At 71.0% G+C, this 57,671-nt stretch carries 49 protein-coding genes (2 of these 49 cut by a window edge); 22 read left to right on the top strand and 27 right to left on the bottom strand.

Features of this window, described 5'->3' with window-relative positions; all coding sequences use genetic code 11:
* A protein-coding gene (locus tag F9C11_RS36695) for an inositol monophosphatase family protein (protein ID WP_409181933.1) crosses the window boundary here: on the top strand, positions 1 to 464 show its 3' portion. It extends 373 nt beyond the left edge of the window; only the last 464 of its 837 coding nucleotides appear in the window; its start codon lies off the left edge, out of view; it ends in the stop codon at positions 462 to 464.
* Positions 465 to 518: 54 nt separating this feature from the next.
* Here F9C11_RS36695 and cei read toward each other — a convergent pair whose 3' ends face one another.
* Complete coding sequence (gene cei, locus F9C11_RS36690; RefSeq protein WP_409181932.1) at positions 519 to 1,202, bottom strand: envelope integrity protein Cei; 684 nt, start codon at positions 1,200 to 1,202, stop codon at positions 519 to 521.
* Between the two features lie 509 nt (positions 1,203 to 1,711).
* On the opposite strand from cei, the gene F9C11_RS36685 reads away from it, so the two are divergent.
* Positions 1,712 to 2,020 (top strand): DUF4193 domain-containing protein, encoded by a 309-nt coding sequence (locus tag F9C11_RS36685; protein ID WP_013224476.1) that lies wholly within the window; start codon positions 1,712 to 1,714, stop codon positions 2,018 to 2,020.
* A 250-nt stretch (positions 2,021 to 2,270) separates the two neighbouring features.
* Here F9C11_RS36685 and F9C11_RS36680 read toward each other — a convergent pair whose 3' ends face one another.
* Complete coding sequence (locus tag F9C11_RS36680) at positions 2,271 to 2,756, bottom strand: DUF3093 domain-containing protein (protein ID WP_409181931.1); 486 nt, start codon at positions 2,754 to 2,756, stop codon at positions 2,271 to 2,273.
* 24 nt (positions 2,757 to 2,780) lie between these two features.
* Between F9C11_RS36680 and dut the strand changes: the two genes are divergently transcribed.
* From dut to F9C11_RS36660, 4 genes are all read left to right on the top strand, one after another.
* Complete coding sequence (gene dut, locus F9C11_RS36675; RefSeq protein WP_409181930.1) at positions 2,781 to 3,284, top strand: dUTP diphosphatase; 504 nt, start codon at positions 2,781 to 2,783, stop codon at positions 3,282 to 3,284.
* Entirely contained in the window at positions 3,284 to 3,940 is a 657-nt protein-coding gene (locus F9C11_RS36670) for a DUF3710 domain-containing protein (RefSeq protein WP_409181929.1), read from the top strand. Before dut ends, F9C11_RS36670 begins: the two co-directional genes overlap by 1 nt.
* Before the next feature lie 1,097 nt (positions 3,941 to 5,037).
* Positions 5,038 to 5,418 (top strand): OB-fold nucleic acid binding domain-containing protein, encoded by a 381-nt coding sequence (locus F9C11_RS36665; protein ID WP_009075573.1) that lies wholly within the window; start codon positions 5,038 to 5,040, stop codon positions 5,416 to 5,418.
* Positions 5,419 to 5,427: 9 nt separating this feature from the next.
* A complete protein-coding gene (locus F9C11_RS36660) occupies positions 5,428 to 6,174 on the top strand; it encodes a DUF3159 domain-containing protein (protein WP_409181928.1) in 747 nt (248 codons plus the stop codon).
* A 52-nt stretch (positions 6,175 to 6,226) separates the two neighbouring features.
* Here the strand turns inward: F9C11_RS36660 and F9C11_RS36655 are convergent, their stop codons facing one another.
* Both F9C11_RS36655 and F9C11_RS36650 read right to left on the bottom strand, forming a co-directional pair.
* Entirely contained in the window at positions 6,227 to 6,883 is a 657-nt protein-coding gene (locus tag F9C11_RS36655) for a TrkA family potassium uptake protein (protein WP_009075577.1), read from the bottom strand.
* Positions 6,883 to 7,548, bottom strand: a complete 666-nt coding sequence (locus tag F9C11_RS36650) for a TrkA family potassium uptake protein (protein ID WP_037368111.1) — start codon at positions 7,546 to 7,548, stop codon at positions 6,883 to 6,885. Before F9C11_RS36650 ends, F9C11_RS36655 begins: the two co-directional genes overlap by 1 nt.
* A gap of 163 nt (positions 7,549 to 7,711) precedes the next feature.
* Between F9C11_RS36650 and F9C11_RS36645 the strand changes: the two genes are divergently transcribed.
* Positions 7,712 to 9,760, top strand: a complete 2,049-nt coding sequence (locus F9C11_RS36645) for an APC family permease (protein WP_409181927.1) — start codon at positions 7,712 to 7,714, stop codon at positions 9,758 to 9,760.
* Positions 9,757 to 10,947 carry a class I SAM-dependent RNA methyltransferase gene (locus F9C11_RS36640; RefSeq protein WP_409181926.1) on the top strand — a complete coding sequence of 397 codons (1,191 nt, stop codon included), beginning with the start codon at positions 9,757 to 9,759 and terminating at the stop codon, positions 10,945 to 10,947. Before F9C11_RS36645 ends, F9C11_RS36640 begins: the two co-directional genes overlap by 4 nt.
* A 368-nt stretch (positions 10,948 to 11,315) precedes the next feature.
* On the opposite strand, the gene F9C11_RS36635 is transcribed toward F9C11_RS36640, so the two are convergent.
* The 4 genes from F9C11_RS36635 to F9C11_RS36620 all read right to left on the bottom strand — a co-directional run bounded on the left by F9C11_RS36635 (position 11,316) and on the right by F9C11_RS36620 (position 17,908).
* A complete protein-coding gene (locus tag F9C11_RS36635; RefSeq protein ID WP_409181925.1) occupies positions 11,316 to 13,217 on the bottom strand; it encodes a prolyl oligopeptidase family serine peptidase in 1,902 nt (633 codons plus the stop codon).
* A gap of 114 nt (positions 13,218 to 13,331) precedes the next feature.
* Positions 13,332 to 14,885, bottom strand: coding sequence for a GMC family oxidoreductase (locus tag F9C11_RS36630; RefSeq protein WP_409181924.1), 1,554 nt, complete (start codon positions 14,883 to 14,885; stop codon positions 13,332 to 13,334).
* The gene (locus F9C11_RS36625) at positions 14,882 to 16,408 is read right to left on the bottom strand and encodes an APC family permease (protein WP_409181923.1); all 1,527 of its coding nucleotides are present in this window, start codon (positions 16,406 to 16,408) and stop codon (positions 14,882 to 14,884) included. The genes F9C11_RS36630 and F9C11_RS36625 overlap by 4 nt, the downstream gene beginning before the upstream one ends.
* Positions 16,409 to 16,438: 30 nt before the next feature.
* The gene (locus tag F9C11_RS36620) at positions 16,439 to 17,908 is read right to left on the bottom strand and encodes an aldehyde dehydrogenase family protein (protein ID WP_409181922.1); all 1,470 of its coding nucleotides are present in this window, start codon (positions 17,906 to 17,908) and stop codon (positions 16,439 to 16,441) included.
* A gap of 208 nt (positions 17,909 to 18,116) precedes the next feature.
* On the opposite strand from F9C11_RS36620, the gene dxs reads away from it, so the two are divergent.
* The 3 genes from dxs (at position 18,117) to F9C11_RS36605 (ending at position 21,755) form a co-directional block, all read left to right on the top strand.
* Positions 18,117 to 20,033, top strand: a complete 1,917-nt coding sequence (dxs, locus tag F9C11_RS36615; protein ID WP_409181921.1) for a 1-deoxy-D-xylulose-5-phosphate synthase — start codon at positions 18,117 to 18,119, stop codon at positions 20,031 to 20,033.
* 185 nt (positions 20,034 to 20,218) lie between these two features.
* On the top strand, positions 20,219 to 20,839 hold the full coding sequence (locus F9C11_RS36610; RefSeq protein ID WP_409181920.1) for a cupin domain-containing protein: 621 nt from the start codon (positions 20,219 to 20,221) through the stop codon (positions 20,837 to 20,839).
* A 55-nt stretch (positions 20,840 to 20,894) separates the two neighbouring features.
* Complete coding sequence (locus F9C11_RS36605; RefSeq protein ID WP_409181919.1) at positions 20,895 to 21,755, top strand: LysR family transcriptional regulator; 861 nt, start codon at positions 20,895 to 20,897, stop codon at positions 21,753 to 21,755.
* Here F9C11_RS36605 and F9C11_RS36600 read toward each other — a convergent pair.
* The 5 genes from F9C11_RS36600 to F9C11_RS36580 are packed head-to-tail and all read right to left on the bottom strand — an operon-like array spanning position 21,721 to position 28,613.
* Positions 21,721 to 23,169, bottom strand: coding sequence for a purine-cytosine permease family protein (locus F9C11_RS36600; protein WP_409181918.1), 1,449 nt, complete (start codon positions 23,167 to 23,169; stop codon positions 21,721 to 21,723). The two genes, F9C11_RS36605 and F9C11_RS36600, sit on opposite strands and share 35 nt — an antisense overlap.
* Positions 23,169 to 24,575 carry an aminobutyraldehyde dehydrogenase gene (locus tag F9C11_RS36595; protein ID WP_409181917.1) on the bottom strand — a complete coding sequence of 469 codons (1,407 nt, stop codon included), beginning with the start codon at positions 24,573 to 24,575 and terminating at the stop codon, positions 23,169 to 23,171. The genes F9C11_RS36600 and F9C11_RS36595 overlap by 1 nt, the downstream gene beginning before the upstream one ends.
* Positions 24,572 to 26,215: a thiamine pyrophosphate-binding protein gene (locus F9C11_RS36590; RefSeq protein WP_409181916.1), complete on the bottom strand. Its 1,644-nt coding sequence runs from the start codon at positions 26,213 to 26,215 to the stop codon at positions 24,572 to 24,574. The genes F9C11_RS36595 and F9C11_RS36590 overlap by 4 nt, the downstream gene beginning before the upstream one ends.
* Positions 26,212 to 27,165, bottom strand: a complete 954-nt coding sequence (gene speB, locus F9C11_RS36585) for an agmatinase (protein ID WP_037357511.1) — start codon at positions 27,163 to 27,165, stop codon at positions 26,212 to 26,214. The genes F9C11_RS36590 and speB overlap by 4 nt, the downstream gene beginning before the upstream one ends.
* A complete protein-coding gene (locus F9C11_RS36580; protein WP_409181915.1) occupies positions 27,162 to 28,613 on the bottom strand; it encodes a sodium:solute symporter in 1,452 nt (483 codons plus the stop codon). The genes speB and F9C11_RS36580 overlap by 4 nt, the downstream gene beginning before the upstream one ends.
* A 106-nt stretch (positions 28,614 to 28,719) precedes the next feature.
* On the opposite strand from F9C11_RS36580, the gene F9C11_RS36575 reads away from it, so the two are divergent.
* From F9C11_RS36575 to F9C11_RS36565, 3 genes are read left to right on the top strand one after another with little or no spacing between them, the layout of a single operon-like run.
* Entirely contained in the window at positions 28,720 to 30,204 is a 1,485-nt protein-coding gene (locus tag F9C11_RS36575; protein WP_409181914.1) for a PucR family transcriptional regulator, read from the top strand.
* Between the two features lie 59 nt (positions 30,205 to 30,263).
* A complete protein-coding gene (locus tag F9C11_RS36570) occupies positions 30,264 to 30,935 on the top strand; it encodes a response regulator transcription factor (protein WP_009075614.1) in 672 nt (223 codons plus the stop codon).
* Positions 30,932 to 32,056 carry a sensor histidine kinase gene (locus F9C11_RS36565; RefSeq protein ID WP_409181913.1) on the top strand — a complete coding sequence of 375 codons (1,125 nt, stop codon included), beginning with the start codon at positions 30,932 to 30,934 and terminating at the stop codon, positions 32,054 to 32,056. Before F9C11_RS36570 ends, F9C11_RS36565 begins: the two co-directional genes overlap by 4 nt.
* Positions 32,057 to 32,210: 154 nt before the next feature.
* Here the strand turns inward: F9C11_RS36565 and F9C11_RS36560 are convergent, their stop codons facing one another.
* Positions 32,211 to 33,128: a LysR substrate-binding domain-containing protein gene (locus tag F9C11_RS36560; protein ID WP_409181912.1), complete on the bottom strand. Its 918-nt coding sequence runs from the start codon at positions 33,126 to 33,128 to the stop codon at positions 32,211 to 32,213.
* A gap of 93 nt (positions 33,129 to 33,221) precedes the next feature.
* Between F9C11_RS36560 and F9C11_RS36555 the strand changes: the two genes are divergently transcribed.
* Positions 33,222 to 34,280: an MBL fold metallo-hydrolase gene (locus tag F9C11_RS36555; RefSeq protein ID WP_409181911.1), complete on the top strand. Its 1,059-nt coding sequence runs from the start codon at positions 33,222 to 33,224 to the stop codon at positions 34,278 to 34,280.
* A gap of 2 nt (positions 34,281 to 34,282) precedes the next feature.
* The gene (locus F9C11_RS36550) at positions 34,283 to 35,602 is read left to right on the top strand and encodes an MFS transporter (protein WP_409181910.1); all 1,320 of its coding nucleotides are present in this window, start codon (positions 34,283 to 34,285) and stop codon (positions 35,600 to 35,602) included.
* Between the two features lie 39 nt (positions 35,603 to 35,641).
* On the opposite strand, the gene F9C11_RS36545 is transcribed toward F9C11_RS36550, so the two are convergent.
* The 3 genes from F9C11_RS36545 to F9C11_RS36535 all read right to left on the bottom strand — a co-directional run bounded on the left by F9C11_RS36545 (position 35,642) and on the right by F9C11_RS36535 (position 40,713).
* Positions 35,642 to 37,255, bottom strand: coding sequence for a PHP domain-containing protein (locus F9C11_RS36545; RefSeq protein ID WP_409181909.1), 1,614 nt, complete (start codon positions 37,253 to 37,255; stop codon positions 35,642 to 35,644).
* 141 nt (positions 37,256 to 37,396) lie between these two features.
* A complete protein-coding gene (locus tag F9C11_RS36540; protein ID WP_409181908.1) occupies positions 37,397 to 39,505 on the bottom strand; it encodes a 3-hydroxyacyl-CoA dehydrogenase NAD-binding domain-containing protein in 2,109 nt (702 codons plus the stop codon).
* Positions 39,505 to 40,713, bottom strand: a complete 1,209-nt coding sequence (locus tag F9C11_RS36535) for a thiolase family protein (RefSeq protein WP_409187051.1) — start codon at positions 40,711 to 40,713, stop codon at positions 39,505 to 39,507. The genes F9C11_RS36540 and F9C11_RS36535 overlap by 1 nt, the downstream gene beginning before the upstream one ends.
* Before the next feature lie 206 nt (positions 40,714 to 40,919).
* On the opposite strand from F9C11_RS36535, the gene F9C11_RS36530 reads away from it, so the two are divergent.
* Positions 40,920 to 41,981 carry a tetratricopeptide repeat protein gene (locus tag F9C11_RS36530; protein ID WP_409181907.1) on the top strand — a complete coding sequence of 354 codons (1,062 nt, stop codon included), beginning with the start codon at positions 40,920 to 40,922 and terminating at the stop codon, positions 41,979 to 41,981.
* A 69-nt stretch (positions 41,982 to 42,050) separates the two neighbouring features.
* On the opposite strand, the gene F9C11_RS36525 is transcribed toward F9C11_RS36530, so the two are convergent.
* On the bottom strand, positions 42,051 to 43,010 hold the full coding sequence (locus F9C11_RS36525; RefSeq protein WP_409181906.1) for a 3-hydroxyacyl-CoA dehydrogenase NAD-binding domain-containing protein: 960 nt from the start codon (positions 43,008 to 43,010) through the stop codon (positions 42,051 to 42,053).
* Positions 43,007 to 44,119, bottom strand: coding sequence for an NAD/NADP octopine/nopaline dehydrogenase family protein (locus F9C11_RS36520; protein ID WP_409181905.1), 1,113 nt, complete (start codon positions 44,117 to 44,119; stop codon positions 43,007 to 43,009). The genes F9C11_RS36525 and F9C11_RS36520 overlap by 4 nt, the downstream gene beginning before the upstream one ends.
* A gap of 194 nt (positions 44,120 to 44,313) precedes the next feature.
* Here F9C11_RS36520 and F9C11_RS36515 point away from each other — a divergent pair, with 194 nt between their 5' ends.
* Entirely contained in the window at positions 44,314 to 45,078 is a 765-nt protein-coding gene (locus F9C11_RS36515) for an IclR family transcriptional regulator (protein WP_409181904.1), read from the top strand.
* A 60-nt stretch (positions 45,079 to 45,138) separates the two neighbouring features.
* Here F9C11_RS36515 and F9C11_RS36510 read toward each other — a convergent pair whose 3' ends face one another.
* The 3 genes from F9C11_RS36510 to F9C11_RS36500 all read right to left on the bottom strand — a co-directional run bounded on the left by F9C11_RS36510 (position 45,139) and on the right by F9C11_RS36500 (position 48,443).
* Positions 45,139 to 46,419 (bottom strand): HRDC domain-containing protein, encoded by a 1,281-nt coding sequence (locus tag F9C11_RS36510; RefSeq protein WP_409181903.1) that lies wholly within the window; start codon positions 46,417 to 46,419, stop codon positions 45,139 to 45,141.
* Positions 46,420 to 46,490: 71 nt separating this feature from the next.
* Entirely contained in the window at positions 46,491 to 47,207 is a 717-nt protein-coding gene (locus F9C11_RS36505) for a response regulator transcription factor (RefSeq protein ID WP_033291604.1), read from the bottom strand.
* A 672-nt stretch (positions 47,208 to 47,879) separates the two neighbouring features.
* Positions 47,880 to 48,443, bottom strand: coding sequence for a DUF3000 domain-containing protein (locus tag F9C11_RS36500; RefSeq protein ID WP_409181902.1), 564 nt, complete (start codon positions 48,441 to 48,443; stop codon positions 47,880 to 47,882).
* Positions 48,444 to 49,122: 679 nt separating this feature from the next.
* Between F9C11_RS36500 and hemE the strand changes: the two genes are divergently transcribed.
* The 4 genes from hemE to F9C11_RS36480 are packed head-to-tail and all read left to right on the top strand — an operon-like array spanning position 49,123 to position 53,724.
* On the top strand, positions 49,123 to 50,205 hold the full coding sequence (gene hemE / locus F9C11_RS36495; protein ID WP_409181901.1) for a uroporphyrinogen decarboxylase: 1,083 nt from the start codon (positions 49,123 to 49,125) through the stop codon (positions 50,203 to 50,205).
* Positions 50,202 to 51,611, top strand: coding sequence for a protoporphyrinogen oxidase (hemG, locus tag F9C11_RS36490; RefSeq protein WP_409181900.1), 1,410 nt, complete (start codon positions 50,202 to 50,204; stop codon positions 51,609 to 51,611). The genes hemE and hemG overlap by 4 nt, the downstream gene beginning before the upstream one ends.
* A gap of 46 nt (positions 51,612 to 51,657) precedes the next feature.
* The gene (hemQ, locus tag F9C11_RS36485) at positions 51,658 to 52,350 is read left to right on the top strand and encodes a hydrogen peroxide-dependent heme synthase (protein ID WP_409181899.1); all 693 of its coding nucleotides are present in this window, start codon (positions 51,658 to 51,660) and stop codon (positions 52,348 to 52,350) included.
* 6 nt (positions 52,351 to 52,356) lie between these two features.
* The gene (locus F9C11_RS36480) at positions 52,357 to 53,724 is read left to right on the top strand and encodes a CoA transferase (protein WP_409181898.1); all 1,368 of its coding nucleotides are present in this window, start codon (positions 52,357 to 52,359) and stop codon (positions 53,722 to 53,724) included.
* Positions 53,725 to 54,245: 521 nt separating this feature from the next.
* On the opposite strand, the gene F9C11_RS36475 is transcribed toward F9C11_RS36480, so the two are convergent.
* The 5 genes from F9C11_RS36475 to F9C11_RS36455 form a co-directional block, all read right to left on the bottom strand.
* Complete coding sequence (locus F9C11_RS36475) at positions 54,246 to 55,025, bottom strand: TIGR04222 domain-containing membrane protein (protein ID WP_409181897.1); 780 nt, start codon at positions 55,023 to 55,025, stop codon at positions 54,246 to 54,248.
* A 101-nt stretch (positions 55,026 to 55,126) separates the two neighbouring features.
* Positions 55,127 to 55,453 carry a hypothetical protein gene (locus F9C11_RS36470; RefSeq protein ID WP_409181896.1) on the bottom strand — a complete coding sequence of 109 codons (327 nt, stop codon included), beginning with the start codon at positions 55,451 to 55,453 and terminating at the stop codon, positions 55,127 to 55,129.
* Complete coding sequence (locus F9C11_RS36465) at positions 55,450 to 56,253, bottom strand: DUF692 domain-containing protein (protein ID WP_409181895.1); 804 nt, start codon at positions 56,251 to 56,253, stop codon at positions 55,450 to 55,452. Before F9C11_RS36465 ends, F9C11_RS36470 begins: the two co-directional genes overlap by 4 nt.
* Complete coding sequence (locus tag F9C11_RS36460; RefSeq protein ID WP_409181894.1) at positions 56,246 to 56,698, bottom strand: hypothetical protein; 453 nt, start codon at positions 56,696 to 56,698, stop codon at positions 56,246 to 56,248. The genes F9C11_RS36465 and F9C11_RS36460 overlap by 8 nt, the downstream gene beginning before the upstream one ends.
* 24 nt (positions 56,699 to 56,722) lie before the next feature.
* Positions 56,723 to 57,671: the 3' portion of a TIGR04222 domain-containing membrane protein gene (locus tag F9C11_RS36455; RefSeq protein ID WP_409181893.1), read on the bottom strand. The gene runs 2 nt beyond the window's last position; 949 of the gene's 951 nt are visible here — the last part of the coding sequence; its start codon straddles the right edge of the window (only 1 of its three bases is visible, at position 57,671); the stop codon is at positions 56,723 to 56,725.

Below are 57,671 nucleotides of genomic sequence, written 5' to 3'. Positions count from 1 at the left end.
TGTCGGTCGCCGGGGCGGTGGTGGAACCGGTGAGCGGGCGGCGCTGGACGGCGGTCCGCGGCGGCGGCGCGTGGCTCGACGGCGCCCGGCTGTCGGTGTCGTCGGCGGACCGGCTGGACCTGGCGCTCGTCGGGATGGGGTTCTCCTACGCGCGGGACCGCCGCGTCCGGCAGGGCAAGCTGACCGCGGACCTGGTCGGCCGGGTGCGCGACATCCGCCGCCGGGGCGCGGCTTCGCTCGACCTGTGCGCGGTCGCCGCAGGATGGATGGACGGGTATTTCGAGCACGGTCTGCACCGCTGGGACTGGGCTGCCGGGGCGCTGGTGGCGCGGGAGGCGGGCGCGACCGTGCTGCTGCCGGGCGAAGCGCCGGAGCTGGGGGAGGACGCGACGTTCACGGCCGCGCCGGGAATCGCGGCGGAATTGCGCGCGGCGCTGGTCGAGGGCGGCGCGGCGGAAGTGTGACCGGCTCGTGAGTGCTGATCCCGGTTAGAACCGGGATCAGCACTCACGAGGGAGTCAGCAGGTGACGGCGCGCGCCGAGGCCAGCAGCGTCTGGTCGAGCACTGGCGCGTTGGGGCCGGCGGACTGCTCGCTGCTGCCGCCGCCCTGGTGCGCCTGCGACCAGGCGGTGAGCTGCTTGAGGATCTTGACCGCCTCGGGCCGCGGCTGGATGTCGGTGAAGAGCTTGCCGGTGGCGAGGTCGACGCTGGCGTCCTTGCGGGTGTCGCGGACCAGCTCGGCGCACGGGACGACCAGGCTGACCGTGCGGGCCGCGGCGGCCCCGTTGTCGCCGTACCGGATCTGGCCGCGGCAGCGCGCGTCGCCTTTCGGGTACGCCGGGTCGTTGCCGGGATCGCCGATCGCGGTGAAGCCGAGGTCGCGCAGCGCGTTGGTGGCGATGCTGCCCTGCCCGCGCGTGCTGCTCGCGTTGAGCACCTTCAGCGCGATCTTGTCCGGCGGCATCGGAGAGCGGTCGTCCAGGCCGTTGTGCGGGACCGAGGTGTAAGTGATCCCCGGCGGGGCCTTGGGTTCCGGGCTGCAGCGGACCGCCTCGTCGACGTCCCCGCGGCCGACCACGGCGTTGACCCAGACGAACACCGCGCCGAGCGCGAGCACGCCGATCACGATCAACGCGGGCAGCGGACGGTGCTTGCGATAAGGCCGCGCACCACGGTTCCCCGCCCCGTTCCCCGACGCCACCTGCCCCGTCCCTTCCCCTCGCAGAACCGGCCGCGGTCGCCCCGCCGCGCCTCGCGGTAACCGCCAGCGTACGCACCGGCGTGGTAGCCGGTGAGCCTAGGCGCTGTTCGCGACGCGCGGTGTCGCGGGTCACCTTCACCCGTTCCGCGTAATGCCCCTCCGGGCCGATCGCACCACGGACGGCTCCGCCCGGGCAAGCGGACCCGGCCGCCAGGTGATGTTCGCGACGGCCGGGCAACCCGAACGGAGGACAGGCGTCTCACCTGCGCGTTCCCCCTCCCGGGTGACGCTGGTCCGGCAATGTCCGACTCGGTGCGAGGCGCGCCCGGCGGTGAGCTACCCTTCCCGGGCTCCGGCCGCAGAACGAGGTCAACCAGGTTGAGACCTGGGTCACTCGCGGGCCGGGCACAAACAGGGGCGCTGGAACGTTGACCAGCGGCACGACCGGTATCGGGCGCCTCCGGAACCGGTGCAGGACGACACGCTGAATCGCAGGGGTGAGGGACACCATGGCTACCGACTACGACGCTCCGCGCCGCAGCGAAGCCGACGAGCTGGCCGAAGACTCGTTGGAGGAGCTGAAGGCCCGGCGGAACGAGAACCAGTCCGGCGTCGTCGACGTCGACGAGGACGCGACCGCGGAGAACTTCGAACTTCCCGGCGCGGACCTTTCCGGGCTCTCCGGGGAAGACATGACCGTGAAGGTCGTGCCGAAGCAGGCGGACGAGTTCACCTGCTCGGTGTGCTTCCTGGTGCACCACCGGAGCAGGCTCGCCGAGGACAACGGCGGGCGGCTGATCTGCCGCGATTGCGCCTGACCTAGGGATTTTCCAGGGGAGATTCACGGGGTCAGCGGTTCGCGGTCTGGGGATGACCGGGTAAGCACGGGGGTCGGCCGGTTGGCCGGCCCCCTTACTCGTTGTTCGGGGGTTCGGCTCGTCGCCTGGCGGCGACGTTGCGGCCGGGTGACGCCCCACCACCCCGAAGCCCAATTGTGCAGGGAGGCTTCGTATCGGGGTGGCGGGCGCGGGCTGGGTGCTTGGAGTTTGGGTGCGCTGGTTCCGGTTTTTACGCGTGGTTGCGGAGCAGCTCTGTGACTCGCTGTGGTTTGCGGGTGCTGAAGAGCCAGTACGGGGTCGGGTCGGCTGGGTCGGTCAGGGTGATGCGGATCGCCGGGCCTACCCAGCCTCGGTGGAGGACGAAGGCGGCGGGGTCTGCGTCACGGCCCAGGGCGTGGCGTTTCGCGTCTTTTTCCACGACCGTGATGTCGCCGACGTAGCGCAGCGGCAGGTGGGCGTCGCCGACCCAGAGTTCGGGGTCGTCGCCTGCGGTGATCTTGATTTTCGCCCGTCCGAGAGAGAGCAGGAGGGCGGCCATGACCGGGACGGCGACGGCCAGCGGGATCCACATCGGGACGGACGGGTAGCCCAGGTGGACTTCGACGCCGAGCAGGATCGCTCCGGCCATCGGCAGGGGCCAGCCCCACCACGGCAGGTAGAGCCGTTCGGAGTGTGCGACGACGCCCGTCGCGGCGGTGTTCACGCGGTCAGCCACACCGCAAGGGTAGTCTCGCCGCCCGTGTCCAGCGTTCAGGTCCTCCTCCAGCGGCTCGACCCCGAAGTCCCGCCGCCCGCCTATGCCCGGCCCGGCGACGCCGGGGCCGATCTCGTCACCACCTCGGATATCGTGCTCGGGCCCGGCGAGCGCGGGGTCGTCGGCACCGGGGTCGCGATCGCGCTGCCTCCCGGGTACGCCGGGTTCGTGCACCCGCGCTCCGGGCTCGCGGCGCGCGTCGGATTGTCGGTGGTCAACACTCCCGGCACGATCGACTCGGGCTACCGCGGCGAGATCAAAGTCTGCCTCGTCAACCACGACCCGCGCGAGAAAATCGTGCTGGCGCGCGGCGACCGGATCGCGCAGCTGGTGGTGCAGAGAGTGGAGCACGCGGAGTTCGTCGAGGTCGCCGAACTCGAACCGACCGAACGCGGCGCGGGAGGTTACGGCTCGACCGGCGGACACGCCACACTGGCACCCGGCGCCGGAGACACCGGCGCGGGCACCGGGGAAGGAACGGAACGATAGTGGGGATTTTCGGACGCAAGCGCCGGTCCGGCGACGACGAGACCGGAGGCGTCGCTTCCGGGCGCGAAAGCGTCGAAGCCGACGACGCGCTCGAACCCGAGGACCAGCTGTCGGAGACAACCGACGGCCCGTTCGACGTCAGCGAGGCCGAAGAAGACGGCATCCCGCGCATCGACCTGGGCTCGGTCCGCGTACCGGTGCCCGACGGTTCGCAGGTGCAGGTCGAAATGGACCCGGAGGAAGGCGGCGTGCGCGCGGTGCACGTCGTGACGGAAGTCGGGCAGATCACCGTCAGCGCCTATGCGGCCCCGAAATCCGGCGGCCTGTGGCGCGAAGTGAGCAACGAATTGGCGGACCAGCTCCGCGCGGACGGCGCGAAGGTCAACGTCGGCCGAGGCGAATGGGGCATGGAACTGTCCGCGATCGTCGGCGACGTAGCCCTGCGCTTCGTAGGCGTAGACGGCCCGCGCTGGATGCTGCGCGGCGTAATCGCGGGCCCGCAATCCACCGCCTCGCAAGCCCCGGAAGTGCTGCGAGCGATCGTCCGCCGCACCGTAGTAGACCGAGGCAACAACCCGATGCCGGTGCGCACCCCGCTCCCCATCACCCTCCCCGACGCAGTCGCCCAGCACATCGCGGAACAACAACAAGGCTGACCGCACTCACCTCACGACAGAGGCCCTCACGGACACAATTTCCGTGAGGGCCTCCTTCACGCAGCCCCTCACGGCCCTAAACAGACACCGCTGCACCCAAACAGCGAGGCACCCACACCTCCCCCCGCCCCCGATACGAAGCCTCCCTGCGGTTCGGGGGTGCTTGTCAAGGCATCTTTCCCGCCTTGACAAGCACCCCCGAACCGTCAGCACAATCAAGCTTCGGGGGCCCCACGCAACCCAACAAGGCGCAATGTCGCCCCCCAGGGCGACGAGCCGTCACCCCAACAACGCCCCCAAAAACGCCAAAACAGTCACCCTCCCCAACGCCTCCCGATCCACCCCGACAGCAGCAAGCGACGTCTCCCCATACCGCCCCCGAGGCAACGCCCCAGCCCACCCCCGCGCCACGTCAGCAGGATGAACCGGATCATCCGCACACCCCCCGACCCCGGCCGGAACCCCCACCCGCCGCAATTCCCCCAACGTCGGTGCCCGCCTCCCAGCAGCCACCCGCAACCCAGCCTCCAGCCCGCCCCCGTGCCGCCGCCAAGCCCGCCCCAGCTCCTCCCCAAGCCACCCCGGACTCCCCGCCGCCGCGGCAGCCAACGCCCCCTCGACCCCGGCATCAGCCACCAGATCCGCCGTGACCGTCGCAGCCATCGCCGCGGGCGCTGACCCGGATTCCCCGTTCCAAGCCGGGAGCGCCGCCAGCAGCCCCCCGCAACGCCCGGGATTCGCCACCGCCCACTCCGCCGCGAGATGCGCCCCGAACGAAATTCCGCCGGCGAGCACGGTCCCGTACCGGTCAGCGAGACGGTCCAGCTCCGCCAGAAACTCCTCCGCGAGACCCTCCCCGGGAACCGGCGCGGGCGTGATCAACGGCACCCCCAGCGCCGCGAGCGGCCCGCCGAACACCGACCGCACGAAGACCTCGTCGGAGCCCGTGCCGGGCAGCAGGACGGCGACCGGGAGACGGATTGCGGACGTCACGTTGCGATCTTGCCGCAAACCCGTTTCCCTGGCTGGGACCGCAGCTACGCTGGAACACGCACGGGCCGAACGAAGTCGGGGGCCCCGGAGCACAGGAGCACACCATGTCCGCCAAGGACGGCGGCTACTTCAGCCGGTTGGTTCGCAAGCTGACCAGCGACGTCGAGGACCTCGACGCCGACGAGATGTCCGAGAGGTCGGGTGCCGAAGGCGCGCAGCGCGCCTGTGACTGCCGGTCCGGCGAAGAGGTGACGGTGCTCGGGAGGCTGCGCAGCGTCGAGCTGTCGCCGACCGACGGGCCCGCCTCGCTGCAGGCGGAGCTGTTCGACGGCACGCAGGGCGTGACGCTAATCTGGCTGGGCAGGCGCCGGATTCCCGGAATCGAACCCGGCCGCACTGTCAAGGTCCGCGGCCGGATGGCCGAAAGGGATGGGCAGAAGGTGCTCTACAACCCGTATTACGAACTCCAGAGCCCGGTAGGGTGATCGACTCTCGTGACTGAACCCGCTGCTCCCCGCGACGAGAAGGCCGCGCCCGGAAACGGCGACGAGCCCGAGCGGCAGCCGACGCTGATGGAGCAGATGGGCGGGGTGTCCGGCCTGTTCTACTCCTCGGTGCCGGTCATCGTGTTCGTCCTGCTGAACGCGTTCTTCGGGCTCACCGTGGCGATCTGGGGCTCGATCGGCAGCGCGGTGGCGATCACCGTCCTGCGCGTCGTGCGCAAGGAACCGCTGCAGCCGGCGATCTCGGGGTTCTTCGGCGTCGCGATCGCGGCGTTCATCGCGTTCCGCACCGGGTCCGCGAAGGGGTTCTTCCTCTTCGGCATCTGGGCCAGCCTCGCCTACTGCGCCGTGTTCGTGATCTCGGTGCTGGTGCGCTGGCCGCTGGCGGGCGTCGTGTGGAACGCGCTCAACGGCAACGGCACCGCCTGGCGCAAGGACAAGCCGTCCCGCTACGGCTACGACGTCGCGACGCTCGCGATGGCCGTCATCTTCGCCGCCCGGTTCGTGGTGCAGCGCTGGCTGTACGACGGCGACCAGACCGGCTGGCTCGCGTTCGCCAAGATCGCGATGGGCTACCCGCTCTACGCGATCGGGCTGCTGGTGGTCGTGTGGGCGGTGCGCCGCTCCGACAAGCGGCTGAAGGCGCTCGCGGAGGAAGAGCCGACGCCGGAAACCGACGAGCAGGTGGAAGCGCGGCTGCGGGAAAAGTACGCGCAGGCGCCGACTCCGGAAACCTGATCCGGTGCACGAAAAAGGGCGGGCCCGTCGCGGGCCCGCCCTTTTTCGCGGTTCAGTAGCCGAGCGCCGTGCGGATCTCGGGTTCGACGTCCGAGGTCGCGACGAACAGCAGCTCGTCGCCCGCCTCCAGCGGGTCCTCCGGCTGCGGCACGATCACCCGGTCGCCGCGCAGGATGGTCACCAGCGCCGCGTCGCGCGGCAGCGCCAGTTCGCTCACCGGCTTGCCCGCCAGCGGCGTCTCCTCCGGCAGGGTGAGTTCCACCAGGTTCGCCTGCCCCTGCCGGAACGTCATGAGCCGCACCAGGTCGCCGACGCTCACCGCCTCCTCGACCATCGCGGCGAGCATCCGCGGGGTCGACACGGCCACGTCGACGCCCCACGCGTCGGTGAACAGCCATTCGTTGGCCGGGTTGTTCACCCGCGCCACCACGCGCCGCACGGCGAACTCCGTCTTCGCCAGCAGCGACACCACGAGGTTCGCCTTGTCGTCGCCGCTCGCCGCGATCACGACGTCGCAGCGCTCGATGCCGGACTCCTCGAGGATCGACACCTCGCACGCGTCGCCGAGGACCCAGTCGGCCTGCGGAACGGATTCCGGCTCGAACTGGTCGGCGTCGCGCTCGATCAGCATCACCTGGTGGTTGCCGTCGATGAGCTCGGCGGCGATGGACTGCCCGACGGCTCCCGCGCCCGCGATCGCGACCCGCATCAGTTCTCCTCCTCGGGGGCGCGAGCGGCCAGGCTCGTCACGTCTCCGACGGTGCCCGAGCGCGCCGCCACCCACACGTCGTCGTCGGCCTGCACGACGGTCTTCGCGTCCGGCAGCACGGCGGTGCCGAACCGCATCATGAACGCCACCCGCGCGCCGGTGGTCTCCTGCAGCTCGCGCACGCTGCGGCCGACCCAGCCCTCGTGCAGCGGCAGCTGCAGCAGCGCGACGTTGCCGGACGGATCGCGCCACGCGGAGGCGACGCCGTCGGGCAGCAGGGTGCGCAGGAACCGGTCGGTCGTCCACGGCACGGTCGCGACGGTCGGGATGCCCAGCCGCTCGTACACCGCGGCGCGCTTGTGGTCGTAGATGCGCGCGACCACGTGCTCGACGCCGAAGTTCTCGCGCGCGACCCGCGCGGAGATGATGTTGGAATTGTCGCCGCTCGACACGGCCGCGAAAGCGCCCGCGCGTTCGATCCCGGCTTCGATGAGCACTCGGCGGTCGAAACCGACCCCGACGACCTGCTGACCCTGGAAATCGCTGCCCAGACGGCGGAACGCCTGCTGGTTCTTGTCGATGACGGCCACGTCGTGGCCCAGCCGCTCCAGCGCCGCGGCCAGGGACGCGCCTACGCGGCCGCATCCCATGATCACCACGTGCACGCTTAGCCTCCTCGCAGGGTGCGGATGACCCGTCGGTGGGTACCCTCGGACACCAGCGCCGAACCTACCTTGTCCTTTGTCGGGGCACCCTCCCGGTCAGCTCCGCCGTCCTCCCCTCCACCGCCCTCAGCGGAGGAGCTTCGCTCCGCTGTACATTCTGCAGGTGTCGAAGTTCCCGACAGTGCTGAAGCGGCTGGTCCTAGGACGTCCGTTCCGCAGCGACCGTCTCTCCCACACCTTGTTGCCCAAGCGCATCGCGCTGCCCATTTTCGCCTCCGACGCGCTGTCCAGCGTGGCCTACGCACCGGAGGAGATCTTCCTGACGCTGAGCGTCGCGGGCCTGTCCGCGTACGCCTTCGCACCGTGGATCGGCATCGCGGTCGCGCTGGTCATGCTCGTGGTCGTCGCGTCGTACCGGCAGAACGTGCACGCGTACCCGAGCGGCGGCGGCGACTACGAGGTCGCGACGACCAACCTCGGCGGGAAATTCGGCCTGACGGTGGCGAGCGCGCTGCTGGTCGACTACGTGCTGACGGTCGCGGTGTCCACTTCGTCCGGCGTCGCGAACATCGGCTCGGCGATTCCGTGGGTGGCCAACCACAAGGTGCTCGCCGCGGTGGTGATCGTGGCCGTGCTGACCGCGCTGAATCTGCGCGGAGTGCGCGAATCCGGCAAAGCGTTCGCGATCCCGACTTACGGATTCATCGCGGGCATCCTGATCATGGTCGTCTGGGGGCTGTTCCGGACCGTCACCGGCACCGAGATGCGCGCCGAAAGCGCCGGTTTCACGCTGCACGAGGAAGGCAACTGGGCGGGCCTCGCGTTCGTCTTCCTGATCCTGCGGTCGTTCTCCTCCGGCGCGGCGGCGCTGACCGGGGTCGAGGCGATCAGCAACGGCGTGCCCGCGTTCCGGAAGCCGAAGTCGAAGAACGCGGCCACCACGCTGCTGCTGATGGGCGTGCTCGCGGTGACGATGCTCGTCGGCATCATCACGCTGGCGATCGTCACGAAGGTGAACTTCGCCGAGGACCCGGCGAGGCAGCTGGCCGGCGCGCCCGCGGGCTACGAGCAGAAGACGATCGTCGCGCAGATCGCGCACGCGGTGTTCGCCGACTTCCCGCCCGCGTTCTACTACATCTCGTTCTCCACCGGCATCATCCTGCTGCTGGCCGCGAACACCGCGTTCAACGGCTTCCCGGTGCTCGGCTCGATCCTCGCCCAGGACCGCTACCTGCCGCGGCAGCTGCACACCCGCGGCGACCGGCTGGCGTTCTCCAACGGCATCCTGTTCCTCGCGATTTTCGCGCTCGTGCTGATCATCGCGTTCGACGCCGAGGTCACCCGGCTGATCCAGCTGTACATCGTGGGCGTGTTCGTGTCGTTCACGGTGAGCCAGGCGGGCATGATCCGGCACTGGAACCGGTTGCTGGCCAAGGAGACCGAACCGGCGGCGCGGCGGCGGATGCGCCGTTCGCAGACGGTGAACGCGATCGGCCTGACCATGACCGGCACCGTGCTGGTGATCGTGCTGATCACGAAGTTCCTGCTCGGCGCGTGGATCGCGATCGCGGCGATGGTGGCGATTTTCGCGCTGATGACCGCGATCCGGAAGCACTACGACCGGGTGTCCGAGGAACTCAAGGACATGGGCGACGCGCCGACCGTGCTGCCCTCGCGCAACCACGCGATCGTGCTGGTGTCCAAATTGCACCGGCCGACGCTGCGCGCGCTGGCCTACGCGAAGGCGATGCGCCCGGACGTGCTCGAGGCGGTCACGGTCAACGTGGACGACGCCGACACCCGGGCGCTGACCCAGGAATGGGAAGCGCACAAATTCAAGGTGCCGCTGAAGGTCGTCGAATCGCCGTACCGGGAAATCACGAAGCCGGTGCTGGATTACGTGAAGCGGGTCCGCGGGGCCAACCCGCGCGACGTGGTCACGGTGTTCATCCCGGAGTACGTCGTGGGGCACTGGTGGGAACAGGTGCTGCACAACCAGAGTGCGTTGCGGCTCAAGGGAAGGCTGCTGTTCCAGCCGGGTGTGGTCGTGGCGAGCGTACCGTGGCAGCTGGAGTCGTCGCAGAAGGCGGTCGCGCGGCTGCGCAAGGCCCGCCCGTCCGCCGGCGACGTGCGGCGCGGTTTCACGCCAACGACCCCTCGTCCCGCGGACGCTCCGAAGCCAGCCCCTGCTACTAAGGAATCATCAGAATGACCGAGAGCTGGCTAGGCCGGATCCTGGAATTGGAAGTCGGCCCAGTCGCGCACGGCGGACACTGTGTGTCGCGGGTGGACGGACGAGTGCTGTTCGTGCGGCACGCGCTGCCCGGCGAACGCGTTCGCGCCGAAGTGACCGAAGACAAGGGCGGCTCGTTCTGCCGGGCCGACGCGATCGAGGTGCTCAGCGGCTCCGAACACCGGGTGACTCCGCCGTGCCCGCTCGCCGCCCCTGGCGGTTGCGGAGGGTGCGACTGGCAGCACGCCGAACCGGCCTACCAGCGGGAACTGAAGGCCGCGGTGGTGGCCGAACAGCTGCAGCGGCTCGCCGGGATCACCCGGGACGTGGTCGTGGAACCGCTCGAAGGCGGCCCGCTCGGCTGGCGCAGCCGGGTGCGGCTCGTTGCCGGACGCGACGGGCAAGCCGGTTTGCGGGCGCACCACAGCCACCGCGTCATCCCGATCGACGACTGCCCGATCGCGATCCCGGGCTCGCTCGGCACCGCGCTGGGCAAGCGCTGGCGGCCGGGCACCGAACTGGAAGTCACCAGCGACGGCGACAACCACCTCCACCTGCGCGAACTCGCCACGGTGCGCGGGCGGACGCAAGGCAAGCAGCTGTCCGGCGGGATGGCGATCCAGCACGCGGCCGGCCGCGACTGGCGGCTCGACGCGCACGGCTTCTGGCAGGTCCACCCGCGAGCGGCGGACACGCTGGCGGGCTTGGTCGGAGAATGGGCGGACGCGCCGCGCGGCGGGGTCGCCTGGGACTTGTACGCCGGGGTCGGCCTGTTCGCCTCGGTGCTGGCCGACCAGGTCGGCCCGGACGGCGAGGTGCTGGCCATCGAATCCGGCCGGCGCGCGGTGGCCGACGGCGAGCGCAACCTTGCCGACCTGCCGCAGGTGAGCTGGCGTTCCGGCCGCGTCGAACACCTCATCGACGACGCCCCGACCCCGGTCGACGTGGTGGTCCTCGACCCGCCGCGCAAGGGAGCCGGCCGAGCGGTCGTCAACGCGATCGCCGCGGGCGAACCGGACCGGATCGTCTACGTAGCCTGCGACCCGGCGGCGTTGGCGAGGGACGTGCAGTTCTTCTCGGAACACGGGTATTCGCTGACGGATCTGCGGGCGTTCGACGCGTTCCCGATGACGCATCACGTGGAGTGTGTCGCGCTGCTGCAGTGATTTTAGTGCGCCCGTTGGGCTTTGCCGCCCCTCGGCCCGGACGGGCGCACGGTTTTCCGCCGCGCTTCAGATCGCTTGTCCCGCAACGAAATCCGTGCCCTCAGCGTGACTTCGCCGGGGAGTGTTGCCGCACGGATGGTCACGATTCGGTCACGCGAGAACCTCAGCGCGCTCGCTGGCGACTGACCTGGTGTGCACCGGAGAAGGTGCGCTCCGGCAGTCGCCGGGGGACGAGGCGAGGGGTGGACGTGATTCTGCGCAAGATGTGGTCGCTGGCGGTTGTTCTGCTGAGGAGCCGCCGCCGGACCGGCACCCGGTGGAGAACCTGCGGGCCGACCGGAGGTCCGCACCGTCTCTCGCGTACTCGGTTAGGGGCGGAGCCAGCGGTCGAACCAGGCACGCGTCCGGAGCAGGATGTCGAGCTGGTGCTGGCGTTCCCGGATCGAGTGCCCCTCTCGCGGATAGATCACGAACTCGTGCTCGACGCCGAAATGGCGCAGTGCTCGGTGGAAGTACTCGGACTGCCCGAGGGGCACGTTGGTGTCCTCGGCTCCGTGCAAGAGGAGCACCGGAGTGCGCACGCGGCTGGCGTAGGAGATCGGGCTGACCGCGTCGTGCGGATGCGGACCGGCGCCGTCCCATCCGGTGCTGCCGCCGAGCGCGGCTTCGAACTGGCCGTACTCGCCGGTCGCGGCGAGCATGCCCCAGTCGATGACCCCGGCGAGGACCAGCGCGGCGCGAAACCGATCGGTCTGGCCGACGGCCCAGGCGGACAGGAATCCGCCGTGGCTGCCGCCGGCGATGCCCAGCCGATCGGGGTCGGCGATGCCCTCGGCGACGAGCAGGTCGATACCGCTCAGGAGGTCGGTCCATTCCTCCCGTCCGACCCGGCCGGCCACGCTGAGGGCGAACTGGTGGCCGTGGCCCTGTCCGCCGCGCGGGTTGGGCAGGAATACCGCGTAGCCGGAGGTGGCGAGCCATTGCGCGCTGGGGAACCAGAACAGCTGGAGGCGATCGGCGTAGCGGTCGTAGGGACCGCCGTGCGGGATCGTGACGAGCGGGAACGGGCCGTCCGAAACGGATTTCCCGGCCGGCAGCACGAGCAGACCGTCCAGGTCGAGGCCGTCGGCGGCGCGGTAGGCCAGCGGTCGCTGGGAGCCGAACGCGACGCCGTCCAGTTCGGGGCGGGTGTCGGTGATCTTTCGCAGCGGTCCGTTCGGCGGCCCCACATGGACGTTCGGGGGCTGGTAGCGCATGCCGGCGAGGGCCGCGATCGTCGTGCCCGCGGGGGTGGTGGTGAGGGCATCGAGGAGGCCGGGCTGCTGCTGCAAGGTCGTGGGGCCGGTGGGGTCGAGCCGGGCCAGGGTGGTGTTCAGGCCGTCGGCGAACACCACCAGCGGGGCAGCGTCGGTCTGGTGCAGTCCGGTGGGGCACTTCGGGAAGCCGGAGGTCCGGTTGCGCAGGACGAGGCTGTCCACGGCCAGGTCGAACACGGCGGTGCCGCCTTGCAGAACCGGTGGGGTGAGAGCGAGAAAGCCGAGGTGCCAGCCGTCCTCGCCGGGCCACCAGGCCAGAGAACATGCGTCTGCCCCGACCGCTCCGAGGTCCGCCGTGGCGCCGGTCGTGGGATCGAACAGGTGCAGCTGGCCGGTGCGGGGGCCGTAGTCGTTGTCGCTGCTGGCCTGGGTGAGCACGGCGAGCGGGCCGCCGTCGGGTCGTTGCCGCAGTTCCACGACGTGCCGGTCGCCGAAAACCTCCGGGGTGGTGACCAGGCCAGTGCGCAGGTCGAGCAGCCGCAACCGGGCACGCGGTTCGCGCTCTCCGACGACAATGGCGTCGTTCCGGTCCCGGGCGCGGCGGGCGTCCTGGTCGGTGGGTTCGTCGCAAGCGAGCAGGGCGATCAGGGTGGGGTCGGCGAGCGGCAGGCAGTCGACGATGCCGGAGCGCCAGGCGGTCAGCGCGGCTGCCGCGCCGTCGGCGAGGACGAGCCGGTGCACCTGCGCGGTGCCGCGATCGGCTCGGTCGGACAGGAAAAACAGCGTGCTCGAGTCCGCGGACCAGCGCGGGCGGGATTCCGTTGCAGTGTCTGCGGTCGCCCGGCGCGCCGTGGCGGGGTCGTCGGTGTCAACGAGCCAGAGTTCGGTGTCGAAGCGGGCACCGGTCCGGCTGAGCGGCGAGAGGACGTAGCAGAGCAGATGCCCGTTCGGGGCAAGGGCGGGGGTCTGCGGTGCACGACCATCAACCACGAGTTCGGCGGTCAGACCAGACATGGGACCAGTCTGCCCATCTCGCCGGCGCAGCACGCGCTCGAGGCAGCGCAGGTGGATACGAGGTCGATCGGCGGGTGGTTGTGCCGCATCAGGACACAACCACCCGCCGGAAGATCAGCCCCGGTCTTCCTTCAGCAAGTCCGCGCACTTCTCGCCGATCGCCATCGTCGTGATGCACGGGTTCACCGTGACCAGGAACGGCATCACCGAAGCGTCGGCTACCCGCAGGCCCTCGACGCCGCGGACGCGCAGCCGCTCGTCCAGCACCGCCTCCGGGTCGCCGTCCGCGCCCATCCGGGCCGTGCACGCCGGGTGGTACACGGTGTTGTGCGTTTTGCGCAGGTAGTCGGCGATCTCGTCGTCGGTCGTGCAGTCACGGCCCGGCGCGAGTTCTACGCCCGCCCATTCGTCGAGGGCGGGCTGGGCGGCGATTTCGCGGGCGAGCTTCACGCCGTAGGTCATCACGCGCAGGTCGTACTCGTCGGTGAAATACCGCGGGTCGACCCGGGGCTTGTCGCGGAAGTCGCGCGTGCGCAGCCGCACGGTGCCTCGCGATCGGCTGCGCGTCACGTTCGGCGTGAGGCAGAAGCCGTTCTCCGTCGTCGGGTAGCCGTGCCGGACGGTGTTCAGGTCGAAGGGCACCGAACCGTAGTGGAACATCAGGTCCGGGCGGTCCAGGCCCTCCTCGGTCATGGTGAAAATGCCGATTTCCCACCACTGCGTGGATTCGGTGACCATCGGCTGCAGGGCGTCCCACATCACCAGGCCCTCGGGGTGGTCCTCGAGGTTCGAGCCGACGCCCGGCGAGTCCACGAGCACCTCGACGCCGACCTCGCGCAGGTGCTCGGCGGGCCCGATCCCGGACAGCATCAGCAGTTTCGGCGTGTCGATCGCGCCGGAGCTGACCACGACCTCGCGGCGCGCGGTGATCGTGCTGTGGTGGATGAGATCCCCGTCCAGCACCTCGACGCCGGTGCAGCGGCGGCCGTCGAACAGCAGCCGCTTCGCCCGCGCACCGGTGCGGATCTCCAGGTTCGGCCGCTTGCCCATGATCGGGTGCAGATAGGACACCGACGCCGAAGACCGGGTGCCGTCCTCGCGGGCGTTGATCTGGAACCAGTTCGCGCCGTGGGTGACGGTCTTGCCGGAGTTGAACTCGGTCGTCGGGATGCCCGCCTGGGCGCACGCGGACAGCAGCGCAGCGCCCGCCGGGTCCTTCGGCGGGACCGAGCGGATGGTGACCGGGCCGGAGCGGCCGTGGTGGTCGCCGGGGCCGTCGTTGGTCTCGAGCCTCTTGTACAGCGGGAAAATGTCCGCGGCCGACCAGCCGGGCAGGCCCAGCGAAGCCCATTCGTCGAGGTCCTCGGCCGGGGCCCAGAACGCGATGCACGAGTTGTGCGACGAGCAGCCGCCGAGCACCTTCGCGCGGGCCTGGCGCAGGTAGGAGTTGCCCGCCTCCTGCGGCTCCACCAGGTAGTCCCAGTCGTATCCGGACTCCAGCAGGCCCATCCAGCGGGTCAGCTCCAGCACCTCCGGCACGTCCGTGTCGGACGGTCCGGCCTCGAGGAGGCAGACGGTCACGTCCGGATCCTCGGACAGCCGGGCGGCCACCACCGATCCGGCCGTTCCGCCGCCGACCACCACGTAGTCGAACTCGCTTGCGCTCACCGGGAAACCTCCTCGTCGGGCACGGGGGCGGCGGCGTGGTCCGCCAGCACCCCGACCTTGTGCCGTTGCACGAACCAGTAGTAGGCGAAGCCGCCGGCCGCGAAGACGCCGACGAACAACACCGAAATCCACTTCAGATACCAGTGGAAGGGCGGGGAAGCGTTGTAGATCTCGTTGCGGGGCCAGGCCAGGTTGACCGTCATCGCGCCGCCCCACAGCACCGCGAGCACGTTCACCGGCAGCCCCCAGCGGCCGAGGGAGAACCGGCCGGCCGGCGTGCCCTCGCGCGGCCAGCGCCCGCGCAGGCGGCGGATCAGCATCGGCACCGTCACGAGGAGGTAGGACAGGTAGATCAGGATGATCGCGAGGCTGGTGACGGCCGAGAAGATCTGCGTGGAGTTGATGTTCAGCACCAGCAGCGCGATCGCGAGCACGCCGATCACGATCGCGGGGAGCACCGGGGTGCCGGTGGTCTTGTTGACCCGCGCCAGCTTCCGGCCGCCGGGCAGCGCGTTGTCCCGGGCCATCGCGAACGCGATCCGGATCGCCGCGGTGTGCACCGCCAGCACGCACACGGTGATCGCGATGAACACCACGAACAGGAACACCCGTCCGATGGCCGGGCCGAGCGCGTCGGTGAGCACGTACTGCAGGCCGACCGTGCCGAGTTCCGGCGCGTGGATGTTGCCGACCGCCATGAGCGCGAACAGGATGATCAGCCCGCCCAGCACGAAGGAGGCCACCAGGGCACGCAGAATCGCCTTCGGCGCGTTGCGGTGCGGGTTCAGCGATTCCTCGCCGAGCGACGCGGCGGTGTCGAAGCCGTACATCACGTACGACGAGGCGATGCCGGCGATCAGGAACGCGCCCAGGTAGCCGGACGAATGCCCGGCCTCGGTGCCGTTCGTCTCGGTCACCACCGACGGGCCGCGCACGAAATGGAAAGCGAGGAACACCACCAGCAGCACCGCGAACAGCAGTTCCACGAACACGCCCGCGCTGTTGATCCGCGCCATCAGCTTCACGCCGAACGCGTTCACCAGCGTGGTGAACACGATCAGCACGGTGGCCAGCAGCACGCCGTTGGCCGCGTCGCTGGTGCCCGTGCCGTCGCCGATGAACTGGAAGAACGACGTGATCTGCGGCAGCGTCCGCTGGTAGGCGAGCGCGGTCGCGGAGATCGAGACGATCGAGGCCAGCAGCATCATCCAGCCGGCCAGCCACGCGATGTGCGGATTGCTGAGCTTCTTCGCCCAGTTGTAGACCGACCCGGCGACCGGATACTGCGCGGCCAGTTCGGCGAAGCAGAGCGCCACCATCAGCTGCCCGACGAACACCGCGGGCCAGGACCACCAGTAGGCGGGCCCGCCCTCGGACAAGCCGAGGTAGGACAGCTGGAACACCCCGGTCAGCACCGAGATGTAGCTGATGCCGGCGGCGAAGGTGTGGAAGCTGCCGAGCGTTCTCTTGAGCTGGTTGGTGTAGCCGAATTCGCCGAGTTCGCGGTCGCCGGTGTCGCTCAAGGGCAGGTTCCTTTCGGTGGGGGAGGGGGATCAGCCGGAGAACCAGTGCTGGGGGCCGGGCTTGAGGTTCTGGTGGATGTGCTTGACCTCGGTGTATTCGGCCAGCCCGGTCGGGCCGAGTTCGCGGCCGAACCCGGACTGCTTGTAGCCGCCCCATTCGGCCTGCGGCAGGTACGGGTGGTAGTCGTTGATCCACACCGTGCCGTGCCGGAGCCGGTTCGCGACGCGCTGGGCGCGGGCGGCGTCCTGGGTGAACACGCCGCCGGCCAGGCCGTAGTGGGTGTCGTTGGCGATGCGGACCGCGTCGTCCTCGTCGGTGAACGTCTCGACGGTCAGCACCGGCCCGAACGACTCCTCGACGACGGCGGTGCTGCCCTGCTTCACGTTGTCGAGGATGGTCGGCAGGTAGTAGAAGCCGTCCTGCAGAGCCGGGTCGTCCGGACGCTTCCCGCCGGTGCGCAGGACCGCGCCCTCCTCGATCGCGGTGGCGACGTAGCGCTCGACCTTCTCGCGGTGCGCGGCGGAGATGAGCGGCCCGGTCTCGGCGTTCTCGTCGAACGGACCGCCGAGGCGGATCCGCTCGGCGCGCCGCACGAGTTCGTCGACGAACTCGTCGTGCCATTCCCGCTGGACGATCAGCCGCGCGCCGGCCGAGCAGACCTGGCCGGAGTGCAGGAACACCGCGGTCAGCGCGTAGTCGACGGCGGTCTCGAAATCCGCGTCGGCGAACACGACGTTCGGGTTCTTGCCGCCGAGTTCGAGCGCGACCTTCTTCACCGTCGCCGCGGCGTTCGCCGCAATCACCCGACCGGTGGCCAAACCGCCGGTGAACGACACGAGATCGACGTCCGGATGCTCCGACAGCGGCGCGCCGGCCGTCGGGCCCGCGCCGAGCACCAGGTTCGCGACGCCGCCGGGCAGCCCGGCCTCGGCCAGCAGGCGCATGAACAGGATCGAGGTGTGCGGGGTCAGCTCGCTCGGTTTCAGCACGAACGTGTTGCCCGCGGCCAGGGCCGGGGCGATCTTCCACACCGTCTGCAGCAGCGGGTAGTTCCACGGGGTGATCAGGCCGCAGACGCCGACCGGTTCGTGCACGATCCGGCTGAACGAATCGGGACTGCCGGTGTCCACGACGCGGCCCGCCTCGTTGCCCGCGAGCTTGCCGAAATACCGCAGGCACGCCGCGATGTCGCTCATGTCGTAGCGGCTCTCCACCAGGCGTTTGCCGGTGTCGAGCGATTCGGCGCGGGCGAATTGCTCCGCGTCGCGGTCGAGCAGGTCGGCCGTGCGCAGCAGCAGGTTTCCGCGCTCGGCCGCGGGGGTAGCCGGCCAGGGTCCGGTGTCGAACGCCCGGCGGGCCGCGGCGATGGCGGCCTCGGTGTCCTCCGCGGTCGCTTCGGCGACCTCGGCGACGAGGCTGCCGTCCGCGGGGCACCGGATCTCGCGTCGCCCTCCTGCGCGCGCGTCCACCCATTCGCCGCCGATGTACAAGTCCGCCATGGGGTCCTCTCGAGCTCGGGGTCCGTCCGGGATTATCACGGCCACGCGGGGTGACCGCGACTTGACCGACCGGCCTCGTGATCTTCCCCGCTCGTGGAGTTGCGTTCCGCCCGCGGTTGTGATCCGGGACGCGGGCGGCCGGTCCCCGGTGGCGGCCGTCCGTAGACTGGCCGGAACCGGCGGAGGAAGAAACGGACGGGGTGGAGCGGTGACCATGCTGGACTCGGTGCACGGACCGGCGGACCTGAAGCGCATGAGCGTCGAGGACCTCGGGGAGCTGGCGGCCGAGATCAGGGACTTCCTCGTGGACAAGGTCCGCCGCAGCGGCGGGCACCTCGGCCCCAACCTGGGCGTCGTCGAGCTGACCCTGGCGCTGCACCGGGTATTCGATTCCCCGCGCGACGCGATCGTGTGGGACGTCGGGCACCAGGCGTACGTGCACAAGATCGTCACCGGGCGGCACGGCGATTTCGACAAGCTGCGCCAGCAGGGCGGGCCCGCCGGGTACCCGTGCCGCAGCGAGAGCGAGCACGACCTGGTCGAGAACAGCCACGCGTCCGCCGCGCTGTCCTATGTGGACGGAATGGCGAAGGCGTTCGAGCTGTCCGGCGGCCCGCGCAGGCACGCGGTCGCGGTGGTCGGCGACGGCGCGCTCACCGGCGGCATGTGCTGGGAGGCGCTCAACAACATCGCCGGGCGCAAGGACCGCCCGGTCGTGATCGTGGTCAACGACAACGGCCGGTCGTACTCGCCGACCATCGGCGGGATGGCCGACCACCTCGCGTCGCTGCGGCTGCAGCCGGGCTACGAGCGGCTGCTGGACGGCGGCCGCGAACTGCTGCGCAGCACCCCGGTGGTGGGCAAGCCGATCTACGCCGCGCTGCACGCGGCCAAGGCGGGCATCAAGGACGCGCTGAGCCCGCAGGTGATGTTCTCCGACCTCGGGCTGAAGTACCTCGGCCCGGTCGACGGGCACGACCTGGTCGCGCTGGAGAAGGCGTTCCAGAGCGCGCGGGCGTTCGGCGGCTCGGTGATCGTGCACGTGGTCACCGAGAAGGGCCACGGCTACGCGCCCGCGGTGAACCACCAGGCCGACCAGATGCACCAGACCGACCCGATCGACCCGGAGACCGGCCTGCCGCCGGTGAAGGGCCCCAGCTGGACCGGCGTGTTCGGCGACGAGTTGGCGAAGATCGGCGAGGAGCGCGAGGACGTCGTGGCGATCACCGCCGCGATGCTGCGCTCGACCGGCCTGGAGAAGTTCTCCGAGCGCTTCCCGGACCGCTGGTTCGACGTCGGCATCGCCGAACAGCACGCGGTGACGTCCGCGGCGGGCCTCGCGATGGGCGGCTGCCACCCGGTCGTCGCGCTGTACTCGACGTTCCTGAACCGGGCGTTCGACCAGGTGCTGATGGACGTCGCGCTGCACCGCCAGCCGGTGACGTTCGTGCTGGACCGTGCGGGCATCACCGGTCCGGACGGCCCGAGCCACCACGGCATGTGGGACCTGTCGCTGCTGGGCATGGTGCCGGGCATGCGCGTGGCCGCGCCGCGCGACCCGGGGACCCTGCGCGAAGAACTGCGCGAGGCGGTCGCGGTGCAGGACGGCCCGACCGCGCTGCGTTTCTCGAAGGGCAGCGTCGGCCCGGACGTGCCCGCGGTCGAACGCATCGGCACGGTCGACCTGCTGCGCCGGCCCTCGGGTTCGACGGACGTGCTGCTGGTCGCGGTGGGCCCGTTCGCGCAGCTGGCGCTGTCGGCCGCGGACCGGTTGGCGGACCAGGGCATCGGCGTGACGGTCGCCGACCCGCGCTGGGTGGTCCCGGTGCCCGCGGAGCTGGTCGCCTTGGCAGAGCAGCACAAACTCGTGGTGACCGTCGAAGACAGCGGCCGCCACGGCGGTTTCGGCTCGGCGCTGGCGGCGGTGCTGCGGGACGCGGAGTGCGATGTCCCGCTGCGCGACCTCGCGGTTCCGCAGGCGTTCCACGAACACGGGACGCGCGCCGAGGTGCTGGACCGGATCGGCCTGACCGCCCAGGACGTGGCGCGGCGGATCACGGAGTGGGCCTCGGGACGGCTGGGCTCCGACGTGGAGGAGACCGCGGGGGAGAAGCCGCGCGCCTGAATCACGCGACGGAGAGTGTGAATGGCGGGTCCCGGAGCTGGGCCCGCCATTTCGTCTCTCTGGGGCCCGTTCGCTCATCGCGGCGCGCGATAGCAGTGATCCGGGCCGGGCCCTTTCCGGTTTCCGGATTCCCGGAAGAATCAGGGGAAGCAGATCTTCCTCGGTTTCTGGGAAAGGCGGAAAGAATGTCGGAAATCAGCAGGCGCGGTGCGCTTGGGGCGGGCGCGGGAATCGCCGCGGCGACCGCGTTCGGGGCGGCCGCGCCGGCGGGGGCGAGCACTCCGGCGAAACCGGCTCACCTCTTCCCGCTCGCCAAGTCGAAACCCGCGGTCTACGACGGCGGGACGCTGCGCGGGGCCAACGAGCAGACCTTCCCGATGCTGGCCGGTCAGCAGGGTTCGGTGTACCTGGTGCACCTCGACCCCGGCGGCCTGCGCGAACCGCACTGGCATCCGTCCGCGTGGGAGCTGAACTACATCATTTCCGGCACCGCGGACTGGAGCATTCTCGGCACGCACGCCGACGGCAGTTACCACAATGACGTTTTCCGCGCCGGGCCCGGCGATCTCGTCTTCGCCCCGCAGGGATTCTTCCATTATTTCGCGAATTCCAGCGCCACCGAAGGCCTTGACGTGCTCGTCATGTTCAACACCAGCGCCGCGGAGCCGAACGACGACATCGGCATCGTCGGGACGCTGAACTCGCTGCCGAGGGAGGTTCTCGCCGCCTCGTTCGGGGTTCCGGCGTCCGCGTTCGCCGCGGTTCCGAAGGACCTCAAGCCGGTGGTGATCACGCGCCGCCGGTAGTGGCGGCGCCCACACCTCGTACCCGGTCGGGTACCGAGAGTGGTACTCCGGAGTAGTGATCGATCCGGTGCTGCTGCGCACTTTTCTCGCCGTGGCGGAGGCGGGCGGGTTCTCCGAAGCCGCCCGCCGGCTGGATCTCGGGCAGTCGACGGTGAGCCAGCACGTCCGCCGCCTCGAAACGGCGCTCGGCTGCGTGCTGTTCGAGCGCGACACGCACCGCGTGCGCCTCACCGGCGACGGCGAGACGATGACCGGCTTCGCCCGCGGCATCCTCGACCAGCAGGACCGCGCGCTGCGGTACTTCTCCCGGCCGGGCCCGCGTGGGCGGGTCCGGTTCGGGGTGTGCGAGGACTTCCTGCTCGGCCACGCCGCGGACGTCCTCGACCGGTTCCGCGGCGCGCATCCGGGGATCGACCTCGAACTGTCGGTCGAGCTGAGCGAGGTGCTGCACTCCCGGCTCGCCGACGGAGACCTCGACCTGGTGCTCGCCAAACGCGATTCCGGACAGGGCGTGCGCCGTGATCCGCTCGTGTGGGTGGGCTCGCCCGGGCTCGAACTGGTTCCCGGCGAGCCGGTGCCGCTCGTGCTGTACCCGGAGCCGAGCGTCACCCGGGCCCGCGCGCTGAACGCGTTGCGCCGGGGCGGCGTCCAGTGGCGGATCGGCTGCGTCAGCGAACGGCTCAACGGCCTGCGGGTCGCACTCGAAGCCCGGCTGGGGGTCGGCCTGTTCGCGGCCTCCGTGGTCCCGGACGGGCTCGTCCCGGTCGCGGGACTGCCCGACCCGGGTTCGGTGACCTTCGTGCTGAGCCACCGCGGAACGGCCCGGGGTTCGGCGGCGGCGCTGGCGGACACGATCCTGTCGGCTCAATGGAGCCGCCCGCTCACGCTTCGGCGGCCACCGCTTCCGCAGCGGTGACCGAAGCAGGCCCGAACACTTCCCGCGGTTCCGGAAACACCTTCACCAGCACCGGATACGCCACCGCGGCCGTGCAGAGCGTCACCACCAGGCTGAGGTCCACCCCGCCCGCGACATCCGCCAGCGGGCCGGTGATCATCGGCGTGTTCGCGCACAGCAGGCCCAGTCCGGTGGCCGGGATCCAGGCCGCCATCGCGCGCCAGTTGACGCCGCGGTGGAACCAGTACCGGCCGCCGGTGCGGCCCTCGTTGAACACCTGCAGGTCGGCCGGGTCGTAGTAGCCGCGGCGTTGCACGTAGCCGATCATCATGATCACCATCCACGGGGACGTGCACAGCACGATCAGCGTCGCGAACGCGTTGATGCTGGACACCATGTCGAGCACGAAATTGCCGACGAAGATGAACAGCACGCTCAGCGTCCCGATCAGCAGGGTCGCCCGCACGCGGGACAGCCGGGGGAAGATCGAGCTGAAGTCCAGTCCGGTGCCGTACAGCGCGGTGGTGCCGGTGGACAATCCGCCGATCAGCGCGACCACGATCAGCGGGATCGCGTACCAGAGCGGGGAAATCGCGGTCAGGCCGGTGACGTAGTCGGCCGGGTCGGCGACCAGGGTCGCGGTCGCGATGCCGAAGCCGAACGGCAGCAGCGTCGCCAGTTGCGCGAGGAACGGCGCGGCCAGCAGCGAGCGGCGCGAGTGGGTGGCGGGGATGTAGCGCGACCAGTCGCCGAGGAACGCGCCGAACGAGATCGGGTTCGCCATCACGGTCAGCACGGCGAGGATCCACGTCGGCCAGAAGCCGCCGAGGGCGAAGGTGCCGCTGCCGGCGAACGACGGGTCGAACGAACCGCCGTAGGCGAAAATCCCGACCAGCATGATGAGCGTGCCCAGCGTGACCGCGACGCGGTTGACCAGCAGCATGAAGCGGTAGCCGTAAATGCACACGACGAGCACGGCGATCGCGATCACGCCATAGGCGACCGCGCGCAGGACGGGGCCGCCGTCGATGCCGAAAAGCCGTTGTGCCGCACCGGCTACCGCGTCGCCGCTCACCCACACCGAGATCGCGAAGAAGGTGATCGCGGTGAGCAGTGAGAGGAACGAGCCGACGCACCGGCCGACCACGCCGAAGTGCGCGCCGGACGAAACCGCGTTGTTGGTCCGCGTGACCGGGCCGAACAAGGCCATCGGAGACAGCACGAGCGCGCCGAGCACCACGCCCACGACGGTCGCGGCGAGGGCGGCCCAGAAGCTCAGCCCGTACGCGATCGGCAGGGTGCCGAGGATGATCGTGGCGAACGTGTTGGCCCCGCCGAACGCCAGCCGGAAGAGGTCGCGCGGGCGCGAGGTCTGTTCCGCGGGCGGGATCGGCGCGATGCCGTGCTGTTCGACCTCGGTGACTTTGTCGCTCATCACTCGAACCTCGTCATCACGTGCTTGACGCGGGTGTACTCGGCGAATGAATACGCCGAGAGGTCCTTGCCGTGCCCGGAATGCCCGAACCCGCCGTGCGGCATCTCGGCGGTCAGCGGGCCGTGCGTGTTCACCCACACGCAGCCGAAATCGAGGTCGCGCGACGCCCGGGCGACGCGGCCGACGTCGTTCGTCCAGACCGAAGAAGCCAGCCCGTACGGGACGCCGTTGGCCAGTTCCAGCGCTTCCGCCTCGTCCGCGAACGGCTGGACGGTGATCACCGGCGCGAAGATCTCCTCTTGGACCAGTTCGTCGTCCTGGCGGAGGCCGGACACGACGGTCGGCGCGAGCTGGAAGCCCGGTCCGGGTGCGGTGCCGCCGGTTTCGACACGCGCGTGCGACGGCAGCCGCTCCAGCAGGCCGAGCACGCGGTCGAGCTGGGCGCGGCTGTTGAGCGGTCCGTAGTCGACGTCCGGCCGGCGGTTGGCGGCCGTTTTCGTCAGTGCGGCAACGAATTCGTCGTGGATGCTCTCGTGCACCAGCACGCGGCTGCCCGCGGTGCAGTCCTGTCCGGCGTTGTAGAACGCGGCGTCGGCGATCCGCTCGGCGGTGTCGGCGAGGTCGGTGTCCGGGAAGACCAGCAGGGGAGCGTTGCCGCCCAGTTCCAGGTGGGTGCGCTTGAGATCGGCCGCGGCGACGGTGGCCACGTCGATGCCGGCGCGCGTCGAGCCGGTGATGGACACCAGGTCGGTGTGCGGGTGCCGGACCAGCGCGCGGCCGGTTTCCCGGTCGCCGCACAGCACGTTGAACACGCCCGGCGGCAGGAATTCCGCCGCGGTTTCGGCGAGCAGCACCGCGGTGGACGGCGTGGTTTCGGCGGGCTTGAGCACCACGGTGTTGCCCGCGGCGAGCGCCGGGCCGATCTTCCAGACGGCCATCATCAGCGGGTAGTTCCACGGCGCGATCTGCGCGCACACGCCGATCGGCTCGCGGCGGATCACCGACGTGTGCCCGGCCAGATACTCGCCCGCGCCGGTGCCTTCGAGCTGCCGCGCGGCGCCGGCGAAGAACCGCAGCGTGCTCACGCATTCCGGGATTTCCTCGTCCAGCATGACCGAACGGACCTTGCCGGTCTCGCGGACCTCGGCGTCGGCGAACTCCTCCGCGCGGGCTTCGAGCGCGTCGGCGATCTTGAGGAGGGCTTCCTGGCGCTGCGCGGGCGTGCTGCGTCGCCACGACTGGAACGCGCGCGCCGCCGATTCCATCGCGAGGTCGATTTCGTTCCGCCGGGAGACGACACTGGTGCCGAAGGCCTTGCCGGTGGCCGGGTTGGTCAGTTCGAGGGTGGCCTCGCTGTCGGGGGTGTCGACCAGAGCGCCGCCGACGAAGTTGCGGATGTGGGTCACGAGTGCTCCAAATGGGTTGGGGCGAACATCTTCAGCAGCGCGGGAAGCACGACGACCGACGGGCCGGGGGTGCGCAGCGCGTCGGCGAGATCGGTGCGGACAGTGTCCACAGTGGTCTTTCGGGCGGGGACGCCGAACGATTCGGCGAGCGCGACGAAATCCGGTCGCGGCAGTTCGGTCGCGGTGGTCTGGCCGAACGCGCCGGTGAGGTATTCGCGCAGGATGCCGTAGCCGCCGTCGTCGATCACCAGCCAGGTCACGTCCAGCTGGTGCTGTACCGCGGTGGCCAGTTCGGCCAGTCCGTACATCGCGCCGCCGTCGCCGGAGACGGCCAGCGATCGCACCCCCGCGGCAGCGGCGCCGAGCGCGCCGGGAAGGCCGTAGCCGAGGCCGCCCGCACCCTGCGCGGTGTGGATCGGCGCGCCGTCCGGATTCCACGCGGACCACGCCCAGTAGGCCGCGATGGTCATGTCCCAGAAGGTTTGCGTGCCTTCGGGAAGCGCGGCGCGGAGGTCGTCGATCAGCTTCCGTTCCAGTGCGAGCGGCTGACTGTCCAATCTGGACTCGACGCGGGCGAGCAGATCCTTCACCGCGGCTTCGGCCCGTCCGTCCGGAGTACGCGGCGTGAGCTGGTCCAGCAGCGCGCGGAGCGTGTGCCGGACGTCGGCGTGCAGCGCCAGCGCCGGGTAATTCGACTCTAGTTTCCCGAGATCCGCTTCCACCTGCACGATCCGGCCGCGCGGCGCGAACTCGCGGTAGTTGCTGGACAGCTCGCCCAATCCCGAGCCGAGCACCAGCAGGACGTCGGCGGCGGAGAGGAATTCCGTGGTGTGCCAGTCTTCCAGCCACGATTGCGCGGACAGCTCGTGGTCCCAGGCGAAAACGCCCTTGCCGCCGAACGTCGAGACCACCGGCGCGCGCAGGGTTTCGGCGAGCTGGCGAAGCTCCTCGTGCGCCCCGGAGCGCAGTGCGCCGCCACCGGCGAGAATCACCGGATTCTTCGCTGATTCAAGGAGTTTCGCGGCTTCGGCGACCAGTTCCGGTAACGGTTCGAGCGGTGCCGGAGCCGCGGTCACCGAGGTCAGCCGCGGCAGGGTGGCGTCGGCGAGCAGCACGTCCTGCGGGATTTCCACCCACACCGGCCCGTACGGCGCGGTGGCGGCGGATGCCCACGCCTCGCGCAGCGCGGTCGGGATCTGGCTGATCGACCGGACCACGTGCACCGACTTCACGACATCGCGGAAGCTCGCCTGCTGGTCGGTGAGTTCGTGCAGGTAGCCGTGCCGTCCGCCGCCGAGCCCGGCGACCGGGATCTGGCTCGAGATGCCGAGCACCGGCACCGAAGCCGCCCGCGATTCCTGCAGCGACGCCAGCGTGAGCAGCGCGCCGGGGCCGGTCGAGACGATCATCGGCGTGACCGGCACCGGGCCGTGCGGATCGGCGGCGAGCCGGGCGCGCGCGTGGCCGTCCGCGGCGAAGGCGAGATTGTTCTCCACCCGCGAGCTGACCACGCGCAGGTCTTCGGCCCGGCGCAGCGCTTCGAACAGGCCGAGCGCGTGCTGTCCGGGCAGGCCGAACACGGTGTCCGCACCGAGCGCCCGCAGCGTCTCTACGACAACGTCGCCGCCGATCCGGGTCATGCGCCGCGTCCCAGCGCCAGCAGGCTGACCAGGTCGTAGGCGACGTGCGAAGCGGCGACGGCGGTGATCTCGGCGTGGTCGTAGGCCGGGGCCAGTTCCACGACGTCCGCGCCGACCAGGTTGAGCCCGCGCAGGCCGCGCAGGATCTCCAGCAGTTCGCGGCTGGTCATGCCGCCCGCCTCGGGAGTGCCGGTGCCGGGCGCGTGCGCGGGGTCGAGCACGTCGATGTCGACAGACACGTACAGCGGACGGTCGCCAATGCGCTGGCGAAGCGCGTCCACGGTCTCGTCGATGCCGCGGCGCAGTACGTCGCCGGAGGTGACGATGCCGAAGCCGAGGCGACGGTCCTCTTCGAGGTCGCGCTTGCCGTACAGCGGACCGCGCGTGCCCACGTGCGACACGGCACTGGTGTCGAGAATGCCTTCTTCGACCGCGCGACGGAACGGCGTGCCGTGCGTGTACGGCTCGCCGAAGTAGGTGTCCCAGGTGTCGAGGTGGGCGTCGAAGTGAAGCAGCGCAACCGGACCGTGCTTCTTCGCCGCAGCACGCAGCAGCGGGAGCGCGATGGTGTGGTCACCGCCGACGGTCACCAGCTTCGTCTCGCCCGCGGTGAGCGCTTCGGCTTCCTGCTGCAGCTTCTCGATCGCTTCGCCGATGTGGAACGGGTTGACCGCGATGTCCCCGGCGTCCACGACCTGCTTCTCCGCGAACGGCGAAACGTCCAGACCCGGGTGGTACGGCCGCAGCAGCCGGCTCGCCTCGCGCAGCGCCGAAGGACCGAACCGCGCGCCGGGACGGTAGGACACGCCGGAGTCGAACGGCACGCCGACCACGGCTACGTCGGCACTCGGCACCTCGTCGATCCGCGGCAGCCGCGCGAAGGTCGCGAAGCCGGCGAAGCGCGGGATCTGCGACGAGTCGAGCGGGCCGACCGGACGCTGTTCACTCACTGGGTCAACTCCTGTCGGGTTTCGGATGCGCTGAGATCTTCAGCGGCTTCGGTACCGTGCAGACGTTTTGTCCACACGGAAAGAATGCTGTCCGGCGTACGCGGCGTCGCGAGGCTGACGCCGACGTACACGACCAGGCTGACGCCAAGGCCCCAATAAATCGGACTGTTGGCCGCGACCCCGTCGATGAACATGAAGGCGATGACGGACACCGTGCCGGCCACCATCGACGCGTACGCGCCTTCGCGAGTACCGCGCTTCCAGAACAGCGCGCCGATGATCGTCACGAGCAGGCCGCCGACGAGGATGTCGTACGCGATGGTGAGCGCGTTGACGACGTCGTCCACGAGCATTGCGATCCCGATGGCCACGATGCCCAGCAGAAGTGTCGTCACTCGGTTACGCAAGACCTCGCCACTCTTTAGGCCGACCTTGCGCAACAGATCCGAAGTCGTCGTGGTGGCGCACGCGATGAGCGCGCCGCTCGAAGTCGACATCAGTGCCGAGAGCGCCGCTGCCAGCACGAGACCGCGTACGCCGGTGGGCAGCAGCCGTTCGGCGATGGTGGCGAAGGCGTCCTGTGCGCTCCCGAGATCCGGGTACAGCACCTTCGCGGCCGTACCGATCAGCGCGCCCGCGATGCCGTAGACGAGGCAGTAGACGCCGGAGATGACACCGCCGCCGGTCGCGACGCGAGGCGTGCGCGCGGTGAACACGCGCTGCCAGATGTCCTGCCCGATCAGCAACCCGAAGGTGTAGATCAGGAAGTAGGTCAGGATCGTCTCGCCGCCGATCGAGGTGAACTCGAAGTACGACGCGTCCAGCTTCTCGGCCATCCCGCCGAAGCCGCCCGCCGAGACGAGCGCGACCGGCAGCAGGACGAACAGGATGCCGATCGTCTTGATCACGAACTGCGCGATGTCGGTCAGCGTGATCGACCACATGCCGCCGAGCACCGAGTACAGCACCACGATCGACCCGCCGATCGCGATCCCGGCCCAGCTCGGGATCGAGAACAGCACCTTGAAGATCGACGCGAACGCCAGCGTCGAGGTGACCGTGAGCATCAGCGTGTAGCCCCACATCACCACGCCGGACACCGCGCTCGCGCGGCCGCCGTAGCGCAGGTCGAGCATCTCGCCGACGGTGTAGACGCGCAGTTTCACCAGCCGCCGCGCGAAAACCGCGTGCAGCACGAGGATCCCGGCGCCGATCGTGATCACCAGCCACGCGCCGGAAATGCCGTAGGTGTAGCCGAGCTTCACGCCGCCGACGGTCGACGCGCCGCCGAGCACGACCGCCGACATCGTGCCGGAGTACATGAACCAGCCGAGCCGCCGTCCGGCGACCAGATAGTCGGATTTCGTCTTGGCCAGCCGGAGGCCGATCCAGCCGACCCCGATCATGCCCGCGATGTACAGCGCGATCACCGCATAGTCGCCGCCCACGGGTCCTCCTTGAAACGGGGTGGGTTCTTGCGGGACACCGTAGGGTCGGACGACCCCGCGGCGGCATGGGACGATGTATCCAGGACTTTGCCGAAGATTGGTTGAAATGACCCAGCAGGACGTGCTGTTGCCCGCGGAGGTGACAGTTCCACTACGCACCGTCGCGGGCAACCCGGAGCTGGCGCTCGACGTCGTGCCCGAAACGCTCCGCCCGGGCGCGCTCGACCGGCCGGTGCGGTGGGCGCACGTGAGCGAACTGGCCGACCCCGCGCCGTACCTGGTGGGTGCCGAACTGGTGCTGACCGCGGGCGTGAACCTGCCGAAGGACGCCGACCGGTACGTCCGGCGGCTGCGCGACGCGGGCGTCACCGCGCTCGGCTTCGGCCTCACTCCGACGGTCTCGGAAACCCTGCCGTCCTCGTTGCGCGACGCCTGCGCGGAACACGGCCTGCCGTTGCTGGTTGTTCCGCCCGCGACGCCGTTCCTGGCGATCAACCGAGCCGTCGCGGTCGCGCTCGCCGAGGCAGGCCGACACGAAGAACGGCGGCTGGCGGAAGGCCGCGAAGCGCTGACGCGCGCTGCGGGCGGCGGTCTGGGGGAGTTGGTCGCCGCACTCGCCGGACGGTTGCACGGGTGGGTCGCGATGGTCGGGGCCGGGGACGTGCTGGCGGCGGGCTACGACGCGCCGCAGCCGTTGCCGTCGCCGGTGAAGGAATTGCTCGCGACCTTGCGCGCTCGCTCCGGAATCCGCATCGCCTCGACCGAATTGCCGGACGGAACGCACGTGGTCGCGCAGCCGGTCTATCCGCAGGCGACCGCCGCGCACCTGGTCGTGGTCGGCCGCGCGCAACGGTTCGACAGCGGGGACCGGGCGATCCTGGCCGTCGGTGCGGCGCTGCTGGGGCTCGTCGGCCGCGCCGGATCGGACAGCGCGGAACTCGGGGCCGCGGCCACCGCGTTGCTGCTCGGCGGTCCCGGCGCGGACGCGCTCGCCGGAGTCGTCGGCAGCGAGCAGGCCCGGCTCGTCGCCGGAATCGCCCACCGGCGCGGCCCGGACGCGCTCGCCCGGCGGCCGGACTGGCTGCGCGCCCGCCTCGACACCCCGCTCGTCCAAGTCCTGCCCGGCCCCCGCTTCTACGCCATCGCCCGCGAACTCGGCGACCTGGACGGCCTCCTCGACCACGGCTGGCTCGTGGTCGCCAGCCCGCCGCACCCCGCCGCGGACCTGCCCGCCGCCGTCGCGGAAACCGAACTGCTGCTCGCCCGCGCCCGCGCTCTGGCCCGTCCGCTGGCCGCCAGCCCCGACCCGCTCGGCTTCGACGAGCTGATCCCGCCGGCCGCGGCGAGCGCGTTCGCCGAACGGCTGCTGGCCCCGCTGCGGGAACTGGACCGCGCGCACGGCCGCGAGCTGGTGCCGACCCTGCGGACGTGGCTGGCGCACCACGGAAGCTGGGATCGCACCGCGGCCGAACTCGGCGTGCACCGCAACAGCGTGCGGCACCGGATCGGGCAGGTGGAACGGGCGCTGGACGTCGAGCTGGCCGACCCGGAAACGCGGATGCGCCTGTGGTTCGCGTTGCGGTGGGGGTGAACGCGAGTGTCCAATCAGGTCTCTCAGGTGCTCTCAGGAAACTGTGGGATTGTGGTCTCGTGCGAGTTCTGGTAGTCGAAGACGAAGAGCCGTTGGCCGACGCGATCGCCCGCGGGCTGCGGCGGGAGGGCATGGCCGTCGACATCGCGCTCACCGGCGACGACGGGCACGAGAAGTCGTCCGTCACGCGGTACGACGTGGTGCTGCTCGACCGCGACCTGCCCGGGATGTCCGGCGACGACCTGTGCCGCGAGATCGTGACGTCCGGCGAGCTGACGCGCGTGCTGATGCTGACCGCGAGCAGTTCGGTGTCCGATCGGGTGGACGGATTGTCCCTGGGCGCGGACGACTATCTCGCCAAGCCGTTCGCCTTCCCCGAGTTGGTCGCGCGCGTGCGGGCGCTGGGCCGCCGCGCGACGCCCGCCGCGCCGCCGCTGCTCACCGCGGGCGACGTCGAGCTGGACCCGGCCAAGCGCACCGTCCGGCGCGCGAGCGGGCCGGTCGAGCTGACCCGCAAGGAGTTCGGCGTGCTCGAGGTGCTGCTGTCCGCCGGCGGATCCGTGGTCAGCAGCGAGGAACTGCTCGAACGGGTGTGGGACGAGAACGCCGACCCGTTCACCACGACGGTCCGGGTCACCGTGATGACCCTGCGCAAGAAGCTCGGCGAACCGGGCATCATCGAGACCGTGGTCGGCTCGGGCTACCGGGTGTCGGTCGCCGGTTCCGAGTGAAGCTTCCCGGTGCCCGCAGCCTGCGGGTGCGCGTCACCGTCCTGGCGACCGTCCTGGTCGCCGCGGCGGGATTGCTGCTGCTGTGGCTGGCGTGGACGCTCGTCGGCGACGCGGTCGACGCCGTGCCGCACATGCCGCCCGGCACCATCGTGCGGGTCGACGGGAACGACGTGGACGCGTCCACGCTCGCGCAGCATCTGCGCACGCACGCGGTCACCCGGGTGCTGATCTTCGGTTCGCTGGCGTTCTTCTTCGTGGTGGCCGCGGCGGCGATCCTGGCCTGGACGTTCACCTCGCGCGTGCTGCGGCCGCTGCGCGAGATCACCGGGACGGCGCAGCGGCTGTCGATCGAGTCGATGGGGGAGCGCATCGGCGAGATCCGCTCGCGCGACGAGCTGGCCGAGCTGGCCCGGACGTTCGACGACATGCTCGACCGGCTGCAGGACGCCTTCGATTCGCAGCGGCATTTCGTGGCCAACGCGAGCCATGAACTGCGCACCCCGCTGTCGGTGATCCGCACGGAATTGGACGTGACGCTGTCCGACGAACACGCCGACGAGGCCGAATTCCGCCGGATGGCCGGGGTCGTGCTGGACGCGACGAACCGGGCGGGACAGCTGGTGAATTCGCTGCTGCTGCTGGCCCGGACCGACGGAGCCGGTCTCGCGACGCGGGAACTGGTGGACCTGACGGTGCTGGTGGAACGCGCGTGGTCCGCGGTGCGGGGCGAGGCCGAACAGCGGGGCCTGCGCGCGGACTTCGCGACGCAGCCGTCGCCCGCGATCGGGGATCCGGCGCTGCTGGAACGGATCGCCGGGAACCTGGTCGAGAACGCGGTGCGGCACAACGTCGACGGCGGCTGGATCGAGGTGACGACCGAGCCGGGCGCGCAGTGGTCGACGCTGCGGGTGCGCTCGTCGGGCGGGCTGCTGGACCCGGCGGCGGTGCCGGAGCTGTTCCAGCCGTTCCGCCGTGCCGGGGTGGCCCGGACGGCGCGTTCCGGCGCGGGGCTGGGGCTGTCGATCGTGCGGGCGGCGGTGCAGGCCCACGGCGGGACGGTGTCCGCGGAGCCGGTGGTCGGGGGCGGGCTGGCGGTGACGGTGCGGCTGCCCGCCGCGTAGCGGCTCAGCCGACGCTGTCTTCGGTCCGGACCGAGTGGGCGAGCCGGACGAGGACCACTGCCTGTCCCGGCCGGGTCCTGCTGGCCCCTCGGCGGGTCGTCGACCGCTGACCGCCCGCCGGGTCAGTCCTCAATGGACGGACCGCCGGGAGTCCTCATTGGACCGGACGGCCCGCCTCCCCGAACTCGCGGACGCAAAACTCCGTGAGCGCCTTCAGCGCGGCCGTGGTCCGGCCGCCCCGGACGCGGGCGAGCACCACGGCGTTCTCCGGCAGGTCGTCCGCGATCCGCCGGTAGATCAGCGGCAGCCCGTCGTAAGTCCGGTCGCCGTGTGGTCGGCCCATCAGCACCGAATAGCCCAGCCCGCGCGCGACCATGGCCCGGATGGTCTCGACGTTGGCCATGCTCCAGCCGACGACCGGTTCGACGCCCGCGTGCCGCATCAGGTTTTCGACCAGATCGCGGGCGGGGCGCAGGGAAGTCAGGATGGCCGGTTCGTCGCTGAGTTCCGCGAGGGCGATCTCGTCGCGGTCGGCGAGGCGGTGGTTCGCGGGCAGGATCAAGCGCAGCCGGACCGGGGCGAGGCGTACGTGGTCCAGTCCGGGGCGCAGATGGGCGGAATACAGCAGGCACGCGTCGATGTCGCCATCGGCGAGTTGCTCTTGCAGTTCGTCGGACGGGCCTTCCTCGATCTCCAGCCGCAGCGCGGGATGTTCGCGCGTGAAGTGCGCGATGATGCCGGGCAGCATCCACGGCGACAGCGTGGGGAAGCAGCCGATCCGCAGCGTGCCGACCAGTTCTCCGCGCATGACGTGCGCGGTGTCGCGCAGCCGTTCGGTCTCGGCGAGGATCGTGCGCGCCTGGTCCGCGGCGAGCCGTCCGGCGCGGGTGAGAGTTACCCCGGTGGCGCGCCTGCGCAAGGTCAGCTGGACGGCGAGGCTGGATTCGAGGTCGGTCAGCGCTTGCGAGACGGCGCCGGGCGAGACGTGCAGGGCCCGCGCCGCGTCGCTGATCGATCCCTTTTCCGCCACGGCGACGAAGTACTGGAGCTGCCGGAGGGTGAGTTCCTTCATCACTTCTTCTTAAAAAGATCCGTATCTTTTATGGCTTTTCGCCGGGTTCCGAGCCTCCCATACTGAGCCGAAGTTCTCGACGCGGAGGTCTGAATGCAGCCAGCAACCCCAGGGACAGCCCAGCCGTACGTCGTCACGCTCGGCACCGCGGGCGGGCCGCGGTGGTGGGGCTCCGGCCCCGGCCGCCGCCGGTCCGGCATCGCGACCGCGGTCGTGGTGGGCGAAGCGGCGTACTTGGTCGACTGCGGGCAAGGCGCCGGGGAACAGCTGAGCCGGGCCGGCATCCCGCTCTCGTCGCTGCGCGGCATCTTCCTGACCCACCTGCACTCGGACCACACGGTCGAACTGGCCGCGCTGACCGTGTTCGGGTTCATGGCCATGCGGAATCCGCGTCAGCGGCCCGTTTCGATCCTCGGGCCGGGCAACCGGGGCGCCTTGCCGCCGGTGTCTCCGGTGGCGGAGACCGCGCCCGGCCCGGCGTTCCCGGACAATCCCACGCCGGGCACGTCCGAGCTGGTCACGACGCTGCTGCGGGCCTTCGGCACGGACCTGACCGACCGCATGCTCGACTCGCTGCGGCCGTCCCCGCTCAGCCTTTTCACCGCCAGCGACATCACCGTCCCCGAGCACCTCGGCTACCACCCGAACGACAACCCGTGCCCGGCAGCGGAGCCGTTCGAGATCTACCAGGACGAACTGGTGCGGGTCACCGCGACGCTGGTGCAGCACCCGCCGGTCGCGCCCGCGTTCGCGTTCCGGTTCGACACCGGCGCGGGGTCGGTCACGATCTCCGGCGACACGACGTACTGCCCGAACCTGGTGCGGCTGGCCGAGGACACCGATCTGCTGCTGCACGAAGCGATCGACTTCGACTGGGTCGAGCGAAGCTATCTCGACGAGGACCCGCGCATCGCGCTGGCGGCGAAGCAGCACCACCACAAGTCGCACAGTTCGCCCCGGCAAGCCGGGCAGGTGGCCGCCGAAGCGGGCGCGCGAGCCTTGGCGCTGCACCACCTCGTCCCCGGCGACGCCGACCCGTCGGTCTGGCGCGCCGCGCGGGACACCTACGCGGGGCCTGTTTTGGTGCCGGACGACCTGCAGGAGATCAGTTTCGCGCGCGTCCGTCGCCCGCAGCCCGTCGGCGAGGCGTGATCATGACGACCCCTCAGGAAACGACCGCGGGCAGCGTCCCCGCCGACCAGCTCGGCAGCCGTCACTTGCGACGGGTCCTGTTGTCCAGTTTTCTGGGCAGCGCCATCGAGTTCTACGATTTCGTGCTCTACGCGACCGCCGCCGCGATCGTCTTCGGGCACGTGTTCTTCACCGGGCTGGGACCGGGGCTCGCGGCGTTCGCGTCGTTCGGCACGCTCGCCGCGGGTTACGTGGCCCGCCCGCTCGGCGGAATCGTCTTCGGGCACTTTGGGGACCGGATCGGCCGCAAACGCGTCCTCGTGGTGTCGATGCTGACGATGGGCCTCGCCACCACGATGATCGGCCTGCTCCCGTCGAGCGCGCGGATCGGCGCGGCGGCCCCGGCGGCGCTGATCGTGCTGCGGGTGCTGCAGGGGTTCGCCGTCGGCGGCGAGTGGGGCGGGGCGATGACCATCGCGCTCGAACACGCGCCCGGCGCCAAACGCGGGTTCGCGGCGAGCTTCGCCAACCTCGGCGGCCCGGCGGGCGCGGTGCTGGCCAGCGGCGCGGTCACGCTCGCCAGCCTGCTGCCGGACCGGAGTTTCCTCAGCTGGGGATGGCGGATCCCGTTCCTGCTCAGCATCGTGCTGGTCGGGATCGGGCTGTGGGTGCGGTCCTCGGTCGAGGAAAGCCCGTTCTTCCGGCGGGTCCAGGCCGAGGCCGAGAAGCGGCGGATGCCGCTGGCGGAGGTGTTCGCCGGATACTCCCGCCAGGTCGTCCTCGGCCTGTTCGCGGGGCTGGCCATGTTCGCCATGATGGGCATCGCCACGATGTGGGCGGTCAACTTCGCGGTGGACCACGGAGCCAGCCGCACCGGCGTGCTCAACGCCAAGACCTGGGCCGCGGTCGTCATGTTCGCCGCGACCGTGGCCAGCGCCCGGCTGTCGGACCGGGTCGGCCGCAAACCGGTGATGATCGCCGGGGTCGTCGCCATGATGGCGTTCGCCTTCCCGATGCTGCGGCTGGTCGGCAGCGGTTCGGCGCTCGCCTACGCCATCGCGGTGGCGGTCGGGCAGGGACTCCAGGGAGTCGTCTTGGGCCCGTACGCGGCTTTCCTCGCCGAACTGTTCCCGACGCGCGTGCGGTTCACCGGGGCTTCCCTGTGCTACCAAGGGGCTTCGACGCTGTGGGCGGGCTTCACCCCGGCGATCGCGACCAGCCTCGTGCTGGCCGAGGGCGGCGGGACGACGTTGCTGGGCGCGGTGTGGATCGGTGCGCTGGCGCTGTGCCTCGTGGCGGTGCTGTGCAGTCGCGAGGGGCGGACGCGAGAGCTGCCCTCGTGAGTGGCAATCCCGGTTCTAACCGGGATTGCCACTCACGACTCAGCGGACGTCCACGAACGTCGGATTCCCGTACAGCCAAAGGTCTTCGTACGGATCAGCCTGTCCGATCACGTCCATCGCGGGCTCGATCCCGCCCGCGACGTGCCGCTTCCCGTCCGTCCCGCGCACCCGCACGTAGAACGGCTCCCGCACATTGCGGAACGTGTGCTTGAACGTCACCCGCCGTCCCGCATAGCCGCGCGAAGGCGTGAACGACTCCACCACTCGCGTACCCGGCGCGGTCATCGTGTCGCGATCCGCCGCCGGGCCGGTGACCGGGCCCGAGATCAGGTCCAGCCGGCCCAGCCGCGGCACCGAACCCGACCCGTTCGGCCGGTACGCGGTCACCGCCGAAACGACGACCGTCACGGTGGAGCCGCGGCGCACACGCAGGCGTCCGCCGAACGTCGCGCAGTCGCCGCCGCCGGTGACGCCGACTTCCAGCTGCTGCACCAAACCGCCGTGGGACAGCCAAATCCGGCCCGCGCGCAGACCTTCCAGCACGCCCTCGAAGCCCGGCCGCCGTACCCCGACCACGGTGCGGCTGAACTCGCCGGGGTAGAAATCCGCGTACGGCGCGGACAATTGCGGGACCCCGCTGTCGACCGGGTCCGGGTACTTGCCGGTCTGCTCGTACCAGCCGTCCGGCACCGACGGGCGCACGAGCCGGTCGCCGCGGTTGTAGTGCGAATCGGAGTTCGTGGTGATCCACCACGGTTTTCCTTCGGCCAGCAGGGAATCCCAGAGCCCGCCGACCTTCGCGGCGGTCCAGTCCCACCCGCCGAACGTGCGGTACGCCTCGGCCGGGAAACCGGGCCACGAGTTCCCGCCGGGGCTGTTGCCGTAGCCGCCCCGCGCACCGCCATTGCCTTGCGGCTGGGGGAATCCGTCGGCCTGCGCACCCGGCGCGCCTTCCATGCCGATCACGATTCCGGGCGCGGTGTCGCGGTAGTCGCGCAGTTCGTGCGGCGAGACCCGGCCGTTGCGCAGCGGGTGGTTGATCAGCACGACCGGCGCGTGGATCCGGCGCTTGCGTTCCTGTTCGGCGAGCCACCGCAAGCCCTTGAGCGCCAAAGCTTCGTGCTCTGGGCTGGAGGATTCGGAACCGGTCAGCCGCCAGTCGAAACTCCGCTCGAACTCGCGCAGCACGCTCGCCTGGTCACGCCCGGCCTGGAAGAACAGCGTGGCGTGCTCCGCGCCCGGCACGTTCCACTCCATGCCTTGCCACAGCAGCAGATCCGGATGCCTCCGCTGCGCGGCCAGCACGTCGCGGCTGGTCGGTTCCACCGACGACTTCTCGTGCGTCGCGTGCCCGTGATCAGTGAAGACGATCCACTTCGCGCCGTGCTCGCGCGCGCCGGCCGCGATCCGGTCGATCGGGTACATCGCGTCGTACGAGTACTGGCTGTGCGTGTGGTGATCGCCGACGACCCACTGGTAGCGGCGGCCGAACAGCCAGTCGAGATCGATCCCGAGGTCGAGCCCCAGATCGAGGCCCGCGCCGTCGGCCTGGCCCGGGGCCAGCACCGGGGCCCCGGCCGCGACGGCCCCGGCCAGCCCCGCGCGCTTGAGGAATCCGCGACGGCCGACGCCGCCCGGGTTCGTGCTGTTCATCCTGCTCCTGACCTGCTCGAAAGATTCGGCAGGACGCTATGGGGCAGCGGTGAACGGCTGGTGCCCGGAAGGTCACGAAGTGCTCGGTGTGTCCCGGTTCACGGCGGAGCCGTCCCGCACAGGACGGCTCCGCCGGAGGCGTTACGCCGGAACCGAAGCGACTCCCTGGGAGAGGAATCGCTTGCCGTTGACCCGTTCCGACACGCCCGACCGGTCGAGGTACGGCGTGATGCCGCCCAGCCAGAACGGCCAGCCCGCGCCGAGGATCAGGCACAGGTCGATGTCCTGGGCCTCCGCGACCACGCCCTCGTCGAGCATGATCCGGACCTCCTCGGCGATCGCGTTCAGCGCGCGGTCGCGGACCTGCTCGGCCGTGGAGGGGTTGTCGCCCTGCTTCCACAGCTCGGCGACCTCCGGGTCGACCGACGGCTTGCCGGTCTCGTCCCAGGTCCAGACGCCCTTCTTGCCCGCCTTCACGAACTTTTCCAGGTTCTCGCTCACGGTGAAGCGGTCCGGGAACGAGCCGTGCAGCGTCTCGCCGACGTGCAGCGCGATGGCCGGGCCGACGAGCTGCATCAGGTTCAGCGGCGACATCGGCAGGCCGAGCGGCTCCAGCGCGGAGTCGGCCACGTCGAACGGCGTGCCCTCGTCCACCGCCACCAGCACCTCGCCGAGGAAGCGCAGCAGCAGCCGGTTCACGACGAACGCCGTCGCGTCCTTCACCAGCACGCTCGACTTCTTCAGCTGCTTGCCGACCGAGAACGCGGTCGCCAGCGTCGCGTCGTCGGTCTTCTCGCCGCGCACGATCTCCAGCAGCGGCAGCACGGCCACCGGGTTGAAGAAGTGGAAGCCGACCACGCGCTCCGGGTGCTGCAGCTTCGAGGCCATCGCGGTGATCGACAGCGAGGACGTGTTCGTGGCCAGGATCGCCTCGGGGGAGACGTGCTGCTCCAGCTCGGCGAACACCTGCTGCTTCACGCCCAGCTCTTCGAAAACGGCCTCGATCACGAAGTCCGCGTCGGCGAACGCGGCCTTGTCGAGCGAGCCGGTGACCAACGCCTTGAGCCGGTTCGCGCCGTCCGGCGACACGCGCTTCTTGGCCAGCAGCTTGTCGATCTCCTCGTGGACGTAGCCCACGCCCTTGTCGATCCGCGCCTGGTCGACGTCGGTGAGCACCACCGGCACCTTGAGGCGGCGCACGAACAGCAGCGCCAGCTGGCTGGCCATCAGGCCCGCGCCGACGATGCCGACCTTGTTCACCTTGCGCGCCAACGACTTGTCCGGCGCGCCGGCCGGCCGCTTGGCCCGCTTGTTGACCAGGTTGAACGAGTACAGCCCGGCGCGCAGCACGTCCGACATCAGCAGCTCGGCGAGCCCGTCGGTCTCCGCCGCGTAACCGCGGTCGAGGTCGTTCTCCCGCGCCAGCTCGAGCAGCTCGACGGCCTTGGTCGCGCCCGGCGACGCGCCGTGCGTGCGTCCGTCCACAATGGACTTCGCACGCGCGATGGCCGCGTCCCACTCCGCGCCGCGGTCGATTTCCCGGCGGGCCGGGGTGATTTCGCCGTTGACCACCTTCGCCAGCCACAGCAGCGACTGCTCCAGGTAGTCCGCGGAACCGAAGACCTCGTCGACGATGCCGAGTTCGGCGGCCTTGCGCACGTTCAGCATCTTGTTCTGCGCCAGCGCGTTCTCGATGATCACGGTGACCGCGGCGTCCGGGCCGATCAGGTTCGGCAGCAGCTGCGTGCCGCCCCAGCCCGGGAACAGGCCGAGGAACACCTCGGGGAACGCGATCGCCGCGGTGTTCTCCGACAGCGTCCGGTAGTGGCAGGACAGCGCGAGTTCGAGCCCGCCGCCCATCACCGCGCCGTTGACGAACCCGAACGTGGGGATCTTCGACTCGGTGAGCCGGCGGAACACGTCGTGCCCGGTCTGCGCGATCTCCCGCGCCAGCTTCGGGTCCGACACCGCCTCGACGCCGGAAAGGTCCGCGCCGACCGCGAAAATGAACGGCTTGCCGGTGACCGCGATCGCGGCGGGCTCGGCGGCGAACGCCTCGTCCAGCGCGGTGTTCAGCGCCACGAGACCCTGCGGGCCGAAGGTGTTCGGCCGGGTGTGGTCGTGGCCGTTGTCCAGCGTGATCAGTGCGACCGGCTTGTCCAGCCCGGGAACCTTGACCAGGTTGGTGACCGCGTTGGTCACGACCTCGTCCGGGAACGCGGCCTTCGCCTCTTCAGCGGTGAAAGTCATTACTTCGCCCCCTCGGAACCCTCGGCGCCGGTGTAGGCCGGGTTCTCCCAGATCACGGTGCCGCCCATGCCGATGCCGATGCACATCGTGGTGAGGCCGTAGCGCACGTCGGGGCGCTCGGCGAACTGGCGCGCCAGCTGCGTCATCAGCCGCACGCCGGACGAGGCCAGCGGGTGGCCGCAGGCGATCGCGCCGCCCCACTGGTTGACCCGCGGGTCGTCGTCGGCGATGCCGAAGTGGTCGAGGAACGCGAGCACCTGCACCGCGAACGCCTCGTTGATCTCGAACAGGCCGATGTCGTCGATGGACAGGCCGGTGCGCTTGAACAGCTTCTCGGTGGCCGGCACCGGACCGATGCCCATCACCTCCGGTTCGACGCCGGCGAAGGAGTAGCCGACCAGCCGCATGCCGATCGGCAGTCCCAGCTCGCGCGCGGTGTCCTCGTCGGCGAGGATCGCCGCGGTCGCGCCGTCGTTGAGACCGGCCGCGTTGCCCGCGGTGATCCGGCCGTGCGGGCGGAACGGCGTCTTCAGCTTCGCCAGCTGCTCGACGGTCGTGCCCGGCCGCGGCGGCTCGTCCTCGGTCGCGAGACCCCAGCCGAGTTCCTTGCTGCGGGTCGCCACCGGAACCAGCTCCGGCCCGATCTTGCCAGTCTTCACCGCCTCGGCGTACTTTTCCTGGCTGCGCGCGGCGAACGCGTCCGTGCGCTCCTTGGTGATCTCCGGGAACCGGTCGTGCAGGTTCTCCGCGGTCTGGCCCATCACGAGCGCGGTCGGGTCGACCAGCTTGTCCGCGATGATCCGCGGGTTCGGGTCGACGCCCTCGCCCATCGGGTGGCGGCCCATGTGCTCGACGCCGCCGGCGATGGCGATGTCGTACGCGCCGAAGCCGATGCCGCTCGCGGTGGTGGTCACCGCGGTCATCGCGCCCGCGCACATCCGGTCGATCGCGAAGCCCGGCACGGACTTCGGCAGCCCGGCGAGCAGCGCGGCGGTGCGGCCGATGGTCAGGCCCTGGTCGCCGGTCTGGGTCGTCGCGGCGATCGCGACCTCGTCCACGCGCTCGGGCGGCAGCTCCGGATGCCGCCGCAGCAGCTCGCGGATGGCGTTGACGACGAGGTCGTCCGCCCGGGTCCCGGCGTACATGCCCTTGTCGCCCGCCTTGCCGAAGGGCGTCCGTACCCCTTCGACGAAGACGACATTGCGCACCCCTCGCGCGGTGGGCGCGAGCGGCGGCGTTGCTGGTGCGGCCACGAATGCTCCTGGAAGTCGAGAGTGTTCCTGTCCGCACCCTAGCCCTTGTTACCCGTGGGTAACCAGGGGAGTGGCCCGGTCGAGTGGGGGACGGCACACTCCCGGGGTCTTGTGGCTTGCGGCACACTGGCCGGAACGCACCGACCGGACGGGGGACGGCGATGGCGCTATTCCGGGCGAACCCGGCGAACGAACTGGCGCGGCTGCGCAAGAAACTGGCGAAAGCCGCGGACCCGGATTCCCCGGAGAGCCTCGCGATGCGCCACCGGATCGGCCTGCTGCTGGTGGAAACCGGCGACTGGCCCGCGGCCGAGGAGCACTACACGGAACTGGCCGACGCCCAGGTGCGGGTCGAGGGCGAACAGCATCCCGGCACGCTCGGCGCGTGGCTGAACCTGGCGACGGCGAAGGCCGCGCTGGGCCGGATCGAGGACGCGGTGCGCCTCATGGAGTCCACAGTGGACATCTACGAGGCGGTCCGTCCCGACGACCCGGCCACCATGCGGGCACAGCTGATGCTGTCGGAGATGTACTCGCTGTCCGGGGAGTACGACGAGGCGCTGGAAGTGCTCAGCAGGCACCTGGACGCATGCGTGGACAAGTTCGGGGAGTACCACGAGCTGACCATCGCGGGCGCGGTCCGGAAGGTGAACGTGCTGCGGACCCTGGGCCGCTACGACGAGGCGGCCGGCCTGAACTCCGGCCTGTCCCGCAGACCGCGAGACGACTACGAACGCGACCGGGCCGCCGCGGTCGGCCTGCTGATCCGGGCGGAACGCGGCGAGGCGGAGGCGGTCCAGTACAAGGCGAGGGAACTCGCCGAGCAGTACCGCACGCCGGAGTTCGTGGAGGTGCTCGCCGCCGTGCTGCTGCGAGCCGGGCAACCCGCGGAAGCGGCGGAGCTGTACCGCGCCGTGCTGTCCGCGCAACCGGCCGCGCAGCAGTGGGGCCCGGCCGGGGAGCTGGCCCGCGCCTGCCTGGAAAGCGGCCAGCTCGACGCGGCGGAAACCCTGTCCCGGGAACTCGTGTCGGCCGCCGGTCTGCCGGACGGGCATCCGCTGAAACTCGGCTTCCGGGCGACCTTGGCGCGAGTGGCCCGGGAACGCGGACGGGACGAGGAAGCGGACCGGGAGCTGGAGGCGGTCGCGGCGGGGCTGACCGAGGCGTTCGGACCGAAGCATCCGGACGTTCTCGAAGTCGCCGGGTGGCTGAAGAAGGACTGAACGCCCGGCTCAAGCGGTCTCGCAGGCGCTTCCGCGCGGGCCCGGATCCGGTCCGGGCCCGCGCGACGGTCACTTCTCCGGACGCTCCGGAACCGGCGTCCCGTCCCGCAAATGCGGTTCCCGCAGCCGGAAAATCTCTTCGAACTCCCGCATCCGCGCCGCCCGGTACTCCGGGACCCCGTCCGGATCGAAGCGGTAGAACCCGGCCCCGTCCTGGAGGCCCCGCCGCTGCCCGGTCATGTTCTCCTCGACGATCGCGGGCGCCTGGAACCGTTCGCCGAGTTCGCCGGTCAGGTAGCGCGAGGCGTAGTACAGGATGTCGCCGCCGCCCCAGTCGATGAATTCCAGCGGGCCCAGCACCGAAAACCGCGGCCCGAGCCCGGCGCGGACCGCGAGGTCGATCTCCGCCGCGCCGGCCACGCCTTCCTCGACCATCCGCGCGGCCTCGTTCATCAGCAGCGCCTGCAGCCGCGGCACGATGTACCCGGCGGCGGGTCCGCACACCACCGGCACCTTGCCGATTTCGCGCAGCAGCGCCACGAGCCGGTCGACCGCGGCCGGATCGGTGTCGTCGCTCCGGCTGACCTCGACCAGCGGCATCAGTTCGGCCGGGTTGAGCCAATGCGCGTTGACCACCCGCTCCGGCCGGTCGGCGAGTTCGGCGATCTGCGTGACCAGGAAGGTCGACGTCGTCGAGGCCAGCACCGCCGACTCCGGCACCTGCGAGCCGAGCCAGCCGAACACCTCGCGCTTGATGTCCATGACCTCCGGCACGGCCTCGAACACCACGGTCGCGTCGGCGAGTTCCTTCGCCGAACGGTCGCCCAGCGTCAGGCTTTCCAGCGCGTCCGCGTGCCCGGACATCGCGCGCAGCCGGTCGGCGAGCCGCTTGCGGACCTCGTCGCGCCGGAGCTGGCGTTCTTCCTCGGTGCGGTCCTTGACGTCCGCGAGCAGCACCGGATGCCCGGCCGCGAGGAAGGCCAGCGCGATGCCCTCGCCCATCCGTCCGGCGCCGACGATGGCGATCACGACTGGACTCCGTCCCGCAGCAGCGCGGTCAACCCGGCCCGATCGAGATCCGCGAGGCCGAGGTTCTCGAAGGTCCGGCCCTCGGCGTAGAAATCGCGTCCGGTGATGGCGGAACCCAAGGCCAGCAAGCCTTCCGCGACCGGCGTCGGCACCCCGGCGAACCGGCCCGCGGACACCAGCAGCGACAACCCGAGCCGGGTGTCCTCGACCATGTAGCGGTGCGTGTGGAGGTCGATCTTCTCGCGCCAGTCGCCGCTGTCGGTCAGCCGCTCATGCGCCGCGCGGCCGTACATCCATTCCTCGCCGTCAGCGGCGTAGTGGTCGGCCAGCGGGAAATGCGGAGCGCCGTAGCCGAACGCTTCGCGCAGCGCGACCCGTTCGGCGTCCAGAGCGTCGGTGACGCTGCGGATCGACGGCTGCGTGCCCTCGTTGTGGATGTCCCAGGCGGCGAAATGCTCCAGCGGACCGGCGTTCATCGTGATCAGCGGCGGATGGATGACCGGGCCCGCGTTCATCAGCGCACCGCTGAGCCCGTCGCCCGCGTCCTCGACGCTCGGGTACGCCTCGCGCAGCGTCCGGAACGCGCTTTCCGCCAGCCGCAGCGGGAAAACCCCGGTCGGCAGCCGGGTCGCGTACCCGCTGATCACCACTTCCGCGTCGCCGTGCCGACGCGCGAGGTACGGCAGCGTCCCGGCCTCGGCGAACGCGATCTCCGGACTTCCGCCCGCCGCGGCGACGGCCTTGGCGAACACCAGCGAACCGAACGTGCCCGGCGGCAGGAACACGACCTGGCCCTCGGTCAGCAGCGGGGCGAGCTGGGGAGCCAGGTCGTCGTGGGTGGTCGACGGGAGCGGGATCACGAGCAGAGCCGCGCCGCGCACCGCCTCGGCGAGGTCCGGCACCGGGTTGATCTGCCCGGCCCCTTCGCCCACCGGCACCGATCGGGAACCTCGGTAGTCCCGGACGCCCACCGCTCCGGTCGCGCGCACCGCTTCCAGCGCCTCGGCGTTCCGCCGCCACCAGCGCACTTCGTGGCCGTTTTCGGCGAGTTCCGCCACCGTGGCCCAGGAACCGTGTCCGCCCCCGAGAACCGCGATCTTCACTGTCATGTGCTCCTGTCTGGTTCTTGTCTTCAGTCGCGCCGACCGCACTTTCTCACGGGTCGGCCAGGTCGTTCTCAGCCCACAGCCACGTAGCGGGGAAATCCGAAAAGTCGTGTTCCGAAGCAGGCACGTTCGCTTGGCCGACCCACGCCCGCAGTGTCGCTTGCGCCGCGGCCCGGCCTCAATCAGACTTCCGCCACATGGAAGCCAGACCCACCGCGGCGGCGCGGCTGCTGTCGGTGCTGGACTGCTTCAGCGCCCAGACCCCGGTGTTGTCCCTGACCGAAATCGCCCAGTCCGCGAGCTTGCCGTTGAGCACGGCGCACCGGCTGGTCGGCGAGCTGGCCGAATGGGGAGCGCTCACGCGCGACGAACACGGCGGCTACCACCTCGGGCTGAAACTGTGGGAGCTGGGCTCGCTGTCGCTGGCCCGGGCGTCGATGCGCGAAATCGCCTTGCCGTACCTGGGCGATCTCTTCGACGCGACCGGCGAAAACGTGCACCTGGCGGTACTCGACGGAACCGACGTCGTGTTCCTCGCCCGGCTCGCTGGGCACCGCTCGGTCGAAATCCTGACCACGACCGGCAGCCGCCTCCCCGCGACCACCACCGCCACCGGCCGCGTGCTGCTCGCGCACGCCGCCGCCGACGTCCGCGAATCCGCGCTGACCAGCCCGATCGCGGCGGAAACCCGGCACACCACGACCGATCCGGAGACCCTGCGCGCCGAACTCGCCGACATCGCCCGCACCGGCTACTGCGTCGCCGACCGCCAGCTCGCCGACGACGCGGTCGCCGTCGCCGCCCCGATCCGCGACGCGTCGGCCCGGGTCACCGCCGCGGTCGCGGTCGTGGGCCGCCGGGAGACGACCTCGGTGGCCCATCTGGTGCCCGCGGTGGTCACCACGGCGACCGGCGTGGCGCGGTCGCTCGGATACCGCCGACCGGCTCGCCGCCGGGCGTGAGCGGGCAGTCCTGCCGGGAGGTCTCAACCTCAGCGTGAGGTCTAAACCACCGTTCGCGGGTCAGGAAGCCGTGCTGTGCAACGCCTTGCCGAGCGCCGCGGCGGTCAGCTCGATCTGCCACGGCCGCGCCCCGCCCGCCCGCAGCACGTCCGCGACCGAGTCCTCCGAGAGGTCGGCCGGCGGTCGCCAGCAGGTGCGCCGGACCAGGTCCGGCAGCAGCAGGTTCTCCACCGGCAGCTTGCGGTCCTCCGCGATCGCGGCCAAGGCGGCCCGCGCGGCGGCGAGCCGGGCGGCGGCGTCGGGGTCCTTGTCGGCCCAGCGGTTCACCGGCGGCGGACCGTCGGACGGCTGGCTCGGGCTCGGCAGCTCGCTCGCCGGCAGCGCTTTGGCCGCCTGCAGGTGCCGCAGCCAGCTGGCCGTGTACTTCCGCTGCACGCGCCCGCTGAACACCGGCAGCGCCTGCAGTTCCTCGACGGTCTTCGGGTCCGCGGTCACCGCGTTGACGATCGCGCTGTCGGGCAGGATCCGGCTCGGCGCGCGGTCGCGTTTGCGGGCCAGCTCGTCGCGGGCCTGCCACATCTCGCGCACCGCGGCGAGGCCGCGCGGGCTGCGGATCTTGTGCACCCCGGACGTCCGGCGCCACGGTTCGGCGCGCGGCGCGGGTGGGGGAGCGGTGCGGACAGCCTCGAACTCCTGCCGCGCCCACTCCAGCTTGCCCTGCGCCGCCAGCTCGGCTTCGAGCTTCTCGCGCAGTTCGTTGAGCAGCTCGACGTCGAGCGCGGCGTAGTTGAGCCAGTCGACCGGCAGCGGGCGCTTCGACCAGTCCGCGGCGCTGTGCCCCTTCTCGAGCGTGTACCCGAGCAGCAGCTCCACGAGCGTGCCCAGCGCGACGCGTTCGTACCCGGCCAGCCGCCCGGCCAGTTCGGTGTCGAAGAGCGAGCGCGGGCGCAGGCCCAGTTCCGCCAGGCACGGCAGGTCCTGGGACGCGGCGTGCAGCACCCATTCGGTGTCGTTGAGGACGTCCCGCAGCGGGGCGAGGTCGTCGGCGAGCGCGATCGGGTCGATCAGCACCGTGCCGGAGCCTTCGCGGCGCAGCTGGACGAGATAGGCCTTGGGCCAGTACCGGTAGCCCGACGCCCGCTCGGTGTCGACGGCGACGGCGCCCGTGCCCGCGGCCAGCCGCGCGCACGCCTCGGCGAGCGCGGCGGGATCGGCCACGACCGGTGGGGTGCCTTCCGCCGGTTCCCGGAGCAGCACCGGCGTTCCGGAGGCCTCGGAGGCTTCCGAGTTCTCGGTGGCCTCGTCTCCGGTCCGCGCTCCGTCCGCCTGTGCAGTTCCCATGTCCGACGACCCTACGGGACGGGTGGACCGCGCCTGGTCCGCCCGCCCCGCAGGGACGTGGTTCGTCGTCGTCAGCGGATCACGCCGGCTCGCATCGCCAGCGCGACCATCTGCGCCCGGTCGCCCGTGCCGAGCTTGCGCCCGATGCGGGACAGGTGGGACTTGACGGTGAGCGCGGAGAGGGAAAGCTCCTCCCCGATCTCCTTGTTCGACTGCCCGTCCGCGACGAGCTGGAGCACCTCCACCTCGCGAGCCGACAGCTCGCGCGGGGTGTTGTCGGTGCCCGCCACTCGCGTGCCGGTCGCCAGGACCGGGGCCACGCTCGGGTCGGCGTAGACGCCGCCTTCGAGAACCCGGCGCACGCCGTCGGTGACCACCACCGGCGACGCCGACTTCAGCAGGTACGCCTGAGCTCCGGCCTGGAACGCGGAGCGCACCGCGTACGGGTCGTCGGAGGATGCCAGGACCACCACGCGCGGCCAGCCGTGGCTACGGAGTTCCGTAACCAGCTCGATGCCGCTGCCGTCCGGCAGTCCGAGATCGAGGATCGCCAGGTCGCACGGGCCGGTGGCCTGTGCTCGCGCCCTCGCCTCGGCCACCGTGGCGGCTTCGTGGACAGTGCCCGCACCCATTTGTGCGAGTCGTGCTGCGATTGCCTCCCTCAACAGCGGGTGGTCATCGACCACCAACACGGAAAAAAGCTCTTCCCGCGGGTGCGGAACCATGCTCGCCGGCAAGGCGCCGGCTGGCGTGGATCGGACGGCCTGAGATAAGCCGACGGTAGCCACGTCACTACCTCCCTGGAGTCGGTCGTGCCCCCCGACCGGCACCGGGACCTTCGGCCGTTCAGCCGCGCCAGCTTTAGACCGAAAGTGGTGTCGTCCCAGGCACTGTAGCCGTCCGGACGCCGTTGCGGGGGGATCGAATGGGTATCTATCCGAAACAGTTCGTCACGCAGTGAGGTCGTTGTAACACGATCGGACTAACGATCGGAGTATTGCTAACGACTGACGATCGGGCCGCGATGCACCAGAGTTACCGGCAACGAAACGGGCGTGCAGATGGCCCGTGCACCTGCGGGTGCTGCCGGAGCCGGGCTGCCGCCCCGGCGGTCCGGGTCCGGAAATGCGCCCCGGCCGGGGCAAGATCATTTTCTTTCATGTTTTGCCGCGCGCTCCGTCCGGCGGCCGATGGCGCGGCGGAGGCGCCGGACAAGGCTCCGGAACCGTGTCGGTGCTGGTTACCGGGGGTTCACTGGCTGTGATCGCACCCGGCCACGAACGTGCGGCATCCGGGGCAGCGGCCCTCGCGGTCCACGATGGACGGTCGGCGGCGCTCGCCGGGAAGCCGCGCCGAAGATCTCCGCGGGGCGCTCGGGACGCTCGGATCCGCCCGGGAAGGCGCGTTCGTGCGCGTGCAAGCGCCGCCGGGAGGCTGCCCGACCGGGTGAACTTGGGAAATCAGGAGCTCTGCCGCTGCTCGAACAGCGTGACGCCCACCGGCGGCAGCCCCACGACGCTCGCCATCACCTGGCAGAACGCGAGCCCGTGCGGGCCGAGCGCGGCGTCGGTCGGGGTCCAGGACGCCCGCAGTTCGAGGTCGTCGGTGCGGGCCGGGCCGGAGATGTCGCCGAACCGGGCCGAGGACGTCTCGGTGACGGTGCCGCCGAGCGCCTTCCACGACGCCCCGGAGGCCTCCAGCGCGTCGGTGAGCCACGACCAGCCGACCGCGGGCAGGAACGGGTCCGTGGCCAGTTCGCGGTCGAGTTCCGCGCGCACGTACATGACCAGCCGCAGCACGCCGTCCCAGCCCTCCTGGCCGTCCGGGTCGTGCAGCAGCACCAGCCTGCCGGACGCCAGCACGTCGGCGGGCCCGGAGACGTCGCAGCTCACCGCGTAGGACCACGGCGCGAGCCGCTGCGGCGCGCGCATCGTCTCCAGGCGGATCTCCGGGCGCGGCCGGACGGCTTGCAGCGCCGCGACGGCTTCGCGGAAGAGATCGGGCACTGGCGTCATCGCGGTCACGCACCGACTGTAGGGCGGCGACGCCCTGTTGCGGACGCAGGCGCGCCGAGCGAGACCCAGCCGCGACTCGGCGAAGGGCTCCGGCCGACCTCTTCGCGGTGCCCGCCGTGCTTAGTTTGGCCTCTGCTCGTCCATGCGGGACCGCACGCGCCGCGCGAGGGTTCCCCGGCCCGGTGCGGGGCATGCTCGGTGGGCGTGGGTTTGCCGGCGCGGTGTGGGGGCGCGTTCGGCGGGTGTGGGTTCCCCGGCGCGGTGCGGGGCGCGCTCGGCGGGTGTGGGTTCGCCGGTCCGGTGCGGGGCACGTTCGGCGGGTGTGGGCTCGCTGGCCTGGTGCGGGGCATGCTCGGCGGGCGAGGGTTTGCCGGTCCGGGGCGGGGCGCGCTCGGGGCGCGAGGGTTCACCGGTTCCGTGCGGGGTTTGTCAGCCCGGCCTTGCCTTCCCGCTGGATGGCTTTCCGTCCTGCCCGCGCGATGGCTCTCCGTTGCTCTCCTCCGCCCCGTTCCATAGCGACACGGGGCGAACACCGCGTCCAGGGCGCGAGGCATCACGAATGCCGCTTCGCAACCAGATCTGCACTGCCGAATTCGCAGCAAGCCACGCGCGAGGCCATCGCCAGGAAACCGGGGCCGGGGCACGATGGGCACGGGGCGGCCCGGGACTGTCGGACCCGCGTGGGACCATGGGGTTCGTGCCTCAGGTTTCGCCCGCGCCCGTCGGCGCCCCGTCCGTTTCGCCCCGTCGCGCCCTGCCCGGCTCGGCTTTCCTCGCCGCCGCGCGCGGGGAGCGGCCCGCGCGCGTCCCGGTGTGGTTCATGCGCCAGGCCGGTCGTTCGCTGCCGGAGTACCGTGCGCTGCGCGAGGGCGTGCCGATGCTCGACGCGTGCTTCGACCCGGAAATGCTCGCCGAGATCACCCTGCAGCCGGTCCGCAGGCTCGGCGTCGACGCGGCGATCCTCTTCAGCGACATCGTGGTCCCGCTCAAGGCGGCGGGCGTCGACATCGACATCGTGCCCGGCACTGGCCCGGTCGTGGCCTCGCCGGTGCGCGACGCGGACGCGGTCCGTGCGCTGCCGAAGCTCGAACCGGAGCAGGTCGGGAAGGTCGCCGAGGGCGTCCGGCTGCTGGTGGAGCGGCTCGGCGAGACGCCGCTGATCGGGTTCGCCGGCGCGCCGTTCACGCTGGCCAGCTACCTGATCGAGGGCGGCCCCAGCCGCAACCACGAGCACACCAAGGCCTTGATGCATTCGCAGCCCGAGGTCTGGCACGACCTCGCCGCGCGGCTCGCGGACATCGCCGCCACGTTCCTGCGCGCCCAGCTCGACGCGGGCGTCGACGCGGTGCAGCTGTTCGACTCGTGGGCCGGTGCGCTGTCCGAGCGCGACTACCGCGAGTTCGTGCTGCCGCATTCGGCCCGAGTGCTGGCCGTGGCCGGGGAGTACGGCGTGCCGCGGATCCACTTCGGTGTCGGCACCGGCGAGCTGCTCGGCGCGATGCGCGAGGCGGGCGCGGACGTGGTCGGCGTCGATTGGCGGATCCCGCTCGACGTGGCGGTCCGCCGGCTCGGCGGCAACGTGTCGGTGCAGGGCAACCTCGACCCGGCGCTGCTGTACGCGTCGTGGCCGGTCCTGGAGGCCGAGGTGCGCCGGATCGTCGAGGAGGGCCGCGCCGCGCGCGGGCACGTGTTCAACCTCGGCCACGGCGTGCTGCCGGGAGTGGACCCGGAGGTGCTGAAGCGCGTCGTCGACCTGGTGCACTCGCTGTGAAGCACGTCGCGGTCGTCGGCGGCGGGATCTCCGGGCTGGCCGCGGCGTACCGGCTGCGGCGGCTGCTGGGCGACCGGGCGCGGATCACCGTTTTCGAGAGCACGGCGGCGATCGGGGGGAAGCTGCGCACGGCGGAGGTCGGCGGAGTCAGCTACGACGTCGGAGCCGAAGCGTTCCTCGCCCGGCGGCCCGAGCTGGTTTCGCTGGTCGAGGAGGTCGGTCTCGCCGATCGCCTGGTGCATCCGACCAAGGCCCGCGCCAAGATCCACGCCGGCGGTTCGGTGCGGAGCTTGCCGCCCGGCACCGTGATGGGCGTTCCGGCGTCCGCGGACTCGGTCGCGGGCGTGCTGTCCGACGACGGACGGCGCGCGGTCGAGAAGGAACGCTCCCTCGGCCCGGTCGATCTGGGCGAGGGCGATGTGCCGCTCGGGCCGTTGCTGCGCACGCGCTTCGGGGACGAACTGGTGGACCGGCTGGTCGACCCGCTGCTGGGCGGCGTGTACGCGGGCGGCGCCGACGGCCTCGGCCTCCGCGCGACGATGCCCGGCCTGGCCAACGCGCTCGAAGGCGGTGCGGGTTCGCTCACCGAGGCAGCGTCGTCGTTGCTGCCGAAAACGCCGGGCACCGCGCCGGTGTTCGGCACTCTCACCGGCGGCCTGCGGGATTTGCTCGACCGTTTGCTGGAGCTTTCCGGCGCCGAGCTGCGCACTTCGGCCACGGTCCGCTCGCTGACGCGCACCCCGTCCGGCTGGCGGCTCGAGTTCGGCGCTGCCGCACCGGCGCACGCGCCCGCCGACAGCCCGGTGGACGCGGACGCGGTGCTGCTCGCGGTGCCCGCGCCGGCCGCCCGGAAATTGCTCGACGGCGTCGCCCCGGCGGCCTCGACCGCGTTCGGCGAGGTCGAACTGGCGTCGATGGCGGTCGTCGCGTTCGCGTTCCCGCCGGGCACGGAATTGCCGGACGCGTCCGGAATCCTCATCGGCGCGGGGGAGCGGGACGCGAAAGGCGTGCCGTACGCGGCCAAAGCTTTCACGTTTTCGTCGAACAAGTGGGCTCACCTCGGCAGTGCCGGACCAGTGCTGGTGCGCGGTTCGGTCGGCCGGTTCGGCGAGCCCGGCGCGTTGAACGGCGACGACGACGCACTGGTCGCGGCGGTCCGCGACGATCTGGCCCGGCTCGCCGGGGTCACCGCGAAGCCGATCGACACCCTGGTGACGCGGTGGGGCGGCGGCCTCCCGCAATACGGCACCGGGCACCTGGAGCGGGTGGCGCGGATCGAGACGGCAGTGACGGACGTCCCAGGCCTGGCCGTGGCGGGCGCCACGCTGCACGGCGTCGGGCTGCCCGCCTGCGTGGCCACCGCCGACGCCGCCGCCCGGCGGATCGCGGAGCAGCTCTTCGGGTGACGGAACCCCGTGGCGACCGCCGGGCGGGCAGTGCCAGGATGGAGTCATGGCGCGGCTGAACTACAACGAACTCAACGACACGATCCGCTACACCATGTGGTCGGTCTTCCGGATCGAACCGGGGAAGTTGGGGGAGGACCGCGGCGCCGCCGGCCGGGAGACGGCCGAGTACCTCGACGGGCTCGAGGCCAAGGGCGTCGTCGTCCGGGGCGTGTACGACGTGTCCGGCCTCCGTGCCGACGCGGACTTCATGATCTGGTGGCACGCCGAGGAGATCGAACAGGTCCAGGCCGCCTATACCGGGTTCCGCCGCACGCCGCTCGGCCGCGCGTCCACGCCGGTCTGGAGCCAGACCGCGCTGCACCGGCCCGCCGAGTTCAACAAGAGCCACGTGCCCGCGTTCCTGGCCGGCGAGGAGGCGCGCAAGTACGTCTGCGTGTACCCGTTCGTCCGGTCCTACGACTGGTACCTGCTGCCGGACGAGGAACGCCGCAAGATGCTGGCCGACCACGGCAAGGAGGCGCGGGACTACCCGGACGTGCGCGCCAACACCGTCGCGTCGTTCGCGCTCGGCGACTACGAGTGGATCCTCGCCTTCGAGGCCGACGAACTGCACCGGATCGTCGACCTGATGCGCCACCTGCGCAATACCGAGGCCCGTCGCCACGTGCGCGTCGAGATCCCGTTCTACACCGGCACGAAGGTGCCGCCCGCCGAACTCGTCGCGGCTCTGCCGTAACCGCCGGTGCAGGACGTACTCGCCGGGGCCTGGCATTCGCTCGCCGGGGAACCGCTGCCCGCCGTGTCGTTGACCGGCGACGAATCCGTGCTGCCCGGGCATTTCCGGGTCCCCGCAGCCGCGACCGCGAGCATCGCCGCGGCCACCCTGTCCGCTGGCGAACTGCTGCGCCTGCGCGGCATTGATCCGGGCACGGTGTCGGTCGACACCCGGCACGCCGCCGCCGCGTTCCGCAGCGAGCAGTTGCTGCGCATCGACGGCGAGCCCGGGCCAAGCCCGTGGGGCCGTATCGCGGGCGACTACCGCGCCGCCGACGGTTGGATCAAGCTGCACTGCAACACCTCGCGGCACGAAGCGGCGGTCTGCTGGGCGCTCGGCGTCCCGGCGACCCGCGAAGCGGTGACCAAGGCCGTGGCCGGCAAGTCCGCCGCGGAGGTCGAATCCGCCGTGGTGACCGCGGGCGGCGCGGCCGCGTTGATGCGCTCGCGCGAGGACTGGCTGGCGCACCCGCAGGGCCAGGCCGTCGCGGAACTGCCGCTGGTCGAGCTGAACCGGATCGGGGACGCACCCAAGCGCACCCTGTTCGATTCGGACCGCCCGCTGGGCGGCGTCCGCGTACTGGAGCTGACCCACGTGCTCGCCGGCCCGGTCGCGGGCCGAGTGCTGGCCGCACACGGCGCGAACGTGCTGCACGTCGGCGCCGCACACCTGCCGCGGATCCCCGTGCTGACCATGGACACCGGCCAGGGCAAGCGCTCGGCGTTCATCGCGCTCGACACCGAGGGCGGGCGCGCGAAGCTGAAGAAGCTCATCGCCCGCGCGGACGTCCTCCTCCAGACCTTCCGCCCCGGCGCACTGGCCCGCCTCGGCTTCGGCCCGGAGCAACTCGCGGAGTTGCGCCCAGGCCTCGTAGTGGCCGACGTGTCAGCGTACGGCTGGACCGGCCCGTGGGCCCGCCGCCGCGGCTTCGACAGCCTCGTGCAGATGTCGTCCGGCATCGCCGAGGAGTACGCCACCGACGCCCCGGCGCCGCTGCCCGCCCAAGCGCTGGACCACGCAACCGGCTGGCTGACCGCCGCCGCCATCATGACGGCACTCCGCCACACCGTCACCGACGGCGGCACCTGGCACGCCCGCCTGTCCCTGGCCGGCACCGGACACTGGCTGGATTCGTTGGGCCGCAAGGACCCCGAACCGTCCGAAGTGGACTACACAGACCTGCTCGAGACGGTCGACAGCGACTTCGGCCGCATGACCCGGGTACGGATGGCCGGAGAACTGCCCGGCGCGCCGCCGCACTGGGACCACCCGTCACACCAGCCCGGCGCGGACACCGCGGTCTGGTCGCCGGTGGTGCCTCAGCCGGTCTCGTAGGCGCGGACAGCGTCGTAGGTGCCGCGCGGGTCGCGTGCGCTGTGCTGGTGATGCCTGGACAGCTCCGGGAATGCCGCGCTGGTCCTGTGACTGCTGCAGCCGTGGTGATGCCGCGCCCGGTCTGGCGGCTGCACTGCCGGTGTCGTGAGTGCAGTCGTTCCAGTGTGTGCCGCGCCGGTTCGTGCAGTGCGGCCGTGAGTGCCACGTGGATCTCGCGTGGGGTACCGCCGTGCTGCGCCGGTCCCGCGGCTGCTGCAGTCCCAAGGCACGCCGCGCCGGTCTGGCGGCGGGACCGCCGGTCTTGTGAGCGCAGTGGTCCCAGCGTGTGCCGCGCCAGCTCGTGCAGTGCAGCAGCCAGTTCCGCGCGCTGCCAGTCCCTAGGGCACCGCGTCCACCTAGGCACGCGACAACCGCCACCCCGCCGACCCCGGCCCGCTGCGCGACCCCGCGGTTTCGCCGCTGCCGGGCGTGCCAGCGAGGCACCGATGCGCGACCTTCGCTTTGGCCCCGCCGGTCTCCGGCTAAATCGGCATAAGCCCCCCGGAGATCCGCTTGTCCGGATAAGCCGCCAGCCCGCTCAGCGCGACCAGTTCTGCCGGTCCCGTGTTCTGGCCTCCGGAAGCCTGCTGTTCGGCGCGCGCGAGGACCGTCGTCCCCGCGGTCGTCGGCGGCAGCGAGCTGACCTTCCGCTGGCCGAACTTCTTCGTGATCCGCTGGCTGCCGACGAGGCACAGCCAGAGCGCCAGCCCGACCTCGGCGAAGACGAGCAGCACCAGGACGTTCAGATGAGACCGGCCGACGTCGTAGACCAGCCGGGCCACCCCGGCCGCCAGCACGACCACGGCCACCGCGGTCAGCGTGTACCCGAGGCCCGTCATCGGCCTGCGCCTGCTGACCAGCTGCCGCTGGACCAAATCCGTTTCCAGCGCCCGTATCGCGGGCTTGAGCGCCGAGGAACGCGCGATCCACGACGCGAGACGTCCACGGCCGGCCGCCTGGTGCACGGCTTGTTCGAGCGGCGGCGACACCGGTGGCGAGCCGACGGAGACGACCTCGCCCGACGACCCGACCTGCAGCTGTCCGCGCGCGAGCAGCGCCGCGATCGCGGTCTCGACCACCCGCGGCCGCCCGTCCGCCAAGTACGCCACGTCGTACACGTCGCGCGGCACAGCAGCCGACTCCGGCGCGGACGCCTGTTTCGCCAGTTTGTCCTTGCCAGTGGCCAAAATGCTCACCAGGCCCGCGGCGGTGGCCACGTAGACGAGCAGCATCGGGCTCAAGGCAGCCCAGAATCCGTTCACGACAGGTTCCCTCCCTCCCGGTCCGGCAGAGATCGGATAACACCGCCGTAACCAGACATGTCGTCAGCGTAGCCAGCACCACCGACAAAACCGGAAGAGGCTCAGCGCCGAAACCACCTGCGCCGGGGTTTGGGCAGGTCACCGCGGGCGACGAGCCACTCCGCGAACGCGTCGGCGTACTCGCGCGCCCGAACCGAAGTCGTTTTAGGACGCTCCGCGGCATAGGCGTCGAACAGCGGGCGATACCGCGTGCCCAGCGTCTCCGGCAGGTCCGGCCGCAGGTACGCCACCAGCCGCCGCCGTTTGGCGAGCAGGACGTCCGCCTCGATGCGCAACCGCGAGGCATCGAAACCGGACGGCGGCTCAGCCCCGGTCAACAGGCTGTCCAGCAACGCAGCCTGCCGAGCCGCCAGTTCTTCCCGGCTCACCGCGTCACCGCGGTCCGCAACGCGACCAGTTCGGCGGCGAGTTCGGAATCGGCGGGATAGTCGTCGTCGCGTTCCAAGAGGACACCCGGCGGATCCGTGCGTCGGCGCAGTTCGGCGAGCAGATCCAGCACCTCTGGCAGCACGGGATGCGCGTGCGTGTCGTGGTAAACCCCATCGCGCTCTACGCCGCCCGCCATGTGCACATACGCGAGCCGTTCCCACGGAATCCCGTCCAGGAACGCCACCGGATCAGTGCCCACGTTGCGCGCGTTCGCGTACAGATTCGCCACGTCGATGATCAGCAGGCAGCCGGTCCGTTCGGTCAGCTCGGTGAGGAATTGTTCCTCGGTCAGCTCGCTTTCCGGCCATTCCAGCAGCGCGGCGATGTTCTCCAGCGCCAACGGCACGTCCACAATGGACTGAGCGAGCCGGACGTTGTCCACCAGCACGTCCAGCGCCTCGCGCGTGCGCGGCAGCGGCATCAGATGCCCGGAATCGAGCCCGCCCGCGCGCACGAAGCACACATGGTCGCTGGCCAGCGGAGCGTCGAGGACCCTCGCCAGCTCGGCCAGGTGCTCCACGCGCGCGGTGTCCAGCGGCTCAGCCCCGCCCAGCGACAGCGAAACCGCGTGCGGCAACACCGGCATCCCGCGGTCCTTCAACGCCAGCAGGCTTTCCGGCAGGTGCGGAGCGTGCAGGTTCTCCGCGACCACCTCGACCCAGTCGACGCCCGGCAGCCGTGCGATCGACAGGTCCAGTTCCGGCCGCCAGCCGATGCCGATCCCGAGCCGGTCAGCCATCGCACCCACCTCCGCCTCCGGACAACGTCTCCACGCCGCTCTTCAACGCCAAGCTTGTCGCATGGTCGGGGTACGGTGCGAACCCGCCCAGCGAAGCAGCACCGACCAGCAACGCTCCGGACTGCGCCCGCAGGACGTTCAACCCCGCAGTCGGCCGGTGCAGCCCAGAGCCGTTCACAGAGCGCACCAGACCGACCACGAAGCCCAGGCCCACTCCCGTCGCGAAGCGGGCGGAGGCGACCGCGACCAGACCGCGTTGGCGCAGTTCGTTCCCGATGCTTCGCACCGGTGCGGAGACCGTCAGCGCCGCGCTCGCTGGGTGACCGCCAGCAAGGTACGCGAGCCGATAGACGTCGAGCGGACAGTGCGGCGGCCAGACCAGCGTCAAGGCCAGCGCGGTCCCGTAAATCACCAAGAGCTGCGACCCCGAGAGCGGCTCGTGCACGGCGTCTCCCTTCTCAACGCTGGGCTATCCGCCGCAGCCGCCCCCGCCGCCGCAACTGCTGCCTCCGCCGCACGAAGACCCGCTGCTGCACGAGGAACCGCCGCTGCTGCACGACGATCCGCCGCTCGAACCGCCGCCCCCGGCCCAGGCACTCCCGCTGCCGCTGAGCAGGGCCGTGCTCATCTCGTCGTCCGGGTACAGCGCGATTCCGCCGAGCGCCACCACTGCCGCGGCCCCGACGAGCAACGCTCCCTTGCCGTTCTGGTCCGTGGCAGCGAATTCCTCAGGCCGCTGCTCCGCAGCCTTCGCCTCTTCGCGCGCCCGCACCACGATCGCGTGCCCCGCGTCGGTCGCCTGGGCGGTCTTCGAGCCCTTTCGGACCGTGTAAGCGATCAATGCCAGGATCCCGGTTACGAAGAGCAGCCCGACCAGACCGCCGATCGGCCGGTCCAGCTGTGCTCCGTTGACCGCGCGGACGATGCCGATCAGCAGCAGCACCCCGTACGCGACCACTGTGCCGACGCGGAAGCCGTCCAGCCCGTCGCCGGCGGCGAGCAGCCCGCGCCGCTCGAGGTCCTCGCGGATTTTCTCCACTTCCGGCCGGACCGCCGGCGACCTCCGCACCGTGGCGACGGTTGCCGTACCGCCCTGTGCGGCGTCGTGCACCGCGCGCTCCAGTCGCTTGCGGGACGGTCGCTTGCCGATCGCGCTCAGCTTGCCCTTGCTGTTCACGCGCAGCAGTTCCTGTTCCAGCAGCGTCGCGATCGCGGTGTCGACCGTGCGGTCCGCTCCGCCGGCCAGGTAGGCGAGCTGGTAGACGTCCGGCCGCAGCGGCGGCTCGACGGTGGCGGGCGCGTTCCGCTTCCGCGACCGCGCGATCGGCGGCCAGCTCACCTGCACGAGCAGCACGACGGCCAGTGCCAGACCGTAGATCAGCAGGAATTGCGGTCCCGAGATGCCCCACGGTTCGTCC

The sequence above is a fragment of the Amycolatopsis sp. VS8301801F10 genome (assembly GCF_046195355.1).
Classification (GTDB): Bacteria; Actinomycetota; Actinomycetes; order Mycobacteriales; family Pseudonocardiaceae; genus Amycolatopsis.
Note: the sequence above shows the minus strand (reverse complement) of the source record. Positions and strands in the feature narration are given on the sequence as shown.

Excerpts from the sequence above, each read along its gene's own strand:
- F9C11_RS36555 (WP_409181911.1), top strand. The coding sequence starts at position 33,222 with ATGCAGCCAGCAACCCCAGGGACAGCCCAGCCGTACGTCGTCACGCTC.
- F9C11_RS36545 (WP_409181909.1), bottom strand. The coding sequence starts at position 37,255 with ATGAACAGCACGAACCCGGGCGGCGTCGGCCGTCGCGGATTCCTCAAG.
- F9C11_RS36635 (WP_409181925.1), bottom strand. The coding sequence starts at position 13,217 with ATGTCTGGTCTGACCGCCGAACTCGTGGTTGATGGTCGTGCACCGCAG.
- F9C11_RS36530 (WP_409181907.1), top strand. The coding sequence starts at position 40,920 with ATGGCGCTATTCCGGGCGAACCCGGCGAACGAACTGGCGCGGCTGCGC.
- F9C11_RS36520 (WP_409181905.1), bottom strand. The coding sequence starts at position 44,119 with ATGACAGTGAAGATCGCGGTTCTCGGGGGCGGACACGGTTCCTGGGCC.
- F9C11_RS36620 (WP_409181922.1), bottom strand. The coding sequence starts at position 17,908 with ATGGCGGACTTGTACATCGGCGGCGAATGGGTGGACGCGCGCGCAGGA.
- F9C11_RS36600 (WP_409181918.1), bottom strand. The coding sequence starts at position 23,169 with ATGAGCGACAAAGTCACCGAGGTCGAACAGCACGGCATCGCGCCGATC.
- F9C11_RS36510 (WP_409181903.1), bottom strand. The coding sequence starts at position 46,419 with ATGGGAACTGCACAGGCGGACGGAGCGCGGACCGGAGACGAGGCCACC.
- hemE (WP_409181901.1), top strand. The coding sequence starts at position 49,123 with ATGGGGTTCGTGCCTCAGGTTTCGCCCGCGCCCGTCGGCGCCCCGTCC.
- F9C11_RS36685 (WP_013224476.1), top strand. The coding sequence starts at position 1,712 with ATGGCTACCGACTACGACGCTCCGCGCCGCAGCGAAGCCGACGAGCTG.
- F9C11_RS36560 (WP_409181912.1), bottom strand. The coding sequence starts at position 33,128 with ATGAAGGAACTCACCCTCCGGCAGCTCCAGTACTTCGTCGCCGTGGCG.
- F9C11_RS36550 (WP_409181910.1), top strand. The coding sequence starts at position 34,283 with ATGACGACCCCTCAGGAAACGACCGCGGGCAGCGTCCCCGCCGACCAG.
- F9C11_RS36515 (WP_409181904.1), top strand. The coding sequence starts at position 44,314 with ATGGAAGCCAGACCCACCGCGGCGGCGCGGCTGCTGTCGGTGCTGGAC.
- F9C11_RS36590 (WP_409181916.1), bottom strand. The coding sequence starts at position 26,215 with ATGACCCGGATCGGCGGCGACGTTGTCGTAGAGACGCTGCGGGCGCTC.
- F9C11_RS36465 (WP_409181895.1), bottom strand. The coding sequence starts at position 56,253 with ATGGCTGACCGGCTCGGGATCGGCATCGGCTGGCGGCCGGAACTGGAC.
- F9C11_RS36655 (WP_009075577.1), bottom strand. The coding sequence starts at position 6,883 with ATGCGGGTCGCGATCGCGGGCGCGGGAGCCGTCGGGCAGTCCATCGCC.
- F9C11_RS36575 (WP_409181914.1), top strand. The coding sequence starts at position 28,720 with ATGACCCAGCAGGACGTGCTGTTGCCCGCGGAGGTGACAGTTCCACTA.
- F9C11_RS36640 (WP_409181926.1), top strand. The coding sequence starts at position 9,757 with ATGACCGAGAGCTGGCTAGGCCGGATCCTGGAATTGGAAGTCGGCCCA.
- F9C11_RS36540 (WP_409181908.1), bottom strand. The coding sequence starts at position 39,505 with ATGACTTTCACCGCTGAAGAGGCGAAGGCCGCGTTCCCGGACGAGGTC.
- hemQ (WP_409181899.1), top strand. The coding sequence starts at position 51,658 with ATGGCGCGGCTGAACTACAACGAACTCAACGACACGATCCGCTACACC.
- F9C11_RS36610 (WP_409181920.1), top strand. The coding sequence starts at position 20,219 with ATGTCGGAAATCAGCAGGCGCGGTGCGCTTGGGGCGGGCGCGGGAATC.
- F9C11_RS36665 (WP_009075573.1), top strand. The coding sequence starts at position 5,038 with ATGTCCGCCAAGGACGGCGGCTACTTCAGCCGGTTGGTTCGCAAGCTG.